The organism is Acidovorax soli, assembly GCF_900107605.1.
Classification (GTDB): domain Bacteria; phylum Pseudomonadota; class Gammaproteobacteria; order Burkholderiales; family Burkholderiaceae_C; genus Acidovorax; species Acidovorax soli.
Genome location: NZ_FNQJ01000010.1, coordinates 1 through 55,463 on the forward strand (window position 1 = coordinate 1; position 55,463 = coordinate 55,463).

Below are 55,463 nucleotides of genomic sequence, written 5' to 3' on the forward strand. Positions count from 1 at the left end.
CGGTCACGATGAACCGACAACGGAGTCGGTCACGATGGGCCGAAATCCTCGGTCACGATACCGAAACCAGCGGTCACGTTGGTCCGAAATACCCAACCAACCTATGGGAATCGCCGGACTGTGGGACAAGTGGAAGTCCCCGGGTGGAGAGACCGTGCACAGCTTCACCATGCTGACCATCAACGCTGACCAGTATCCCTTGATGAACTTGTTCCACAAACCCACGGATGAGAAGCGCATGGTGGTGATTCTGGAACCGGAACAGTTCGAAGACTGGCTGCAAGCACCCGCGACCCGCAGCATGGAGTTCCTGCAGCCCTTTCCTGCTGGGGGCCTGCGGGCGGGATAGGTCCACGCGATCCTGAAGAGACTTTGGAGTACCTTGTCCCCCTCTCAACTCAGCAATGAACCAACCGTTTGAAATGAAACAGACCACGCTGTGGGCGCGCATGTTGCGCCTGACTGCAATCCTGGCACTGACCGTAACCAGCGCAGCCAATGCCCGGCTCCCCGTCTTTGAAGCCCTGGACAGTGCATCAGGACATCCGACCCGATTTGCCCAATGTCCCCAGTTCTTCGTGGATGGCAAACCACCCGCCATACCGGCAAGTCCCAAGCTGCGCGAGCTGTGCTACGAAGCGTTTGCAATCTTGCACAGCGGGGAGACCAGGACGCCGGTCTATGTGGCGCAGCGCCTGAACCGCCAAACCATTGAGGATGCCGACGAGAAGAGAGCGACCAAGTTCTTTGCCGACGCGCGCCTCCCCCGTGGCGAGCGGGCAGAACTGGAGGACTACAAGCGCTCGGGCTACTCCCGTGGCCACATGGCCCCGGCAGGAGACATGCCGACGCCGACAGCCATGGCCCAGAGCTTCAGCCTGGCCAACATGGTGCCGCAGGACATCCAGCACAACGGTGGTGCCTGGGCCAAGATCGAGCAGGACACTCGCCGGTATATCCGGCGGGCCAAGGGCGATGTGTTCGTGATCACCGGGCCGGTGTTCACCCCGGAGAGTCCCCGCATCGGTAACAACGGGGTCGGGGTTCCAGCCTACCTGTTCAAGCTCGTGTACGACCAGCACGACAACAGAGCCTGGGCGCATTGGCAGGAGAACCGGGAGGGGGAGCGGGTCGGCAGGCCCATCACCTACGAAGAGCTGGTGAAGCGCACGGGGGTTGAGTTCTTGCCAAGGCTTGTGGTTTCGCAACTGAACTGAGGAGTGATTTACTCCTCTTGTGAGTCACGCTCACAATGGGGCACCCCGCTCCGCCAACACAATGTCGATTGAAGGTTCAACATGACGGGACCGTCAACTCCTCAGCAGTCGCTGCAGTTTGATTTGCAGGGCACCCCTGCAGGTGTCACGCGATCCAAGTCGCGCGTGCCTCTTGCCAAGCTGGCGAACGAGAAGTTGCCGGCATATTCGCCGGACGACGGGCCGCTCACGACGGCAGAGATCTACGCCATTCAAGCTGATGCCGATGCGTGCATGCCAATAGGACGTGTTCTACGGCGCATGAGCCTGCTCGCATCCATCGAACCGTTAGTGCGATGAACGTCTCACTCGCGTGGACGCCCGCGAGACGGACCCACACAGGCAAGAAACAATGAGGACTATCTTCATCGACTTTGATGGCGTATTGCACCCTGCAGGTGGGCCTGTTGGCGCCTGTCTTCCCTTTGAATGGCTCTCTGATCTGAAGGCCCTTCTCAGCGCGCATCTCCCAGTTCGCATCGTGGTTCACTCCAGCTGGCGCCTCACGTACCCACATGAAGAGATTCGGGAATTTTTGAGCGGGCTGAGTGCCCTTGAAATCGATATCGTCGGGCCGGGAGAAAAGCTTCAGGCCATCACCGCGTACCTGAGTGCCCACCCTGAGATTGATAGCGGCCTTGTGATTGACGATGAGCCCAACGAATTTCTGGCTGAATTCCCGCTTCTGGTTGTTGCCTGTGATCCCACGACTGGCATCTCCTGCCAGCACGTGCAGAACGAGGTCACGGCGTGGCTGAACCACGTAGGACCCATCCCTCTGGATGCAGAGTGGCTGTAACGACGCACACGGTGATGGTGGGGCGGCCCCTGAGACAGTCTCCCCGCGAAATCCGCTCGTGACGAAACCGAAGTGACGCAAGTTACTGCCCACGATGCCAAGCCGAAGTTTTCCTGTTATGAGCGGTGCACGGCGAATGTCCTCCTGAGCATCATCACCTCGTGGCCGTACAGGCTTAAATCCGGCGGTGCAGGGAACGCTAGCGCGGAGATTCTGATGCCTTTGGCGACGTGCCTGGGGGTACAGTGGCGGGCTTGTGCAAAATACTGATGTTTTGTACAGTATCGTGAAATCTCGCACAGATATGGCCATGTACAAACCAGCCCGTTACGTATTCCGTCCTGCCAGACCAGCTCCCGCATTGTTGCGCCGCATCTGGGCATGGTTTTGAGATCGCCCTGCTGTGCCTCGGGCCTTGCCCAGCCTCCAGGCTCGCTTGTCCCCCAAATGGCGATTCACCATGAGCGAGCTGCTGGCATTGCACAAAAAACGTCGCCACAAGTAACATTGGCCATGTCGAAAAACCAAGCCCGGAAACACTGGAGGAATTTTTCACTCCCTGATTCGAGTGAGGACAATGCTTGGCTGGATGCGCCACCTGTAGGCCGCGAATTTGGAAGTCCGGACTATGAGAGATTGATGGCGCTTGATCACGCTGCTTTCGTGGCCTTCCACTCGTGGAAAAAGGTGCAGGATTGGCTGACCGCGCCGAACTCGCAGCTTGATGGAGCTTGCCCTGAGGAGGTGGCGCGAAGCCCCGCTGGATTTGACAAAGTCATGTCAATCCTGTTGTCATCGGGGAGCCGCGCCAGTGCGGACTTCATGAGCGAGATTGAGGCTTTGCCAGTTCAAGAGCGAGAAAGTCAAAAAGGTATTTAGCTGTTTCCTGTTAACGGCATACGATGACAAGCTCATGGGCTCAAATTTCCAAAGCACTGTCGCCCACAGGCCACTGCAGTTCTCGAACAACTCTGCGCATGATCCAGACGCACTGCGCATCAGAGCACCATCGCTTGGCCACAAGACCTTTTAATGCAGCCTTCACGGTTGCTTGCTGGTCCCCTTCGAAGGTCGCCAGCTTTCGCAGACAGTACGGGACCATCTGCGAGACCAGATCGTCACACATGTGGAAAGCAGCAGTGACCTCTGAGGGCGCAGTGCCCGGTGCATAGAACTTTCCATCTTCCTCAACAAGGCTCATTTTTGGATGAGCTCCACCAATGGCAGATGTAATTGCACTCACTGGAAAATCTTCCGGTACGCCTGGATACCTGGCGCGGTCAGTTGTCATATCAACTCCTTTCAAATTGCCTCGTATAGTGGGTATCTCCCATGACAACTCAAGCGCCTCGCCAGGCTTTGGCGTCACGGGCCTGAGTCAATAACGCCTGCTCACGAAGCCAGCTTGCTTTGTCGTAAACAAAGCCGGGGAACTCGTCGGCCAAACTGGTTTTCTGCAAGATGAGCGCTCGGGCTAGGCGCGCCACTTCCGCTAGTTCCTTTTCATTTCGGACTTCAAGCGGCGCCACAAGGCTGACGCCCATCGCCCAATTGAGACGCTCCCATTTCCATGACGGGCGGACCTCCAAGTCAATCCCATCCCGCGTCAGCCGTTCTTCAATTGCCTGAAGCTTTGCGTAATGCTCCGTCTGGGCTTCAGAGGGAGCGCGACTGGTGGTGGTGAACAGCTTTTTACGCCTTTTCGACTTTCCAACCATCTTGTAGTTCTTGGTCCCTCCCTCGAAGAGCCAGTCATCGCGAGGGCCATCTCCTGCTTCCTTCCATGCCATGGAGGAAATTGCTTCCCCATAAATCCGTCTGGGGTGTTGCCACCAGACGATCACGCGCCGTCCATTGAGAATGAATCCAACGTCATCCCAGGTCGACAGGCTGTCAGACCCCATGTTCCAGTAGGCGTGAGGAATGAACAGACCGCCCTCCGACATGTGCCACTGGTGCGTGCGGTGGTATTCGCGCATGCGCCTTCCCAAATACTCATAGTGCGGATTTTTCATGTGGGGCGTTGGTCCAGCGGGCAGTGGTTGTTCTGATGCGCTGGTTCTCGATAGGGCCTGCGAGGGGCACACCTGTTTGTTCTTCTGGATCGGATGGTTACTTACGTAAGTTGTGAAGTCGATGACTACCAAAGACCGCGCTTGTTAACTTGAGCGAATACAGTTGACAGAGCGGCAAGCGTCTGCGGCTCTGTCAGCGCTGCAGCAATCTTGGGTAGTGACGGTATCGGTGCGCCCGTGACCTCATGGGTACGACGGAGGACCTGTTCTACGAGGCTCGTTCTAGGAACAAATACATAGCGAACCTCGCAGTCCAGCCCTTCAGCAAGACGCCTGAGGGTGTTGAGCGTTATCGCACCATCCGCCTCAGCTTTCTCCAACTTTCGAACACCTTGACCTGTCATTCCAGAGCGTGCTCCAAGGGCGGTAGAGCTCATGCCCAAAGCCAGTCTTAGTGTCTTCGTCCAGCCACATCTCGGCATGCCTTGGCCCTGCAATTTCGCAAACTCGCAAAGCTGCCTATCAAGCTCAGCCAAGCGATTGAGATCCAGTCTGTTCTTCAAGGGGGAACCCAATGAGGTAACAAACCAGTTGCTTCAGCGGGCACCATAGAGCAACCAGTTCGTTTCCATTTGCATACTGGGGCAATGAGAAACGAGGAGTGCCAGCCCCGTTCAGATATCGTCGCAGCCCAGGTCCCAAATGGGACCAATTAGTCTCATGTTACTTGAATAAAGACCAATGCTGCGATTAGAAAAAGCGACTCTCGGAAAATTCGGTGCACAGGACATGGTGAGCCTGATCACGTCACAGGGCTGGGAAGCCATCTTGCCCGATGCACTCCAGGACCACCACCTGGTACTTATGTCAGACCAAATCAGAGATCTTCTTTCTGGTGATGGCTGGAACGGTGGTGACCGGGAACCTCCGAGCGCAGCTCTGCCGCTGACTTTGTTGCTGCTCACAAAGGCCGGAGTCAACCGATCAGGGGATGGCTTTGAGGTCGGCCTAGAGACTTTGCACGAAGCACTGTGCTTACTTAACACGGCCGTTGACCGCGAGATCGTCAACCGCATGCTGCAGCGCAAAGATGCCATACCCATTGGCACTGGACTGATACGGGGACTTCAAATGCTGGTTCAGCATGCCAAAGAGGAAGCGGAATCAGATTGCAACGCCTAATCGGCAACGAGGTCTTTGAAGTCTGTTTTGAGGGTTTTGAGCAGCTGACTCACTGAGGTTGCATCCAACTCCGGGCAGTAGGCTACGGCGATCAGAGTCAAAGGATGGATCTGCATCTGCTCGGCCAAGACCTCAAGGGTGCGGACACTTGGAACCTGGTGACCCTGCTCAATGCGGCTAATGTGACGGCGGCTGGTGGCCAGCAGCATGTCTTCCTGCACCATACCGCGTGCCTCGCGCAATTGTCGCAGCGCTCGACCAAAGTCGGCTTGGGGTGGAACACGCTTTCGGGAAGACATCTCCCCGATTTCCGCCCAATGGGACTAAAAAGACCACGACCAACTAGTCTCATTGGTGTTCAATTTCTCCTGAAATGTTGGCGCCGATTGAATCTTGACAGTGTGGAGTAGACAGATTGAATGCTTGCCGACGGTCCTATCTGTTGCCTCAATTGTCCTGGTAAGCCGTCAACTGGGAAGTGACGGCGGGGAGTATTTCAGCAGCCTGCTAGTGTCCTGAGTTAGAAATTCGCAGACAAAATCTCTCGATACTCGCCAGGATGTCATCGGCAGACTTGACCCACGCGAACGGTTTGGGGTGTGAATTGTTCAACTCCAGGTATTGGTGGATTGCCTGCTCAAGCTGTCTTGTCGATCGGTGTGTGCCGCGACGGATGCACTTCTCGGTCAGGGTTGCAAACCAACGCTCCACCTGATTGAGCCAGGAGGCGGAGGTTGGCGTGAAGTGCACGTGGAACCTGGGATGTCTTGCAAACCATGCCTTGACCGCAGGGGTCTTGTGCGTGCCGTAGTTGTCCATCACCAAATGCACATCCAACTGGGCTGGCACATTCGCTTCAATGGAGCGCAGGAAGTGCAAAAACTCCGTGCTGCGATGGCGCCGGTGTAACTCTCCAATCACTTGGCCCGTGGCAATGTCCAGTGCCGCAAACAGCGTCGTCGTTCCATGGCGCATGTAGTCGTGGGTTCTGCGCTCAGGGATGCCCGGCATCAGCGGCAAGATCGGCTGTGTGCGGTCCAATGCCTGTATTTGACTCTTCTCATCCACGCACAACACCATCGCCTTGAGTGGCGGGTCCATGTACAGGCCGACAATGTCGCGGACCTTTTCGACAAAAAACGGATCACTGGAGAGTTTGAACGTCTCCTGGCGGTGCGGCTGCAAACCGAAAGCCCGCCAGATTCGACTCACAGCCGTCTGTGACATGCCCATTGCGCGGGCCATGGTGCGGCTACTCCAGTGAGTCGCGCCAACTGGCACAGACTCCAGCGTCTTGGCGATCACTGCATCGACGCGCTCATCTTCAATCGTGCGCGGAGCGCCAGGGCGCGGCGCATCCAGCAAACCCTCCAAGCGCAGTTCAACAAAACGGCCCCGCCACTTGGAAACCGTCTGCTGCGTGACCCGCTGGCGCGCTGCCACCACCTTGTTGTCCAGGCCCTCAGCGCACGCGAGCACGATGCGCGCGCGCAGGGCCAAGGCCTGCGCGGTCTTACGGCGCTTGGCCAACGCAATCAGTTGCTCTCGCTCCGTTGCGCTCAACACCAATGGAGTCTTTGGTCTTCCGCTCGTAAGCGCACGGCAAACCCATGTTGACCGCCGATGGCGACCATTGCTGACGATCAGATGTCAGTGGGCTGCCAGCGGTGCGGCAAGAGCTCGTCGATACGGCTGGCCTTGTGCGTGGGCAGCCTTGTGAGCACGTCCTGGAGGTAGGCATAGGGGTCATGCCCGTTCATGCGCGCCGACTGCACCAGGCTCATCACCGCCGCCGCCCGCTGGCCCGCGCGCAGGCTGCCGGCGAACAGCCAATTGGCTCTGCCAATGGCAATGGGCCGGATCTGGTTCTCGATCCAGTTGTTGTCCACGGGCAGTTGCCCGTCATCGACGAAGCGTGTCAACGCCGTCCAGCGCCTGAGGCTGTAATCCAGGGCCTTGGCCGTTGCTGAGCTATCGGGCAGTTTCTGCCGCTGCAATGTCATCCACTGGTGCAACGCATCCAGGATCGGCTTGGTGTGCTGCTGACGAATGGCTTTGCGTTGATCGGCGTTCAGTTCCTTGACCTCGCGCTCGATGTCATAGACCTTGGCGAATTGCTCCAGCGCGAACCCGGCAAGCTGGCTTTTGTTCGCCGCATGGAGGTCAAAGAGTTTGCGCCGGGCATGCGCCAGGCAGCCCACCTCGGTCACGCCACTGGCAATCAGGGCCTTGTAGCCGGCGAAGTCGTCGCAAACCAGTGCCCCCTTCCAGTCGCCCAGGAAGTTGCGGGCATGCTCGCCAGCCCTGGACTCGCAGAAGTCATACACCACGGCTTTCATGTCTTCGAACGCCCCTGGCGCGTAGGCCCACAGGTAGGCGCGATGCGTCGCTCCCTTGCCAGGTTTGAGCATTTGCACTGGCGTCTCGTCGGCGTGCAGCACACGGTGGCCGAGTATTTCCGCCTTGAGCGCATCGACTAGCGGCTGCAGCCGCACGCCGCAGGTGCCTACCCACTGCGCCAGAGTCGAGCGAGGAATGGCCAGACCGGCGCGCGCAAAGATGCTTTCCTGACGGTACAGCGGCAAGTGGTCCGCGTATTTGGCCACCAGCACCTGGGCCAGCAGGCCGGTGGTGGGGATGCCTTTGTCGATCACATGCGCTTCAACCGGCGCCTGGGTGATGGTCTCGCATTGGGCGCAGGCCCACTTGCCACGGATGTGACGCTCCACCGTGAACACGCCGGGCACATAGTCGAGCTTTTCGGCCACGTCTTCGCCGATGCGTTTCATCTGACAGCCGCACTGGCAGGTGGTCGAATCGGGCTCGTGGCGGATCTCGCGGCGCGGCAGATTGGCCGGCAGCGGCTGGCGTTTGGGCTGTTGTTTGGCTTGCGGGGCAGCGGCCGCAGGCTGCAGCTGCTCGATCTCCAAGCAGACAGCCGCCAAGTCGGCCTCGATCTCGTCTTCGAGCAAGCTGCGCTGCTCGGCGTTGAAGCGCTCGGACTGTGCGGCGAACTTCATGCGTTTCAAGAGCGCATTCTCGTGGGTGAGCTTGGCGTTGAGCGCCTGGCTGTGGCGTAGTTCTGTGAGCAGCCGCGTGGTCATCTCGCGCAGCTGCTCGGCGCTCAGATCATCCAGGAATTGCGGCTGCATCAACATGACAGGCAGTGTGCCAAGCATGGCACTGCGCTGCCATGCGCAGATCCACCGATTGCGCGCCGGCTTCAGACCATGGTGATAATGCCGGCGTTTCCCATGCGTTGCCAGGGTAGGCCCAGCACCAGGGCGTCAAGCTGGACAGGCTCCAACTGCCACTGCTCATCGCCTGGCGCCGGCCAGACGAACTTGCCCTGGTGCAGGCGGCGAGCGGCCAGCCAGATGCCTATGCCGTCGTGCACCAGCACCTTGATGCGGTTGGCGCGTCTGTTGGCGAACAGGTAGGCATGGTGAGGGTGGGCGGCGCCGAAGACGGCGACTACGCGGGCCAGCGCCGTGTCGGTGCCGGCGCGCATGTCCAGCGGGGCCGTGGCAAGCCAGGCAGCGTCGATACGGATCATTGCCGCAGCACCTGCAACAAACCCTGCAATGCGCGGGAACACTCGCCAGCAGCGGCCAGCGGCCAATTGACCGTCACGAGGGTGCCGTGATGACAGCACTCGATGCGGATGTCTGATGAGCAAGCTGCCGATGCAGCACTTGGGGCAGCTTGTACACCCGCTGCCTGAGGCCCCATCACCGGCGAGCCCAGCGCCACCGCGATGAAGGCGGGCACGGGGTTGGACGGCACCGGATGAGCCTGATGCGCTGGGGCACAAACAGCCTGTGCATTGGCCATTGGCTCAGCCGCTGCATCGGCGCAGTGTGGGGCGATGCCGGACGCATCAGCATGCGCGGTATCGCAGGCGCTCTGGTGCTGGCCCAGACGATGCTCCTTGAGCCAGCGATGCAGCACGTTGGCATTCATGCCATGTTCACGCGCTGTGGCGGCAATTGATGCGCCGGGCTGCTGGCACGCAGCGATCAGTTCAGCCTTGAATTGCGCGCTGTAGACCCGGCGCGTGCGGGGGACACAGGAGCGCGAATGGGGAATCTCTTGAGACATGGTGTGCACGATGGTTTACGTGGACACGATGGTGCTTGCAATTGCTCATTCGGGGTAGATGGGTTGGCCGGACGGATACGATAAGTCTACATCTGGCGCGTCTCCTTTCTGTGTTTTTGTCTTGCCAACCTTGCGTGCCGGTTTGACTTGCGCAATGGAATTCTTGAACCTCCAACTGTCATTGCCAGTCTCCACGATGTGGCAGTGATGGGTCAGTCGATCCAGTAGTGCTGTTGTCATCTTTGCATCGCCAAACACGCTGGCCCATTCCGAGAAGCTCAGGTTGGTGGTGATCACCACGCTAGTTCGCTCGTAGAGTTTGGACAGCAGATGGAACAGCAGGGCACCACCGGACTGCGTGAATGGCAGATAGCCCATTTCATCCAGGATCACCATGTCCACGTACATCAGTCGGTAGGCCAGTTGTCCTGACTTCCCCTGCGCCTTCTCCAGTTCTAGGGCGTTGACCAACTCGACCGTGGAGAAGAACCGCACCCGCTTGCCATGGCTGCGTATCGCTGCAACCCCAAGACTGGTAGCCAGGTGTGTCTTGCCAGTACCGGGTCCGCCAATAAACACTACGTTGTGCGCCGACTCCAGGAACTTCATCTGGTGCAGTTCGTGTACCAAGGCCTCATCCACATGGGCCTGGGTGAAGTCGAACCCAGCCAGATCACGATGCGACTGGAAGCGCGCCACCCGCATCTGGTAGGCCATAGATCGCACCTCACGCTGTGCAGATTCCGCCTTGAGCAACTGGTGTAGCACCGTTTCATGGTCCAGCGTCTTGATGCGTGCGGTACCCAGCACCTCCGGCCATGCGCTGGCCATGCCATGCAAGCTTAAGGACTTCAGAGCGGCAACGATGTCATTGGACATGGCTGACCTCCTGGGTGCGCAGACTGTCGTAACGCGAGACGTTGGCCAGGGGCGGTGTCTGCAATGTCAGCGGCGTATCAATTTGAAGCACTGCCAACGGGCGTGCGCCATCCTTGAGCCGGGCCAGCGTGTTGATGACATGTTCGGCGCTCGCACGTCCTCCTTCCAGAGCAATCTCGATGGCCACCATAACAGTGTCCAGGCCATGCAGTGGGATGGCACTGAGCACCTGCGCCATCACGCGGTCCCCTCCCGCATTCTTGAGCAACTGCCGTTGCAACTCCTGAAGAGGCTCGGGCATGGTCTTGAAGGGGGCGCCGTTGCGCAGCGCTCCGGGCTTGCGCTCAATCAGGCTGATGTAGTGCTGCCAGTCATAAAAGGTCTGGTCACGCTCGAAGCTGCGCACTAGATCGACCACCTCACCGTGGTTGTCCACCACACGCAGAAATTCTGGATAGGCCCGCACACTCACGACAGTGTTCACCCATTCGCATGGCACGCTGTAGCGGTTGCGCTGGAAGTGAATCAGTGCCGTGGAGGTTACGCGTAAGGGCTGCTCCACGTAGCCATCAAATGCTTTGGGCAAAGCCATCAGGCGGCTACGCTCATCCTGCATGACGTCGGCCACCGTGAGTTCCGGCCAGTCCGGGTGGCTAAGTTCTGCCCAACTGTCCTGGCAGGCCCGCAGCAACCAGGCATTGAGTTCTGCAAGACTATTCCAGCGTTTCTCGGCAGCTTCCCGCCAGATGTGGCGGCGCCGGTCCTGGACATTCTTCTCCACACGCCCCTTCTCCCAACCCGCTGCGCGGTTGCAGAACTCGGCCTCGAACAGGTAGTGCCCCGTCATTGATTCAAACCGGGCATTGACGCTACGCTCCTTGCCTTTGCCCACCTTGTCCACGGCCGTGCGCATGTTGTCGTAGATGCCACGCTTGGGAACACCACCAAACACTTCAAAGGCCTTGGTGTGCGCGTCAAACAGCATTTCGTGGGATTGGGTGAAGTACGCCACCAGTACGAATGCCCGACTGGCCGCCAGCTTGGTGTGGGCCACTTCCAGGCGCCGGCGCAAGCCAGCAATCACCACGTATTCACAGCTCCAGTCAAACTGGAATGCCTCACCGAGCTCAAAGCTCAGCGGCACAAACCCGGCATTGCGCGGGGCGTTCGCCTGCTCCTGTTTCCAGTTGCTGCAAAAGCCGTAGACCAGATTCTTGCTTCCCGTAAAGCCCATGGCCCGGATGGCCTCGAAGTACGCCCGCACACTGCGGCGCTCACGCTTGCCACGGTAACTGTCGGTCTTGAGCCAGCTTGCCAATTGCTCCCGGTACGGATCCAGCAGGCTTGGCGCCGGGGCACGCCGCGGGTAGCGTGGTTCCACCATCTGTGGCTCATTCAACCACTTGGCTGCCGTGTTTCTGGAAATGCGCAGCCGCCTGGCCGCTTCACGCACGGATACGTTCTCACGTAACACCATGCGCCTGAGTTTGCTGAGGGTTCCCACGTCTATCACTCCTATGTACCCCTGCTTAAAAATGAAGCAAGGATTGTGGATAACGTGGCTCAGTTTCCGACTGGAATTCCTATTTTTTTGGCCCAGATTTCATTTGGAATCAACAAACCGGGAGAAGACACTGCTGATTGACGCTCTCAGGGAGCACTATGGCTTGCCAGAACTCCTTGCACAGTTGGGTCTCGCGCGTAGCTCGTACTTCTACCATCGGGCTCGCGCTGCGGTGGGCGATAAGTACCTCTCAGCGCGGCGAGCGATCACCGACATCTTTGAGTCGAACCACCGCTGCTACGGCTACCGCAGGCTGCAGGCCTCGCTGACCAGGCAAGACGTCACAATCTCCGAGAAAGTGGTGCAGCGCCTGATGAAGCAGGAGAGCCTGGTGGTTGCCAAGCCCAAGCGGCGCAGGTACGCGTCTTACCTTGGCGAGATCAGCCCGGCACCGGAGAACATCATCAACCGCGACTTCCAGGCCGCGGCCCCCAATGAGAAATGGCTCACGGATATCACGGAGTTCCAGATCCCGGCGGGCAAGGTCTACCTGTCGCCGATCATCGATTGCTTCGACGGCATGGTTGTCAGCTGGACCATTGGCACGAGCCCGGACGCTGAGCTGGTCAACACAATGCTGGATGCAGCCATCGAGACAGTGACGGAAACCAGCGACCGACCAGTAGTCCACTCCGACCGCGGGGGCCACTACCGTTGGCCAGGCTGGCTATCGAGAATGAGCGAGGCGAACCTCACCCGCTCGATGTCTCGCAAGGCCTGCTCTCCTGACAACGCAGCCTGCGAAGGATTCTTCGGTCGGCTGAAGAACGAGCTGTTCTATCCTCGGGACTGGAAGAGCGTCACCATTGAGCAGTTCATTGAGGTGGTCGACTCGTACATCCGCTGGTACAACGAGAAGCGGATCAAGATCTCCCTTGGCGCTCTTAGCCCCATCGAATACCGGGAGAGCCTTGGACTTGCGGCATAAAACCAGTCCAAGTTTTTATCCGCACCCCCAGACTGTCAATTTTCGGTCGGCGGCAACATGCATGGGATTCAGCCTGGTGCCGTGGAAGCCAGTGATCGAGCAGCGGCTGGGACAGCAGCTCGCCGCGACGGTGCGCGGCGGCGGGGTGTCATGGGAAATTGGACGGCGGCCTGGGCTGTCCCGAGGTTAGTCAGGCCGACGTCAACAATCCCACAGAATGGATTCCAAGCAATTTTCCGCACCCCAAACGTGGGCAATCAACCCGGGTAGTAGAGACGCAGACGCGCGTCGCGTTCGGCAGGTGACTCGTTCCGCAACTCGTTGACTACTTGCTCACGCGTCTTGCCTGGACCTGCCGCATCAGGTGTGCGGATAGGGTAGTTGCTTTCGCCGTAAGAAAGGAGGCCTTGCTGCATAGCTGCCTTGGTTTCTGCGATGACTTGCTCTCGCGTCTTCTCGCTCTTGAAATGTTCCGGGTGAACGATGAAGCCCTTTTCGTTGTTGGCGGGATGCTCGTACGCTGCCGAAGCCATCCCTGGAAGGCCCAGGGTAACCACTGCGGCCGCGGCGGCAATCATGGAAGAAAGGGAGAGGCGTTTTTGGATCATGGTTGAAGCTCCTAGCGATAGTGAATAAAACTTGCATCTCTCATGCCTTGCTTGGGCGTTGAGGAGATGTGTTCATCGTAGGGAGCGCACCCCAACAGAATCTAGACAGCCCGATGATATTTTTGTCAGGGAGCGGCGCGAACTGGAGCGCGATTTGGTGGACCTGCGCGGGGGGGCCAATGCGGAGGATGTAGGACCGACCACACGAGTAGACAGAAGTCACCAGCGGATCGGCGCGAACCTGCCGAAAGTGCCTTCTGGTTTGTCATCGTTGCGATGCTGATATCTGGTGCCGTTTTGTTCCTCTGGTGGGAGGAGCAGCATCCGAGGCTCAACCCCGCCATCTAACGCTCTCGCCATATGACAGACTTCTTGACGTCCTGATCCATTGCATCACGAGATGCCACTCTATAACCGACATTACTGGGCGCGGATCTCCACTCCCACACTTGTCACCCCGCACTCTGACCATGCGACTGGCTTGCCATGGTGCATGCGGGCGATCGCACCGACGATGGCCAAGCCTAGGCCATGGTTGCTTTGCCCATGGCTGCGAGCGGGATCGGCGCGAAAGAATCGATCGAAAAAATGGGGAAGTATTTCCGGATCAATGGTATCGCCGCAATTGGTGACGGTGATGAGCACGCGGTCCTCGCCAATGGTCTTGAAACCAACCTGAACGATCGAACCCTCTCTCGCGTACTGCGTGGCGTTTCCCAGCAAGTTTGACAACGCACGACGCAGCAGTGGTGAGTCGAAGGCACCTTGCGCGTCACCAACCACTTCGGCCGTGAGTCTTGCCTCGGCCAGAGACGCCTCGTGGTAGTCCAACACGTCTGCAGCTACAGACGCAAGGCTTGGTACTGGTGCGCGGCGTGCACCCACGCCTCGATCCGCCTGGGACAGAAACAACATGTCCTTGACGATGCCGGTCAGGCGATGCAGTTCCTCTAGATTAGATGCAATGACCTCCTGCATGTCAGCTTGGTGGAGGTGCCTGAGTGCCAGTTCATTGTTGGCAATCAGCGTGGCCAACGGCGTGCACAACTCGTGCGCCACATCTGCGTTGAAGCCCCCCATCTGCGAATATGCCTTCTCTATGCGTGCCAGAAGCGCATTGAACTGGTCGATCAGTGGCACGAGTTCAAGGGGTTGCTCCCCGCCATCGAGCCGCTGATGCAGGCTGCCCGCAGACAGTGCGCGTGTTTGACTGGCCAGCCTTCGCACCGGCGCCAGCCCGAGGTTGACCAGAGAAACCCCCCCAAGCGAAACCACGATCGCGCCTCCGATCGCAGCTACGAGCAAAGTGACTGCGAGCCGATGCAGCAATTGGTTGTCAGTTTGTATGTCCAGCGACAGTTGCACGCGCAATACCCTTGACGCCAAGCCATCGACTCGCTCTACCTCGAATTGCCGATGGCGCAGCACCGTATGCGCGTTCTGATTCCGAGTGTGTATGAAAAGCACGACTCCGTCGGACTGCAATACTTCAAGTGAAAGATCTCCGTGCCCTACCAGAAAGTCGTCGAGCTTGTGAGTAAGGTCCTCCGCATCTCGGTGCTCCTTGCCACCCGCCAGAAGATGCCGGATGACGTTCTCCTTTTGCGCCAGCGTTTCCTCTTGGCGGTCGCGAAAGTTGAACTCCGTCACTAGGTAGACGGCCAGACAGACCAACCCCAATCCGGCAAAACTCTGCAGCGCCAGCCACCAGGATAGCCGCTGACGCAACGAGCGATGTTGGTCCAATACCTTCATCCGTTGCGTTCTTCCATGATGTAGCCCATACCCCGGATAGTGTGAAGCAGCGCAGTGTTAAAGGGCTTATCTATTTTGCCTCGCAAGCGACGAATTGCGACCTCCACTACGTTGGTTTCGCTGTCGAAGTGCATGTCCCACACCTGCTCAGCAATCTCGGTGCGAGACAACACTTCGCTTTTCCTTCGCAGAAAGAGCGTGAGTAGCAGAAACTCCTTGGCAGTCAGATCCAGCCGCTGACCGCCGCGGGATGCCTTGCGCCGCACTAGGTCGAGTTCGAGATCGGAAAGGCGCAGTTGTGTAGGCTCTACCGCATCGTGCGCTCCATGGGTACGCCTGAGCAGCACCTGAATACGTGCGTTCAGTTCCGAAAACGCGAAGGGTTTTACCAGGTAATCGTCCGCACCTGTTTGTAGTCCCAGCACCCGGTCCTCAACGCTGATCCGGGCCGTCAGCATCAAGACGGGTGTCTGTCTGGATTTCCGAAAAGCGGAGAGGAGGCTGAAGCCATCGATCCCCGGGAGCATCGCGTCCAGCACCAGCAGGTCGTGCGCGCCTTCGAGCGCCATGTGCAAACCATCCACGCCGTTGTGGGCTACGTCCACCACGTAGCCAACCTCGCCGAGGCCCTTGCGAAGGTACTCGGCGAGTTTGACCTCGTCTTCAATGAGAAGAATTTTCATGGATCCATTTTCGAAGAATGAGGGGAACTCGTAGATTACGAATTTGTCATTTGGCTGTTGGCGCCTTGTCGGGGTCCCCTCGTTTTCAGTGCAATAACTGGCGGTACGCAAACCCAGCACTGGCGCGGGGGTGGTGTTGGTAGATCGTTGATTCTGTTGGCTTTCCTGTTCACCTTCAAATCCGGGATTCGTGGCGTCAAACCGTGATCGGTTTCATCCGTTGGTGCCAGTTATCGGTGCTCCCTGCCGCGAGGGCAGGATTTGGTCGGCATAACGGTCAACAGGAAAGCGGAACACGCCTCGCAGGTTGATGCTTTCCAGCCTGGTGGGAGCAATTTTTCCGATCAGTTCCGGCGGAATGGCCTGGCGGCGGTTCGACCAGCGATCCAGAACAGCCTGCATTTGTGACGTGTTCCACGCCATGACGATGTTGGCCAGCAGACTCAACGCGTCGGCCACAGCCTGCATTTCGTCCACACGTTTGGCCTGTGCCGGGCTGATCCGGCCGGTGTAAATGGCGCGCTTGAGGGCGTTGACCGCCTCCCCCCGGTTGAGCACCCGGCGCAATTCATTCCTGAAAGCGTCCTTAACAAAGTAGTCGGCAAGGAACGCGGTTCGCAGCAAACGTCCCAATTGCACGCCAGCGTCATAGATGGGGTCACCCTGGGCAGCAGAGCCAAACCGCGCCAGTGCTGCCACCGCACTGGCGTGACCACTCATGACCGAAGCCGCCAGATGCACCAGGCTGTCCCAATGCTTTTCGATCAGGGCAACGTCAACATTGGCCTCGCACACCGCAGCTATTTCGGCTGGCACCTTGGCGCCGCGAGGCACGAACAGGTGGCGTTGTTTCAATTCCTTCAACCGCGGGCAAAGATCAAAGCCCAACAACCGGGCCAGTGCCATCGCAAAATCGGTGTAGCCGTGGGTGTCCACCGCCAGTTGGCTGGTTTCAAGGCGTTCCTGACGTATGACGCCTTCAATGGCCACGCCAGCTTGGCGCTCATTGAGCACGAAGGGCTGTGCGTGAAAGATTCCCCAGCGGTCGCGTACATGGGAGTAGATGCCAATGGAGGGCGTGTTGCGCCGGGGATCAAGCCGGGCCTGCCATACCCGCTTGGTTGTCTCCATGCTCATCATGTCAGAAGACGCCAGGTCTGAACGGCCCCAAGTGGTGGCGATCGGGTGGCGTTGCATAAACTCCAGCACCGCCTGGCAAGCCTGACTCAGACGGCGTTCGTCCCGTGCCCAGCGCATGGCCTGGCGGATGCTGGTGGCAGACAACTGCGGAATCATGCGCGCGCATTCGATGGCTGTCAGACTGGTGCCGTGGGCCATGATGCCGGCATAGACCATCAGCAGTTCCGCTGTTGACCGTGGTTCACGGCCGAGCATGATCCAGCTGAAGCGCACCTGGGCGTCAACGGCCAGAATCACTTCAGGCAATTGCACTTCGCCGATGCGGTGATCCAAAGCCGCCCGTAGCTTGGTGACTTCGGGGTCTTCGTCTTCGGCGGGTAAAACTGAGAGGTGGAGTTCATCGTCGACGCGCAGTACGCCACTGCGTGCCGCCGCAGCCACAGCATCGACACCTGCAGTTACCTTGGCCAACAATGGCTTCAGAAAGGTGGCCGCCTTGCCGGGCAGCGACAGACGGGCATAGTGCTTCTTGGACTCGTCCTTCCAACGTTCGTCCGTGAAGAACAGGCGTGCACGGCCCCTAAAACTCAAGCTGTGCTCGATCCAGACCGATCCATTGCGCACCGCGCGGCGCAGGGCAAACAAGGTGGCAACCTCCAATGCCCGAAACGCCCGTTCCCGGTCTGGGCTGGATATGGCGGCTTGCCAGACCTTCCCCAGGCCTGGCGCGACAACGCCATCCGGCAACTTTCTGATGTTACTGGCGTAATAGGCGCTCAATTTCGTCAGGGCGTCGATGGTGGGATGCTCTCCGGTGGCTTGCCATGGAAGCTTTGCAATTGCCACAAGCAGTGAGCGTACGGGGCGAATGACATCAATCAATCCTTCGCGCACAAGGGAGGCCCGACTGGGTGGCTTGCGTTTCTGGGTTTCGATGACCAAGGCTTCAAGCCGTGCGCGCAGCTCGGCGTCCGGCACAGCGCCCTGGGCGCTCAAGGCCACGAGTTCGGCCAGTAGCGTTTTGTACATCGCCGCCCAGTTGACGGTGGCGGGGACCTCGGCAGCGGTCTGGCGCCACAGATCGGCAATCCGGCGCTGCACCATCAAAATCAACTGGTCCGTGGTGGTGAACAGGCAATACCGCAGAAAGCAGGCGACCTCCACGGTGCGCGCGGGTTCCTTGATCTTGGCGCCGGCAGACGGCGGCCGAGAGACTAGTCGGCGCGCGTAACGGCGCAAGATGAGATCGGGGATGTCGGTCAGGTGTTTATGAACGTCCAGCTCGTACAGCAGATCGATGCGTTCAAGTACCTCGCTGATTTGGCGGGTTGAGTGCTTGGCCGGCGCCGACCACAGCCAGCTTTGTTGGGTTTGTCCATCTGGGCGCAGCTCTGCAACCGAGGTTCGCCACCGATCAAGGGTTGCCGGATCGACGCTGGCGGCGATTGCAGCACCTGTCTCCGCTTCGAGCTGGGTGAGTGCGCTCGCAATCAAAGTCCGGATGGCCCGCTCGTGCACGATCACCAGCTTATTCTTGTACAGCCATTGGCGGGCCCTCCCGAGCAGTTGATCGCGGTCGGCGCAACGGGCCACTTCGTCCCGCAGTTCACGCACCAGGGAGCGGCGTTGGTGCTCGCTCATCCACCGAAAACCAAGGGCCGTGCACGCTACTTGCTGGTGATCGAACAGTGTCTTCTCCCGCCCGTACAGCGTGCGCAGCGAAGCCACATCAGGGGTGGCAATGCCAAGTTCCTCGCTCAAGTGGCGCCACAGGGCGACGGGAACCACCCGAAAGGCATACAGCAGGCGGCCACTCATGCGCAAAAACCCGATATGCAGCGCCAGACCGAGCTTGTGGGCGTCACCCCGGCGCGCATTGATTGCCTCGCGCTCTGCACCATCGAAGGTGAAAAACGCCTTCATCTCGAAGTCACTGATATCGCGGGGCAGCTCACGCATCCCCAAAAACGTCGTTTGCCAGTCCTGCATCGTGAACCCCATTAGTGGGAGGCCACGATACCCGTTTGAGAAGTGAACAGGAAAGCCAACAGAATCAACGATCTACCAACACCACCCCCGCGCCAGTGCTGGGTTTGCGTACCGCCAGTTATTGCACTGAAAACGAGGGGACCCCTCGTACAGCTTGGACAGCAGGTGGAACAGCAAGGCGCCTCCTGACGTACTGAACGGCAGGTAGCCCAGCTCATCCAGGATCACCATATCGGCATAGGCCAGGCGGTGGGCCAACTGTCCGGGCTTGCCGTTGGCCTTCTCCTCCTCCAACGCATTGACCAGCTCCACCGTGGAGAAGAACCGCACCCTGCGGTGATGGTGCTCGATGGCTTGCACCCCGAGGGCTGTGGCGATGTGGGTCTTGCCCGTACCCGGTCCACCCACCAGCACCACGTTGTTGGCGTTCTCCAAGAAGTCGCACCGGTGCAGCTGGCGTACCAGTGCCTCGTTCACCTCGCTGTGGCCGAAGTCAAACCCAGCCAGGTCCCGGTACGCCGGGAATCTGGCCACCTTCAATTGGTAGGCTACCGAGCGCACCTCCCGCTCGGCGGTCTCGGCCTTGAGCAGTTGAGACAGGATGGGCTGTGCCGCATCGAAGGCCGGTGCACCTTGCTCAGCCAGTTCCGCAACCGCCTGGGCCATACCGTGCATCTTGAGCTCGCGCAACATGATCACGATGGAAGCGATGGCAGGGTCATGACGCATAGCGCACCTCCCTCAATTGGTCGTAGCGAAGCACATTGGCCTGGGGTTCCACCGCCAGCTTGAGGGCCTGGGGCGAAGTGACCGGTGCTGGAGCGGGCTTGCCGTCCAGCAGGCGATGGAGCACGTTCAGGATGTGGGTCTTGCTGGCAGCACCTGACTCCAGTGCCAGCTCCACTGCGGTGAGTACCGCCTGCTCGTCGTGGTGCAGCACCAGTGCCAGAACCTCCACCATCTCCCGGTCGCCGCCGGGTTGCTTGAGCAAGGTGGCCTGCAGTCGCTTGAAGGCCGCTGGTAGCTCCAGGAACGGAGCACCATTGCGCAAGGCTCCGGGCTTGCGCTGCAGCACCGCCAGGTAGTGGCGCCAGTCGTAGACGGTCAGCCCAGCACCATGGTGGTTACGCTCGATCAGGCGCTGGTGCTCGCACACGATCTGGCCTTCGGCGGCAATCACCAAGCGGTCTGCGTAGACCCGCAGGCTCACAGGCCGGTTGGCATACGGGGCCGGCACGCTGTAGCGGTTGCGCTCGAAGTGGACCAAGCAGGTGGGCGAGACGCGCTTGGTGTGCTCCACAAAGCCATCGAAGGGCCGAGGCATCGGCATCAAGGTTGCCTTCTCTTGAGCCCAGACATCCGCGACGGTGCCCGGCAACTTGCCATGCTCGATCTCATTCCATAAGGCCACGCAGCGCTCCTCAAGCCAGGCGTTGAGCTCAGTCAGGCCTGGGAATGGCGGCACCACCTGCCACAGACGATGGCGGGCGTCGCGCACGTTCTTCTCCACCTGGCCCTTCTCCCAGCCCGACGCGGGATTGCAGAACTCGGCCTCGAACAGGAAGTGGCTGACCATGGCCGCAAAGCGCGCATTGACGTCGCGCTCCTTGCCACGGCGCACCCGGTCTACAGCGGTGCGCATGTTGTCGTAGATGCCACGGCGGGGCACACCGCCCAGAACTACGAACGCATGGTTGTGAGCGTCAAACAGCATCTCGTGCGTCTGCAGCGGATAGGCGCGCAGGTAGAACGCTCGGCTGTGGCTGAGCTTGAAGTGGGCCACTTGCAGCTTGGTGCGCACTCCGGCCAGCACTGCCCAGTCCTCGCTCCAGTCGAACTGGAAGGCCTCACCTGGGCCGAAGGCCAGGGGAACGAAGGTGCCGCGGCCGGTGGTCTGCTGGGCCACCATGCGCTGCTCTTGCCACAGCCGGGCAAAGGCGGCAACCCGGTTGTAGGAGCCGGTATAGCCCAGGGCCTGCAGATCAGCGTACATCTGCTTGACGGTACGCCGCTGCTTGCGGGATCGGCCAGCTTCCGTCTTGAGCCAGCCCGAGAGCTTCGATGCGAAGGGATCGAGCTTGGATGGACTGACCCGCTTGGCATAGTGCGGCTCGGCCTCGCCTGCGCGCAGGTACTTGCGGATGGTGTTGCGCGAGAGGCCCGTGCGGCGGGCGATCTCTCGGATGGACAACTGCTCTCGCAGGGCCCAGCGCCTGATGACACTCAGTGTTGCCACGTCTATCACTCCTGGTCTCCTGCTGATCAACAAAGCAGCAGGTTAGGGTTAGTACGTGGGTCAGGTTTAGATGGAAATCCTGGGGGTTAGTGGGTCACTTCTGCGTGGAAATCAACAACGCGGTCATTCTGGCGAAGTTCAACGCCCACCTGTTCGAGCTGGGCGACTACCCCGCTCTTTCCGAGATTGCCCGGGCGCTGGGTCGGGCCGAGCTGTTCGGACAATTGGTCGCTACCTATGAGCCAGACAACGTAGAAAGCGAGTACACGCTGTTCAAGCACTCCAGCGCTTGGATGGAGTACGACCCGATCAGGCGCTATCGCATCCTCATCGACAACTACTACGACGCCTCGCGGGACGAGGCGGCCGAGCTGCCGCCGGCACTTGCCGAGCAGTTGCGCGCTTGGGTGGGAGAAGCTGCACCGCGCGACCTGATTAGCGGTACACCGTTCACCAAGCACGGCTACATTGCCCTGGCCCAGCTTGAGCTGTCGGGTACCGCTACGCGGTCGGCCCTCTTCAACTACTGGCTCACCGAGTCAGAAGGCCAAATCGGCTTTGAGAAGGAGGATCTTCTCAAACTGATGGGCGTGACGCGCGACTTGGCGCGCACCGTCCCTATCCGGGCGGTGCGCACGGCCGCCAAACTGGCCAAGGACGGCCTGGTTCGGCTCATCCTCCTGCTGTTGCTGGCCAAGCGCAGTAAGAACGAACTCGACAGCTTTCTCCTGCGCAAACTGTTGGAGGATACGGCGCTCAAGTACCACAACGGCTCGCTCGTTGAGCTGGTCAAATCCTATGAGAAATCTCATCCCTACGTCGCCGAATACATCTACGACATCGCGACCGAAGATTTCTTGGCAAAACTCACCACGCTAGCGCCGCATCGCGCCGACATTCCGGAGATTCGTGCATCACTGCATGAATGGATGGCCACTTTCACAGGTGATGAGCATTTCCTGCAGCGCGCCCGCGCGGTTCGTATCGATCACCAGATCAATCGCGTCCGTAACGAAATCGACGACCACCGTATTTACGTCGACCCCTCGCGCTTCGCGTCCTGGATCGAGGACGAGATGATGATCGAGTTAAATAGCGCGCTGACCTCAACAGGTTCCGGCAAAAAGGGCGTCGCGGTCACCTGCGACGAAACGATACTGCATCTGGTGATGACCCAGAGCTACATCGCGTTTTGCTCCAATGCAGTGTTCGGCATCGCGTCATACCTTGGACGACGCATCCGCCACGGTACCTTCCATGGCCACCTGTATTCAAGCGTCATCAACCCGCTCCAGGCTAACCCCAGATTCAAGCCTCTGTTCGACCATGGGCCATTCGCTGCGAAATGGGACACTTGGAAGGGCTCCTACAACAAGGCGGTCCAGGCCATCATCGCCGAGCGCCTGCACGTGCACTCGAAGTCCAAGCCCCATGGCCTGCTGACCCCCGAGGTTTACTGGTCCGCCAAGCAGGAGGTACTGTCATCAGCCGTCAAGGTCATCAGTAGTAACTACAGCGAGACAACGTCCATCGCCGGCATCGATCAAACCATGATCGACTACTGCTGGCGCCTCGCGGAGTTGGACCTGGGCGCCGTGACCCGTTACTTGCGCGCGCAGCAGGCGCCGCTGAAGAACGAGCAGTTTCTGCTGCAGGAGCTAGTGCCGGCGGCGGCACCGGCCGACGCGCGCCTAGCAGACTCGTTCCGGCGCGAACTGCAGCTGTCGATCGACCGTAAGCTGGCCGTAATGTTCGGCTGGTTCAAGAGGCCGTCGATCGTGGCGCCCATAGCGACGGTGTCGCTGCTGTTCGCAGCCACAGTGGCCGAAGTCAAGGACACCATCCCCGACTTCGATCCACAGGCTGGAGCCGACAGCAGCAAAGAAGAGATTGAACTGGTCGGCGATTTCTATCACTTGATCTATGACTCGTTCGCCATTGCTGTGCGCAATGCGGCCAAGTACGGTGACCTCAGCCAGCCGTTGAGGCGCAACTTCGAAATCGTGCGCGATAAGGGCAAGCGGCTAGTGGTCGAGTTCAGGTCGTCCATCAGGCCGACCGACGACCCGGCCGCCGTGTCGGCAGAAATCGAGGAGCGCAAGCTGGCGGACTTCATGGACGCGAATATGTATGAGGACAAGAGCGGAATCTCCAAGCTGATGCTGTTAGCACATAATCGACATGAGTTTGTGCTGGACCAGTATCAGGTCGTCGGCAACGAGGTGCGAATCACGTTTATTTATGCTCTTGAACACTGATCACGTCAGGTGCTTGATCGTCGAGGATGACGCTTTCAAGCTAGAAGGTGTCCGGGCTTACTTGAATAGCGTATTCACGGGCACGCTGGAAATATCGGTATGTCAAGCGCTGGCGTCGGCAACCGCACTGCTGGGTTCGCAGACATTCGATTTGGCCATCATCGATATGTCGATTCACAGCCATGAGCCGCAAGCGGGCAGCGGCTCGCCTTTTCCGTTGTCGTCTGGAGGACTAGACGTCCTGTTTACCATCGTCTATTCGGAGAATGGCGCCAACACGCCGTGCATCATCCTGACCCAATATCCTGATATTGAGATCGAGAGCCTTGGCGGATTCAAAAGTGAAGTGCAACACCCTGGATTTCAGTGAATGAGGGTGGAGTGCTGCGGGCTGTTCACGAGCAGTTCGCGGTATACCGCCAGCGGTGATCGTACTCCCAGTCCCTTCCTTGGTCGGTTGTTGATTTCATCGGCAATCGCATCGAGCTGCTCCTGGCTGTAGATGCTCAGATCCGTCCCCTTGGGCAGGTACTGGCGCACCAGGCCATTCATGTTCTCGTTGGAGCCTCTTTGCCAAGGGCTATGCGGATCACAGAAGTACACGGCAATGCCGGTTTGCTCACTGAGTTTCTTGTGCATGGACATCTCCCGGCCCTGGTCGTACGTCATGCTCAACCGCATCGGCTGCGCAATGCCCAGCAGTTTGTCCGTGAAGGCCTGCAAGACGTTGGTGGCACTAGCGGGTTTGAACTCAGGCAGCTTGACCAGCATCACCAGCCGGCTGGTGCGTTCCACCAAGGTCCCGACTGCGCTGGCATTGCCTTCTCCCTTGATGAGATCACCTTCCCAGTGCCCGGGAAACTGGCGGTCTTCGATCTCGGGCGGGCGCACATGGATGCTCAGCATGTCGGGAATCTGGCCTCTGCGGTCCTTGCCCTTGCTGCGCGGCAGCCGCTTGTTGTGGGCGTGGCGCAGGGTGGCGATCAATTCTTTGCGCAGCTCACCCATGGGCATGGCATAGATGCAGTTGTAGATGGTTTCGTGTGACACGCGGTGTTCATGGCCGGGGGGATACAAGCGCGCCAGTGTCAGGGCAATCTGCTCGGGCGACCAGCGCAGCCGCAGCAGATGGATCACCAGGGAGGCCAGGATCGACTCGGGATGCAGCTTGATAGCTGGCCTGCCACAGCGTCTGCGCTGCAGGGACTGGCACTGGGCATGTGCGCTGCCATAGCCAGATGAAGATGCATTGCGCTGCAGTTCCCGGCTGATAGTCGCCGGGGAGCGGTGCAGTTGCCGGGAAATTGCACGTACGCTGTGGTTCTGCTGCCTTAGGCTGGCGATGGTGACGCGGTCTTCAGGCTTGAGCTGGTGATAGTGCGAGGAGGTGGTTGTCATCTGCGGACCTTACAGGTTGGCAGGTGTTGCACTTCACTTTTGAATCCGCCCTTCCTATTCCGGTAGAGCAGGCCAAGCAGGAAATATTCGACAAATTTGATATCAACGTGGCCGGCTGCGTGCGCTATCTGGAAAACGACAACCAGTGGAAGGCCGACCTGTATTCAGTTCTGGAGCTCCTATGAAAATTCTAATCTTGGAGGACGATGACCCAAAGTACGAGCAGATCGCGTCCCATGTCCACTCAGTCATTCCGGACGCAGCCCTACAGCGCGAGAAAAACTGGCTGGACTACACGCGTGCGGTGGCGAGCACCAAGTTCGACTTGATCTTGCTAGACCTGCTGGTACCCAGGTCGGCCAAAGACGGCACCGTCGAAGATCACCATGAGCAGTTGGTGGAGGCGACGCGTCACTACCTAAGCAAGTCGTTCAGCACACCGGCCATCGTGCTCACGCGCCACAGCCTGGATGAAGGGGACTTCGTCTACAACCTGAACCTGGTCGACATTAATGTCATCCCATTTACCGACCACGGCGAGTGGCGCGACGCCCTAAAGATCAAGTTGCTGGCGGCCCAGCCCAAGAAGAAGTTCGACGTGGTTATCGTGTGTGCGTTGGAGAAGGAGGCTGAAGCCTTCGAGGGACTAGGTGACAGTTGGGGGCCGGTGAAAACCATCTCTGGCCTTTGCTGCCGCGAGATGCAAGTCGGCTCCTACCAGACCGTCATCGTACGGGCGCAGCGCATGGGTCTTGTGTCCGCGGCCGTAACCTCGGCCCTTGCGCTCGACCGGTTCGAGCCCCGGCTGATTTGCATGAGCGGTATCTGCGGCGGCGTTGCAGGCGAATCGGAGATGTACGACCTGCTGGTGACCCAAATTTGCCACCAGCATGATGCTGGGAAGTGGAGCGCGGCGGGCTTCAAGGCCGAGCACTATGACGTACAGCTTGACGTCTCCGTGCAGAACAAGCTGGTGGAAGTTGCCTCAGACAACGCTCTGCTCGCCTACCTGCTGCACGGGCTGGACGCCGGCAAGACCGAGGTGCCCAAGGGCAAGGAGCGGGTCGGGTGCAGCATCAAGACAGGTGTGCCGACGAGCAGCGGAAGTGCGGTCATTGCCGAGCATGGCAAGACAGCCACGTTGGCGGTTGGCCAACGCAAGCTCGCTGGCTTCGACATGGAGGTCTACTCCGTCTTTGAGGCGGCTAGGCACGCCAAGACACGCACAGCCTTCTTTGCGGCAAAGGCTGTGGTCGACGACGGCGGCAAGAACAAGGGTGACTCGTTCCATCGTATCGGCTGTTTGCTGTCGGCCAAGTTCGTGGTCGCCGCAATCCGGTCTGGCGTAGCCGACGTCTTCAAGGACTGACCCGCTCCTTGCGGGAAGCAAGCCAGGGCATCAATAAGACTTGGCTGAATCTGGTGCTCTGTTTTGGCGGGACGCTTCCACACCGCGTGTCCCAGGGCTGCCCGGCACTGAATTGCCGCAAAGCAGTCCTTGACGAACGACTGCTCCCAGCCTGAAGCGGAAGCAGCGCCATTCAGGTTAACAACCGTTTCTCGCAGAAACCGCTCGCAGTCAATATCCTTCAAGCCCCAAGCCTGGCAAGCACTCAACAGTGCACGCCTCAAACAAGGGAATCTTGATCTGGTACCCCAGGAGCAACAGGAAACGCACCGTGAGCGGTTGATCGGGTGCTCGATGAAGTCAACTAGCGGTACGGACGTGGCACGGTGAAGCTGGCTAGCGCCGAAGTGCAGGAGCAGGGAGAGCGTGCCAGTTGAGCGATGCGGCAGGAGCGCAGGTCGCCAGCGTACACAACTCGCTGAGAGGACATGTTGGAGGTGGGGATGTCTTTGTCTCATCGCCTCCAATGACGTCAACTGCTGACCGGGGTCGGCGACGATGGGTAATCCATGGAGGCCAATACCCAATGGTCTGAAACGAAATCCGTAAAAATACATGGGCCAAGAGCGGGCCACGTATGGGCCAAATTTGGGCCAAAACAAAAAGGCCCACCGAAGTGGGCCTTGAAGACAAGCTAAGTGCTTGATTTTATTGGTTGCGCGAGAAGGATTTGAACCTCCGACCTTTGGGTTATGAGCCCAACGAGCTACCAGACTGCTCCATCGCGCGGTAAGAAATAGATTATACCCTATTATTCAGCTGCTGCCGAATTATTTTCGGTTTCAGCAGCACGGTCGACCAATTCGACCAGCGCCATGGGAGCGTTATCGCCCACGCGGAAGCCCATCTTCAAGATACGGGTGTAGCCACCAGGACGCACCTTGAATCGGGGGCCCAGGTCGTTGAACAGCTTGGTCACGCTGTCGCGATCACGCAGACGGTTGAATGCCAGGCGGCGGTTTGCCACGGAGTCTTCCTTGGCCAGGGTGATCATGGGTTCGATCACTCGGCGCAATTCCTTGGCCTTGGGAACGGTAGTCTTGATGGCTTCATGCTCGATGAGCGAATTCATCATGTTTTGCAGCATCGCAAGACGGTGCGAGCTGGTGCGGTTGAGTTTGCGGAGTCCGTGTCCGTGGCGCATGGTGCTTTCCTTCTATTAATTAAATCAGGCAGCCGTATCAGGTACTGCCCAACGCACTGGCCCCCTTGAGGGGAGCCCAAAATTATAACTTAACGCTTGTCCAAACCGGCTGGCGGCCAGTTTTCCAATTTCATGCCCAGCGTAAGACCACGCGATGCGAGCACTTCCTTGATTTCGTTGAGCGACTTGCGACCCAGGTTGGGGGTCTTGAGCAACTCGTTTTCGGTTCGCTGGATCAGGTCACCGATGTAGTAGATGTTCTCCGCCTTCAAGCAGTTGGCGGAACGCACGGTCAACTCCAGCTCGTCCACCGGACGCAGCAGAATCGGATCGAATGTGGCGTTGGTCGCACGGCCACCCGAGGCGGACTCGAACGTAGGAATTTCTCCCCCTTCCAGCTGTGCAAATACAGCCAGCTGCTCCACCAGGATCTTGGCCGATGCACGCACTGCGTCTTCGGCAGTGATGGCGCCATTGGTTTCGATCTCGACAATCAGCTTGTCCAGGTCAGTGCGCTGTTCGACGCGAGCACTTTCGACGGTGTAGCTCACACGCTTCACCGGCGAGAACGACGCATCCAGGACGATCCGGCCAATCGACTTGGTCGATTCGTCAGCATAGCGGCGCAGGTTGCCAGGGACGTAGCCACGCCCCTTCTCGACCTTGATCTGCATGTCCAGCTTGGCACCAGCAGACAAGTTGGCGATCACGTGATCAGGATTGACGATTTCCACGTCATGTGGAGTCTGGATGTCACGTGCAGTGACAACGCCTTCGCCATCCTTGCGCAAGCTCAGCGTCACCTCATCCCGATTGTGCAGCTTGAACACCACACCCTTGAGATTCAGAAGAATGTTGACCACATCTTCTTGAACACCATCGATAGACGAATACTCATGCAGCACGCCTGCAATGGTGACTTCCGTCGCTGCGTAACCCACCATGGACGAGAGCAGGACACGCCGGATGGCATTGCCCAACGTGTGGCCGTAGCCACGCTCGAACGGCTCAAGCGCTACCTTGGCACGATTGTGGCCAAGCTGTTCGACATTAATCGCCTTGGGTTTCAGCAAATTGGTTTGCATGCAACTTCCTCTCAATACCCCCAGCTCGTTACACCGGTAAGGCTGGTGAAGCGCCTAAACCGCGATGCCTCGCGGTTCAGGGACGGTTTCTCAAAATACGTACAAGCGATTAGCGCGAGTACAACTCAACGATCAGGGATTCGTTGATGTCGGCGCCAAACTCATCACGGTCTGGCACCTTCTTGAAGATACCTTCGGCCTTTTCCGCATTGACGTCTACCCAGGCAGGCATGCCAACTTGGGCGGCCAGCTGCAGGGCTTCAACGATACGGTTCTGCTTCTTGGACTTTTCGCGCACGGCCACCACGTCGCCCGTCTTCACGAGGTACGACGCGATGTTCACGGACTTGCCGTTCACGGTGATTGCCTTGTGGGACACCAGCTGGCGCGCTTCAGCGCGGGTCGAGCCGAAACCCATGCGGTACACGACGTTGTCGAGACGGGATTCCAGCAGGAACAGCAGGTTGGCGCCGGTGTTGCCCTTCTTGCCTTCAGCGGCTTCGAAGTATCGGCGGAACTGCTTTTCCAGCACGCCGTACATGCGCTTGACCTTCTGCTTTTCACGCAGTTGCAGACCGTAGTCGGAGGTGCGGGCACCGGAGGTGCGGCCGTGCTGACCAGGCTTGGAGTCGAACTTGGACTTGTCAGCGATCGAGCGACGGGCGCTCTTCAGGAACAGGTCCGTGCCTTCACGGCGGGAGAGTTTGGCCTTGGGGCCGAGGTAACGTGCCACTTGAGCTTCCTTTGTGTCATCTACCGCAAACCATTGCGGGAGCCGCCTGAGGCGCTTGCGCGTTCACAGGCGGCGGTGGGCTTAGAGAGATTAGATACGGCGACGCTTTTGAGGGCGGCAGCCGTTGTGCGGCACCGGCGTCACGTCGGAGATCGACGTGATACGGATACCCAGTGCGCCCAGTGCGCGCACCGAGGATTCACGGCCAGGACCGGGACCCTTGATTTCAACGTCAAGGTTCTTGATGCCCTGATCGATGGCGGCGCGACCGGCCACTTCCGAAGCGACCTGGGCTGCGAACGGGGTGGACTTGCGCGAGCCCTTGAAACCTTGGCCACCGGACGAAGCCCACGACAAGGCGTTGCCCTGGCGATCGGTGATCGTGATGATGGTGTTGTTGAACGAGGCGTGCACGTGTGCAATACCGTCCGAAACGTTCTTCCGGACCTTCTTGCGAACGCGCTGGGCTGCGTTATTGGCAGGAGACTTAGCCATGATGATCTTTCAATCTCTTTATTTCTTCAGTGCAGCTGCGCCCTTGCGCGGACCCTTGCGGGTGCGTGCATTGGTACGGGTGCGCTGACCACGCATTGGCAGACCGCGGCGATGGCGGAAGCCACGATAGCAGCCGATGTCCATCAAACGCTTGATGTTCATCGTGGTTTCGCGGCGCAGGTCACCTTCGATGGTGAACTGCTCGATTTGTTCGCGAATTTTTTCCAGGTCGCTATCAGAAAGATCTTTGATCTTCTTGCTGTAAGCGATGCCAGTTGCTTCGCAAATCTTGCGAGCGCGGGTACGACCAATGCCAAAAATGGCGGTCAGACCGATTTCCGCGTGCTTGTGCGGCGGAATGTTAATGCCAGCGATACGTGCCATATGCGTCCTCTAATACTTTCCAATCAACCTTGGCGCTGCTTGTGACGCAGATCCGTGCAGATCACGCGCACCACACCCTTGCGGCGGATGATCTTGCAGTTGCGGCAGATTTTTTTGACCGAAGCCGAAACTCTCATTGCATTCTCCTAAAACTTTTCCATCCGTCCCGGCTGCTTTGCCTGGAACACAATTTGTGCCCGCGAAAACCGTGGGGCGCCAACTCAACCGATATTCAGCTCTTTACAGGCAGCGCCGCGATGCGACATCCACCTTCCAATCCATCAACCGCCCGCGTTGCCTTTGAAATTGGCCTTCTTGAGCAGCGATTCATACTGTTGCGACATCATGTAGTTCTGAACCTGGGCCATGAAGTCCATGGTCACCACCACAATGATCAGCAGCGACGTACCACCGAAGTAAAACGGAACGTTGTACTTCAAGATCAGGAACTCTGGCAGCAAACACACGAAAGTGATGTACACAGCGCCTGCCAAAGTCAACCGAACCAGGATCTTGTCGATATAACGGGCCGTTTGCTCACCTGGGCGAATGCCTGGAATGAACGCACCGCTCTTTTTCAGGTTGTCTGCAGTTTCACGGCTGTTGAACACCAGTGCCGTGTAAAAGAAGCAGAAAAAGATGATCGCCGTAGCGTAGAACATCACATAGATGGGCTGACCAGGAGTCAGCGCACCCGAGATGTCTTTCAGCCAGCGCATCGACTCACCCGCACTGAACCAGTTCACCACCGTCGCCGGCAGCAGAATGATCGACGAGGCAAAGATCGGAGGAATCACACCCGCCATGTTCAGCTTCAGGGGCAGGTGCGACGACTGACCGCCATACACCTTGTTACCCACCTGCCGACGAGCGTAATTCACCAGAATCTTGCGCTGACCACGCTCCACAAACACCACGAAGTAAGTCACGAGACCTACCACAATGACGATGAAGATGGCAGCCAGAATGCTCATGGCACCCGTGCGAACCAGTTCCAGAAGACCGCCGATGGAACTCGGCAATCCGGCAGCGATACCAGCGAAGATCAGGATCGAAATCCCGTTGCCCAGACCACGCTCAGTGATTTGCTCACCCAGCCACATCAGGAACATCGTGCCAGCCGTGAGGCTGACCACTGCTGTCATGCGGAAACCAAAACCAGGGCTGAGCACCAGACCGGCCGAGCTTTCCAGCGCAACAGCAATACCGAGCGACTGGAAAAGGGCCAAGCCCAATGTGCCATAGCGGGTGTACTGCGTGATCTTGCGGCGGCCAGCTTCGCCTTCCTTCTTCAACTGCTCGAACGTGGGAACCACGTAGGTCATCAGCTGCATGATGATCGACGCCGAGATGTACGGCATGATCCCCAGAGCGAAAACCGTGAAGCGCGAGAGCGCACCACCCGAGAACATGTTGAACAGGTTCAGGATACCGCCCTGCTGGCCACTGAACAGCTGCTGAAGTTGGGCTGGATCGATGCCTGGCACAGGGATATGAGCCCCGATGCGATACACGACCAGCGCAAGCAACAGAAAAACCAGACGACGACGCAGGTCGCCGAATTTACCGGTCTTTGCAATTTGAGCCGCGCTAGTAGCCACAGATGTCTTCCTTCAGAGCCACAGTCAGGCGGCGCTGCCGCCAGCAGCTTCGATGGCAGCCTTGGCACCGGCCGTAGCACCCACACCGTTCAGCTTGACAGCCTTGGTGATGGAACCACTCTTGATGACCTTGACCACCTTCGCCAGCTCGCCCACCAGGCCAGCTTGCTTGAGCGCCAGGACATCCACTTCGGCCAGACCGAGTTGATCCAGAGCGGTCAACGTCACTTCTGCATTGAACTTGAGCAGATGCGACTTGAAACCGCGCTTTGGCAGACGGCGCTGCAAAGGCATTTGACCGCCTTCGAAACCTACCTTGTGGTAGCCACCCGAACGCGACTTCTGACCCTTGTGACCACGGCCAGCGGTCTTGCCCAGACCGGAGCCGATACCACGGCCTACGCGGCGCTTGGCATGCTTGGCGCCGTCTGCGGGCTTGATGCTATTGAGTTCCATGATCTATCTCTCAGAGGACTTTGACCAGATAGCTGATCTTGTTAATCATGCCGCGCACTTCAGGCGAGTCCTGCAGTTCGCTGACACTGTTCAGCTTGCGCAGGCCCAGGCCACGAACGGTGGCGCGGTGCGATTCCTTGGTGCCAATCGGGCTGCGCACCAGTTGAATCTTGACGGTTTGTTGCGTTGTCATATTCAAGCTCCGGTTCAGGCGAAGATGTCTTCGACTGTCTTGCCGCGCTTGGCTGCCACATTCGACGGAGTGGTCGAATTGACGAGCGCGTCAAATGTTGCACGGACCATGTTGTAGGGGTTCGACGAACCATGGCTCTTGGCCACGATATCGGTAACACCCAGCACTTCGAAGACAGCGCGCATAGGACCGCCCGCGATGATGCCGGTACCCTTGGGGGCCGGAGCCATCATCACAACGGCAGCGCCGTGGTGACCCGTCACGTTGTGAAAGATCGTGCCGTTTTTCAACGAAACCTTCACCATGTTGCGACGCGCTTCTTCCATGGCTTTTTGCACAGCTGCCGGCACTTCCTTCGATTTGCCCTTGCCCATGCCCACGCGGCCATCACCGTCGCCAACCACAGTCAGTGCAGCGAAACCGAGAATACGGCCACCCTTCACGACTTTGGTCACGCGGTTCACCGCGATCATTTTTTCGCGCAGACCGTCGTCCTGGCCTTCGCTCTGCACCTTGGGTTGAAATTTAGCCATTTTTAATTCCGTTCCGCTTAGAACTGCAGACCTGCTTCACGGGCTGCATCGGCCAAAGCCTTGACGCGACCGTGGTACGCAAAACCTGCACGATCAAATGCAACCTTCTCGACACCAGCAGCCTTTGCTTTTTCAGCAATGCGCTTGCCGATTGCCTGGGCTGCAGCGGCATTGCCACCCTTGCCCGAACCGCCCAGCGACTTGCGCACATCGGCCTCGGCCGTGGACGCGCTGGCCAGCACCTTGCTGCCGTCGCCGGAAATCACACTGGCGTAGATATGGAGGTTCGTACGATTCACGGTCAAACGTGCCACGCCTTGCTGTGCAATGCGGATACGCGTCTGACGCGAACGACGAAGACGCTGCTCTTTCTTTGTCAACATGTTGCAGCTCCTTATTTCTTCTTGGTCTCTTTGATCGTGATCTTTTCGTCCGCATAGCGGATACCCTTGCCCTTGTAGGGCTCGGGCGGACGAACGGCACGAATCTCAGCGGCGATCTGACCCACGCGCTGACGGTCAGCACCCTTCACGACCACTTCCGTAGGCGTTGGGGTTGCAACCGTGATGCCAGCAGGCATATCGAAATTCACGGGGTGCGAATAACCGACCGCCAGGTTCAAACGAGCGCCAGTGGCCGCAGCCTTGTAGCCCACACCAACCAGACTCAGCTTCTTTTCAAAGCCCTTGCTGACGCCGATCACCATGTTGTTGACCAACTGGCGAATCGTGCCGCTCATGGCATTCGCTTCGCGGGACTCGTTCGCAGGCTCAAAACTGAGCTTGCCATCATTGCTTGACACCTTCACCAGCACATTCTGCGCAAGCGTCAGCACACCACCAGAACCCTTGACAGAGATCTGGTCGTCTTTCACGGACACATCCACGCCAGCGGGGATGGTCACAGGCATTTTTCCTACTCGGGACATTTCAGTTTCTCCTCAATGCCGCGGGTTAGGCCACGTAGCAGAGCACTTCACCACCGACACCGGTAGCGCGCGCCTTGCGATCAGTCATCACGCCCTTGGGGGTTGTGACGATTGCCACACCCAGACCGTTCATGACTTGTGGAATGGAATCACGGCCTTTGTAGACACGCAGTCCAGGGCGGCTGACACGCTCAATGCGCTCAATCACGGGACGGCCTGCGTAGTACTTCAGGGCGATTTCAAGTTCAGACTTGCCAGCTTCGGTTTTCACCTGGAAGCCGTCGATATAACCCTCGTCCTTCAGCACTTGGGCGATGGCAATCTTCACTTTGGAAGAAGGCACCAGCACCGTGGCCTTGGCGACCATTTGTGCGTTGCGAATGCGGGTCAGCAAGTCAGCGATAGGATCACTCATGCTCATGTTGTATCTCTCCTGCCTGCTTACCAGCTGGCCTTGGTGACACCAGGGATGTCGCCTGCAAAAGCCAGTTCGCGGATCTTGGCGCGGGCCAGACCGAATTGACGGAATGTTCCACGTGGGCGACCGGTGATTTCACAACGGTTACGCTGACGCGTAGGATTTGCATTGCGGGGGAGCTTTTGCAGGCCCAGGCGGGCTGCATCACGCTCTTCATCGCTGCGCTTGGCATCGCCAGCAATCGCCTTCAGTTCCGCATACTTGGTTGCGTACTTGGCTGCCAATTTTTCGCGCTTCAGTTCGCGCTGGATCAAAGCTACTTTAGCCATGCTTCGCCTCAGTTCTTGAACGGGAAACGGAAACCAGCGAGGAGAGCCTTGGCTTCTTCGTCGGACTTGGCCGTCGTGGTGATGCTGATATTGAGACCGCGCAAGGCATCGACCTTGTCGTATTCAATTTCAGGGAAAATGATCTGTTCCTTGACGCCGATGTTGTAGTTGCCACGGCCGTCAAAAGCACGACCGGAGATACCACGGAAGTCACGGACGCGCGGCAGGGCCACGGTCACGAAACGGTCCAGGAACTCATACATCTGCACGCCGCGCAGCGTGACCATGCAACCAATGGCCTGGCCTTCGCGGATCTTGAAACCGGCGATAGCTTTCTTGGCCTTGGTCACCACAGGCTTCTGACCAGCGATCTTGGTCAGGTCGGCCACGGCGTTGTCCATCACCTTCTTGTCCGAAACTGCTTCGCTCACACCCATGTTGAGCGTGATCTTGGTCAGACGCGGGACTTGCATCGGCGAGGTGTAACCGAACTGCTTGATCAGCTCGGGAGCGACTTTGTCGCGGTAAATTTCTTGCAGTCGTGCCATGTTTACCCCTTAGGCCGCCTTGATTTCAGCGCCGCTCGACTTGAACACGCGAACGCGTGCGCCGTCAGCCTGCACCTTGATGCCTACGCGATCAGCCTTGCCGGTAGCCGCATTGAAGATGGCCACGTTGGACTGATGGATGGGCATAGCCTTCTCAACGATGCCGCCCGTCGTACCCTTCATGGGGTTTGGCTTGGCGTGCTTCTTGACCAGGTTGATGCCGTCGATGACGAGATAGGAGTCATCCTTGCGCAACGACACTGTGCCGCGCTTGCCCTTGTCACGGCCGGTCAGCACGATGACTTCGTCGCCCTTGCGAATCTTGTTCATGGCGCGTCCTTAGAGAACTTCAGGAGCCAGGGACACGATCTTCATGAACTTCTCGGTACGCAGTTCACGCGTCACGGGTCCAAAGATGCGGGTGCCGATGGGCTCCAACTTTGCATTCAGCAACACTGCAGCGTTGCCATCGAATTTAACGAGCGAGCCATCGCCACGACGAATACCCTTCGCCGTACGAACCACCACCGCGCTATAGACCTCGCCTTTTTTGACGCGACCACGCGGAGCAGCTTCTTTAACGCTCACTTTGATGATGTCGCCAACGCTTGCATAACGACGCTTCGAGCCACCCAGCACCTTGATGCAAAGGACGGATTTAGCGCCGGTATTGTCGGCAACCTCTAACCGAGATTCTGTCTGGATCATTTCAATATTCCCAACTTGCACCAGAAGACAACAGCCCCAGAGAACTTCTCAAGGGCTGCAAATCAGCCAGTCAGTCTTGGGCCCGTCGTCCGCACCGCAAACCATTTGCAGCACTTCCCGCTGGGCAGAAACTTCACGTAGGAAACGCGAAGCCTTTGATTATTGCAAAGCTATTCCGGGAAGTCAAGCGCCTGTTCGCCAGGAATGTGCAAATACTGTTGCGCCAACGTCAGAAATGCTCCGAGCTGGGGGTCAGCGCCCAGCTCATCCTGCAGCAAAGCCGCAATGCGAGGGGCCATGTCGATGGCTTTGCGCGCATCAAGGAACAGCAGGCGAGAACGGCGTGCGAGCACATCCTCCACCGTTCGTGCGTATTCAAACCGCGCGGCAAAGCGCACCATGGCTTCCGTCAAGCCTCCGCCCAACTCCTTGGCACTCCCTGGCAAGGACGCCACTGCGGCGGCTTCTGCGCCATAGAGATGGATGCCAGGGGCGTCGCTGATGCTGTGCTGAACTGCACCTACAGGTGATCCGACCAGCGGAAGCTGATTGGTAATGCCAGCCGCCCTGGGAGGCAGCACCCCCGTGTCGAAGCACTTTTGCAGCACATCTTCCGCCATGGCGCGGTAGGTGGTCCATTTCCCGCCCGTCACGGTGACCAAGCCACTGCGGCTGGCCAGCACGGTGTGTTCGCGGCTGATGCTCTTGGTGTTACCGCCATCTTCATCTTGCGGTTTGACCAAGGGACGCAGGCCCACCCAGATGCTGCGAATGTCTTCCTGCTTGGGCGCGCGCGATAGATAACGTGCAGATTCATTCAGGATGAAGGCTACTTCTTCCTTGAATGGGAGCGGCTCGCGCACCACGTCCTGGCGCGGGCTGTCGGTGGTTCCAAGAATGACTTTGCCCAGCCAAGGCACGGCAAACAGCACCCGCCCGTCGGCTGTCTTGGGCACCATCAGCGCGTGGTCGGATGGCAAAAATTCCCGATCCACCACGATGTGCACACCCTGGCTGGGGGCAACCATGGGTTTGACGGGCTTGCCGATGGCTTCGCCATCCATTTGGCGCAGCCCATCCACCCACACGCCAGTGGCATTCACCACGCAGCGGGCCCGCACAGTGAAGGAGCGGCCGGTTTCAGCGTCTTCACACTCAAAGCCAGTCACGCGCCCACCTTCATGCACCAGCTTTTTGGCGGGGCAGTAATTGACCAGCAGAGCGCCCCGGGCTGCCGCAGTGCGGGCCAGAGCCAAGGCCAGGCGGGCGTCATCAAACTGGCCGTCCCAGTACTTCACCCCACCCTTGAGCCCATCCTGCCGGGCGGTGGGCAGGCACTGGAGGGTGCGTTCACGCCCCAGGAATTGGGTGGAACCCAGGCCGGCCTTGCCTGCAAGGGCGTCATACATCGTGAGGCCGATGCCATAAAACGGTGTCTCCCAAAAGCGATAGGAGGGCATCACGAAGGCCAGGGGTTGCGCCAGATGGGGCGCGTTGCTCAGCAGCGTGGTGCGCTCATGCAGTGCCTCGCGCACCAGGGAGATGTTGCCTTGTGCCAGGTAGCGAACGCCTCCGTGCACCAGCTTGGTGGCGCGCGACGACGTTCCCTTGGCGAAGTCATGTGAATCCACCAGCACCACGCTGAACCCTCGCGCGGCAGCGTCCAGCGCCACACCCAGGCCGGTTGCTCCGCCGCCGATCACGGCCAGATCGTAGACATGCGGCTGGGCCAGGCGGTCCAACAAATCGGAGCGCTGGGTGGAGAGGGGTGCAGAAACGTTGGTCATGGGATCCGATTGTCCATGGGATAGGGCATGAAGTAAGGGTTTACCCTTAATTTTTCGACCTTGGTGCATGGCCACCAGCTGCCGATCTTCTGGATCGGCAGGGGGCCTGAAGCCAGAGCCTCCTGCGGGGCGCCAGGAAAAAACTGCCCACCCCGGGAATGGGTCTGACGGGCCGTGGAACCCGTCAGACCAGCGCTGATTAGCGCACCTTGCCAGCCTTCCAGGCGTCCAGCAGGGTTTGGTACGCGATGGTTTCACCCTTTGGCTTTTCGTTGGCCAGCTTCTTCCAAGGGGCTTGCTTGTCGCTCAGCCACTTGGTGGGGTCTTCCTTCTTGTTCAGCTTGGGCGCGCACTTGGCCATGCCAGCGCGTTCCAGACGGGCCATCACCTGGTCCATCTCGTCAGCCAGCGTGTCCATGGCGCCTTGGGGGGTCTTTTCACCCGTCACGGCCTGGGCCACGTTCTTCCACCACAGCTGGGCCAGCTTGGGGTAATCAGGCACGTTGGTACCGGTGGGCGACCATGCCACGCGGGCGGGGCTGCGGTAGAACTCCACCAGACCACCCAGCTTGGGCGCTGCATCGGTCATGGCCTTACTCTGGATATCCGATTCGCGGATAGGGGTCAGGCCAGTCAATGTCTTCTTGAGCGAAGTGGTCTTGGCGGTCACGAACTGGGCATAGAGCCAGGCGGCAGCCGTCTTGTTGGCGTCGTGGTCCTTGAAGAAGGTCCAGCTGCCCACGTCCTGGTAGCCGTTTTGCATGCCTTGCTTCCAGTAAGGGCCGTTGGGGCCGGGGGCCATGCGCCACTTGGGTGTGCCGTCGGCGTTCACCACGGGCAGGCCGGGCTTGGTCATGTCGGCCGTGAAGGCGGTGTACCAAAAGATCTGCTGGGCGATCTGGCCTTGCGCGGGCACAGGGCCGGCTTCGCCGAAGGTCATGCCCATGGCTTCCTTGGGCGCGTACTTCTTCATCCAGTCCACGTACTTGGTGAGCGCGTAGACGGCGGCTGGCGAGTTGGTCGCACCGCCACGGGCCACGCTGGCGCCCACAGGGGTGCACTTGTCGTCAGCCACGCGAATGCCCCATTCGTCGATGGGCAGGCCGTTGGGCGCGCCAATGTCGGCAGTACCGGCCATCGACAGCCACGCATCGGTGAACCGCCAGCCCAGCGATGGGTCCTTCTTGCCGTAGTCCATGTGGCCGTAGATGGCCTTGCCGTCGATCTGCTTGACGTCGTTGGTGAAGAACTCGGCGATGTCTTCGTAGGCGGACCAGTTCAGTGGCACGCCCAGGTCGTAGCCGTACTTGGCCTTGAACTTGTCCTTGATGTCCTTGCGCTCAAACAGGTCGGCGCGGAACCAGTACAGGTTGGCAAACTGCTGGTCGGGCAACTGGTACATCTTTCCGTCAGGCCCGGTGGTGAACTTGGTGCCGATGTAGTCCTTGATGTCGATGCCGGGGTTGGTCCACTCCTTGCCTGCGCCGCCCATGTAGTCGGTCAGGTTCAGGATCTTGCCGTAGCGGTAGTGGGTGCCGATCAGGTCGGAGTCAGAGATCCAGCCGTCGTAAATCGACTTGCCCGACTGCATGGAGGTCTGCAGCTTCTCGACCACGTCGCCTTCCTGGATCAGGTCGTGCTTGACGGTGATGCCGGTGATTTCAGTGAAGGCCTTGGCCAGGGTCTTGGCTTCGTACTCGTGGGTGGTGATGGTCTCGGAGACGACCGAGATTTCCTTCACGCCCTTGGTCTGCAGCTTTTTGGCGGCTTCGATGAACCACTTCATCTCGGCCATCTGCTGGTCTTTGCTCAGCGTGGATGGCTGAAACTCACTGTCGATCCACTTCTTGGCCTCTGCCTCGCCGGCCCAGGCGGCGTGACCCAAAACCAGGGTCGCGGCGGCGAACGCAATCGCCTTGAACTGCACCTTCATTGCTGTCTCCTCAGATGGAACCCCCTTGGGTAGAACAACACCGGCCCCGGGGGGAATCAGGCCGGCGCTTGGCACACCGTCAAAAACGATAGCTGCCTGCGCTTGATTTCAAAGGGTTTAAAACACTTTTAATGCTCAAACCTTTTATTGAAAAGCGCTACCAGCTCTCATTTCAATAGCAAATATCCGTCAACCCTTGCGCAGAATCAGCCCCAGCAACGCCATCGACAAGACGAAGCTAATCCACACCGAAGGCTCGCTCTCCAGGCTGAGCCATTGCGCCATGCGCCCGCTCAAGCCTACAAAAATCAGGTTCACATAAGCGGCCGACAACAAGCCGATGAAAAGGCGATCCCCCCGCGTGGTGGCAATGGGCAGAAAGCCCTTGCGCATGGTGGTGGGCGACTTGATTTCCCACACCGTCATGCCGATGAGCATGAGCACGATGCAGGTGAAGAACACGGCCACGGGCGTGGTCCAGGCCATCCAGTCAAACATTTGAAGCATTCCTTTCCGTTAGCGTGGCGTCAGATACCGCCAAAGCACGTTCCCACCGGCGCGCCCCAAAGCCAGGGACGCAAGCCAAGGGCCGCCCCGCAGCGAGGGCGTCGTCCCCCTGGAGGGGGAAGGCGCCGCAGGCGACTCAGGGGGTGCATCACACTCTGCCCATGGCGAAGCCCTTGGCGATGTAGTGGCGCACAAACCAGATCACGATCGCACCCGGCACGATGGTCAGCACACCAGCAGCAGCCAGCGTCGCCCAGTCCATGCCGCTCGCACTCACCGTGCGCGTCATCGTGGCGACGATGGGCTTGGCGTTCACGCTGGTCAGCGTGCGGGCCAGCAGCAGCTCCACCCAGCTGAACATGAAGCAGAAGAACGCCGCCACACCCACACCCGCCTTGATGAGCGGCAGGAAGATGGTGAGGAAAAAGCGCGGAAAGCTGTAGCCATCGATGTACGCCGTCTCGTCAATCTCGCGCGGGATGCCGCTCATGAAGCCTTCCAGAATCCACACCGCCAGCGGCACGCTGAACAGCAAGTGAGCCAGCGCCACGGCGATGTGCGTGTCCATCAGCCCCACGGTGGTGTAGAGCTGGAAGAACGGCAGCAGAAACACGGCGGGCGGCGTCATGCGGTTGGTCAGCAGCCAGAAGAACACATGCTTGTCGCCCAGGAAGCTGTAGCGCGAGAACGCATAGGCCGCTGGCAAGGCCACGGTGAGCGTGATCACCATGTTGATGCTCACGTAGATCAGGCTGTTGATGTAGCCCGAATACCAGCTCTCATCGGTGAAGATGGTCTTGTAGTTGTCCCAGGTGAAGTGCTGCGGGAAGAACGTGAAGGTCGAAAGGATCTCCTCGTTCGTCTTGAAGCTCATGTTGATCATCCAGTAGATGGGCAACACGGCAAACAGCAGGTACGCGAACAGGAACAGCGTCCGCTTCTGGAAGCGCTTTTCATTCATGGCCAGCCCCTTCGTCGCTGACGGTGCCCACGCGCTGCATCCAGTTGTAGAGGATGAAGCACAGCAGCAGGATGATGAAGAAATAGATCAGCGAGAACGCTGCAGCAGGCCCCAGGTCAAACTGGCCCACGGCCTTGGTCGTGAGGTACTGGCTGAGGAACGTGGTGGCATTGCCCGGCCCGCCACCCGTCAGCACAAAGGGCTCGGTGTAGATCATGAAGCTGTCCATGAAGCGCAGCAGCACGGCAATCATCAGCACGCCACGCATCTTGGGCAGCTGGATGTAGCGGAACACCGCGAACTTGCTGGCACCGTCAATGCGCGCAGCCTGGTAGTACGCGTCAGGAATGGAGCGCAGCCCGGCAAACGCCAGCAGCGCCACCAGCGGTGTCCAGTGCCACACATCCATCAGCAGCACCGTGAGCCACGCCTGCGTGGCGTTGCCGGTGTAGCTGTAGTCAATGCCCATCTCCTGCAGCAGGCGGCCCATCAGGCCGATGTCGGCACGGCCATAAATCTGCCAGATGGTGCCCACCACGTTCCACGGAATCAGCAGCGACAGCGCCACCACCACCAGCACTGCCGACGACTTCCAGCCCTGCGCGGGCATGGACAGCGCCAGCAGGATACCCAGCGGAATCTCCACCGCCAGCACCGCCAGCGAGAAGGTGATCTGCCGCAAGAGCGCAGCGTGCAGCTCCTCGTCGCGCATGATCTGCACGAACCACTCGGTGCCCACAAACACGCGGCGCTCGGGGCTGATGATGTCCTGCACCGAGTAGTTCACCACCGTCATCAGCGGCAGGATGGCCGAGAAGGCCACGCAGATGATGACGGGCAGGATCAGGAACCAGGCTTTCTGGTTGACGGGTTTGGTCGTTGTACTCATGCCAACAACTCCTCGTTTTGATAGAAGCAGGTGTGCTCACCCAGCGCCTGCAGCCAGATGCTGTCGCCCACCGCGGGCAAGGCCACCTCGGGGGCTACGCGGGCCTTGATGGTGTGATCGCCCACTTGGGCGGTAAGCATCTGGTAGGTGCCAATGTCCTGCACCTGTGCCACGCGACACTGCAGTGCGCCTGCGGCTTGCGGGGCAGACAGCGCCAGATATTCAGGCCGCACGCCCACCTGTAAAGCGCCTGCGGGCAAGCTGCGCGCAGGCAATGCCATGCGCTGGCCAGCGACCTGCAGCGTGGCGCCATCCACCACGGCGGGCAAAAAGTTCATGCCGGGCGAGCCGATGAAGTGGCCCACAAAGGTGTGCGCGGGCTTTTCAAAGAGCGCATCGGGCGTGCCCAGCTGCATCACGCGGCCACGGCTCATCACCACCACTTTGTCGGCGAAGGTCAGCGCTTCCACCTGGTCGTGCGTCACGTAGATCAGCGTGAGCTTGAGTTCATGGTGAATCTGCTTGAGCTTGCGGCGCAATTGCCACTTGAGGTGCGGGTCGATCACGGTGAGCGGCTCGTCGAACAGCACCGCCGCCACATCAGAGCGCACCAGGCCACGGCCCAGAGATATCTTCTGCTTCTGGTCGGCCGACAGGCCCGCCGCACGCATGTCGAGCTGGTGGCTCATCTCCAGCATTTCGGCAATCTGGCCCACGCGCTGCTTGATCTGCGCCTCGGGCACCTTGCGGTTCTTCAGCGGGAAGGCCAGGTTCTCGGCCACCGTCATGGTGTCGTAGATGACCGGGAACTGAAACACCTGGGCAATGTTGCGGTCCTGCGGCGTGGCGCGCGTCACATCGCGGCCATCGAACAGCACCTTGCCGTGCGAAGGCACCAGCAGGCCCGACATGATATTGAGCATGGTGGTCTTGCCGCAGCCCGAGGGGCCCAGCAGCGCATAGGCACCACCGTCTTCAAAGTCCATCTTGAGCGGCAGCAGCGCGTAGTCGCTGTCCTGCTGCGGGTTGGGCCGGTAGGAATGGGCCAGATCCAGCTGGATATGTGCCATGGTTCAGCGTCCTCCCGCGCGCTGGGGGGCCAGCACCAGAGCCTCGTCCGCACCGAACACATAGGCCTGGGCCGGGTTCAGGTGCAGGCGAATCTGTGCGCCCAGTTCAAAGTAATGCACACCGGTGAGCTGGGCCACCAGCTCGCCCCAGGGCGTGTCCACGTGCACAAAGGTGTCAGAGCCCGAAATCTCGGCCAGCTCCACCACGCCCTGCACTTCCACATCGCCCGGCCGTGACTGCACGCGCAGCGCACTGGCGCGCACGCCCACGGTGAGCGAGGCGCTGGCCGTGGGGGGCAAAGGCAGTGGCAGGACGGTGCCGTCGCTCAGGCGCACGCCGCCGTCCTGGCGGGTGGCGGTCATCAGGTTCATCGGCGGGTCGCTGAAAGCGCGCGCCACGCTCAGCGAATTGGGTGCATGGAACACCTCGGCCGTGGGGCCGTATTGCAGCAAGCGGCCTTCGTGCATCACAGCGGTGTAGCCGCCCAGCAGCAGGGCCTCGCCCGGCTCGGTGGTGGCATACACCACGGTGGATTGCCCGGCGGCAAACAGCTGGGTCAGCTCCTCGCGCAGTTCCTCGCGCAGCTTGTAGTCCAGGTTCACCAGGGGTTCGTCCAGCAGCATCAGCGGCGCGCCCTTGGCCAGCGCACGGGCCAGCGCCACGCGCTGCTGCTGGCCACCCGACAGCTCGGCGGGCAGGCGGTCCAGAAACATCTCGATGTGCAGGCGGCTGGCCAGTTCGCGAACGCGGGCATCGATGTTTTTCTCGCCGCGCAGCTTCAGGGGCGAGGCGATGTTGTCAAACACCTTCATCGAGGGGTAGTTGATGAACTGCTGGTACACCATGGCCACGTTGCGGTCGCGCACAGGGGTGCCCGTCACATCCTTGCCATCCACCAGCACGCGCCCCTGCGTGGGCACGTCCAGCCCCGCCATGATGCGCATCAGGCTCGTCTTGCCCGCCTGGGTCGCGCCCAGCAACACCGTCACGGCATTGCTTTGCAGCGCCAGGCTCATGTCATACAGCCAGGTCTGCGCCCCGACTTTCTTGCTGATGCTGTCCAACGCCAGCTGCATGAAGCATCCTCTTCCGCCCCTTGGGCCTGTGTGAAAGGACTGCGCACCTAAGCTGCAGCCCACAACTTTCGAACTTGTTCATTTTTGTTCTTTTTTGTTCGAATCGAATCAAGGTTTACCCTTAATGCATTCGTTTTTTTTCGCTTTACAGTCTTAAACGCTCCATCGACGCGCCGATCAGATATTTCAACTTTGTTACAAGTCGGTGACAACCCATGCACCCAGCCCCCCCCACCGTGAACACCAATCCCCGCCAACTCCAACTGCTTGAAGAAGTGCGTGCGCGCAAATCCGCCACGGTGGAACAGCTTGCCGACACCCTGGGGGTCACACTGCAGACGGTGCGCCGCGATGTGCAGCGCCTGGCGGAATCTGGCCTGCTTACCCGCTTTCACGGCGGCGTGCGCGTGCCCAGCTCCACGGTGGAGAACCTGGCCCACACCCAGCGCGAAACCCTGCACGCCGATGGCAAAGCCCGCATTGCGCGCGCCGTGGCCGAACAGGTGCCCAACGACTGCTCACTGATCCTGAACATCGGCACCACCACCGAGGCCATTGCCAAGGCGCTGCTGCACCACCGGGGCCTGCGCGTCATCACCAACAACCTGAATGTGGCCGCCATCCTCAGCAGCAACCCCGAGTGCGAGGTCATCGTTGCTGGCGGGGTGGTGCGCGCGCGCGACCGGGGCATCGTGGGCGAGGCGGCGGTGGACTTCATCCGCCAGTTCAAGGTGGACATCGCGCTCATCGGCATCTCGGGCATCGAGCCCGATGGCTCGCTGCGCGACTTTGACTACCGCGAGGTGAAGGTGGCGCAAACCATCATCGAGCAGTCGCGCGAAGTGTGGCTGGCCGCCGACCACAGCAAGTTCAACCGCCCGGCCATGGTGCAATTGGCCACGCTCAATCAGATTGGGCGGCTATTTACGGATGCGCCGCCGCCTGAGCCCTTCCCTGCCTTGTTGCAAGATGCTGGCGTCATCTGCACCGTGGCCGCCTGAAAGATGGAGTGCATCCCCCTGAGCCGCTTCGCGCCTTCCCCCTTCTCTCGAATTGCGATGCAATTCGGGAAGGGGGACACCGCCAGCGCTGCGGGGCGGCCCTTGCGCGGCGGTCACTGGCATCGGCTGCGCGCTTTCAAGGGCCAGCTCTCCAAGTTGGGGCCGAACTACATGCCTGACAAACCTATTCTTCTATGACCTACCTGCTCGCACTCGACCAAGGCACCTCCAGCTCCCGCAGCATCGTGTTCGATGAACGCGGCCACATCGTGGCGCAGGCGCAGCTCGAATTGCCGCAGATCTACCCCCAGCCCGGCTGGGTGGAGCACGACCCGCTGGAAATCTGGCGCACCCAGCTGGCCACCGCGCGCGATGCGCTGGCCAAGGCTGGCATTGCCGCCAATGCCGTGCGCGCCGTGGGCATCACCAACCAGCGCGAAACCACGGTGCTGTGGAACCGCAAGACGGGCCAGCCCGTGCACCACGCCATCGTGTGGCAAGACCGCCGCGCCGAACCCGCCTGCGCCCAACTGCGCGAACAGGGCCACGCAGCCACCATCCAGGCTAAAACCGGCTTACTGGTGGACGCTTACTTCTCCGGTACCAAACTGCAATGGATGCTGGACCATGTGCCCGGCGCCCGCGAAGCGGCCGAGCGCGGCGAGCTGGCCTTTGGCACGGTGGACAGCTGGCTGATGTGGAAGCTGACCCACGGCCAGGTGCATGTGACGGACGTGAGCAATGCCGCGCGCACCATGCTGTTCAATGTGCACACCAACCAGTGGGACGACGAGCTGCTGGCGCTGCTGCGCATCCCCAAGGCCCTGCTGCCCGAGGTTCTGCCCTCCGCCGCGCACTTTGGTGACACGGCAGCCGACCTGCTGGGTCACCCCATCCGCATCGGCGGCGTGGCGGGCGACCAGCAAAGCGCACTCTTCGGCCAGGCCTGCTTTACGGCGGGCATGGCCAAGAACACCTATGGCACCGGCTGCTTCATGCTGATGCATACGGGCAATGTCTTCCAGACATCACAAAACGGCTTGCTCACCACCAGCGCAGCGCAGGCTTCCCAGCAGCCTGAGTTCGCCATGGAAGGCAGCGTGTTTGTGGGCGGCGCCGTGGTTCAGTGGCTGCGCGACGGCCTGCGCGCCATCACCAACAGCAGCGAGGTGGAGTCCCTCGCCCAAAGCGTGCCCGATTCAGGCGGCGTGATGATGGTGCCCGCCTTCACCGGCCTGGGCGCACCCTACTGGAAGCCCGACGCACGCGGCACCATCACCGGCCTGACACGCGGCACCACGATTGCACACATTGCCCGCGCCGCGCTCGAAAGCATTGCCTACCAGAGCGCCGCGCTGCTACTGGCCATGAGCCGCGACGCCGTGGCCGCCGGTGGCGCCCCTGTGAGCGAGCTGCGTGTGGACGGCGGCGCCTGCGTGAACGACTTGCTGATGCAGTTCCAGGCCGACCTGCTGGGCATCCCGGTGGTCCGCCCCGCCGTGATCGAGACCACCGCCCTCGGCGCGGCTTACCTGGCGGGCTTGTCGAGCGGCGTGTACGCAAGCACCGACGAACTCTCGCACCTGTGGCGCGCTGACCGGCGCTTTGTACCCACGCTCAGCAACGGCCGGGCGCAGGAGTTGATGGCGAACTGGGAACACGCCGTGCGGCAAACCACCGCAGAGTGAACTCAAGTCGCGGCGGCGCTACCATCGTGGCCCCTGTTGTTGCCAACTTGCACATCCCATGAGCCAAACCGCCGCATCTCCATCCCTCCCCACCATCGCCTTCATCGGCGGCGGCAACATGGCCAGCGCCATCATTGGCGGACTGATCCACCAGGGCCACCCGGCCAGCCAGATCGAGGTGGTCGAGCCCTGGGCCGAGGCGCGTGAGGCACTGCGCAAGAACTATGGCATCGAAGCCCAGGCCGAAGCCGGCCCAGCGCTGCAGCGGGCACAGATCGTGGTGTGGGCCGTCAAGCCCCAGACCTTCAAGGACGCGGCCGCCCAGGCCAAAGCCCACACGCAGGGCGCACTGCACCTGAGCGTGGCCGCAGGCATCCGCTCGGACAGCATCGCCCAGTGGCTGGGCACCGAGCGCATCGTGCGCACCATGCCCAACACGCCCGCGCTGGTGGGCAAGGGCATGAGCGCGCTGTATGCCCGCCCCGCCGTCAGTGCGCCCGAGCGCCAGAGCATCGAGGCCATCATGGCCACGACGGGCGAGTTTCTGTGGGTGGATAGCGAGCCGCAGCTGGACGCCGTCACCGCCCTGTCGGGCTCGGGCCCCGCCTATGTTTTCTACTTTCTGGAAGCCATGACCCGCGCCGGCACCGACATGGGCCTGACGGCCGCGCAGGCCCACCAGCTGGCGGTTGGCACCTTTGTGGGCGCCTCAGAGCTGGCCCGCCGCTCCGACGAAACGCCCGCCGTGCTGCGCCAGCGCGTCACCTCCAAGGGCGGCACCACCTATGCGGCACTGCAGTCGATGGAGCACGACGCGGTGGCCGAGAAGTTCATGCAGGCCATGCAGGCCGCCCGCCAGCGCGCGCACGAGCTGGGCGACGAGTTTGGAAAATAAGCATCAAAACAGCCTTTAGCGCTTTATGGGTAAGCGCTATTAGCTATTTATTCAATAGCAAATCAACCCACCAAGCTGCTGCCCGCAATGCCGGCAAACAGCGTGAACCCCACCCAGTGGTTCATGCGAAACGCGCGAAAACACCCCTCGCGCGTGCGTGTGCGGATCAGCCACCAGTGCCACCCTACCTGGGCCAGCGCCAGGGCAATTGCTATATAAAAAATAGCACCTAGCGCAAGCGGGATAAGCGCTAGCACCCAAAAACCCAAGAATAACAGGTAGAACACCACAATGGCCGCCACATCAAAACGCCCGAGCGTGATGGCCGAGGTTTTCATGCCGATCTTCAGGTCATCATCGCGGTCCACCATGGCGTATTCGGTGTCGTAGGCCAGCACCCAAAACAGGTTGCCCAGCCACAGCAGCCACGCCATGGCCGGCACTTCGCCCCGCACGGCGGCAAACGCAATCACGATGCCGAAGTTGAAGGCAATGCCCAGCACCGCCTGCGGCATGGCAAAAAAGCGCTTGGTGAACGGATAAAGAATGGTCACCAGCAGCGCGGGAACCGACCAGGCCACCGCTGCCCAGTTGGTGGTGAGCACCAGCCCGAGCGAAACAAGGGCCAGCACCGCGCCCAGCGCCAGCGCTTCCTTGACCGAGACCTGGCCCGAGGTGATGGGCCGCTGCGCCGTGCGCTTGACGTGGCGGTCAAAGTCGCGGTCGGCCACGTCGTTGATGCAGCAACCGGCGCTGCGCATCAGGATGGTGCCCAGCACAAACACCGCCAGCAGATGCCAGCCGGGAAACCCGCCCGCTGCCACCCACAGCGCGCTGAGCGTGGGCCAGATCAACACCAACCAGCCGGCAGGCCGATTCCAGCGGATCAGGTCAAGGTACAGGGGAAAGCGGCTGCGCGGGGAAGGAGTCATGCTGAAACCAACGGAAAACAAACGAGAGCGGGCGACGAAAGGGCGGCAGAGGAAAGCGGCGAGCGCAGCCACCCGAACGCGCTGGCGGGCTTGCCAGGAAAAGGCGCTTTATACGCTACCCGGCAGCTGCGATGCCCAGGGCACATCAGCCCGGCCGGCGGCATAGCCGCGCAGAAACGCCACAATGCCCCGGTCCACTGCCAGCCGCTGGGCCAGCACACCGGCCTGCAACAGATCGCGTGATGCGCCAATCCCCGCCTGCACACCGCTGGCCTGCTGCAGCCAGCGCTGCGTGCGGGCGGGCAAGAGCGGGCACAAGGCCTCGATGTTGTAGCGCAGGCGCTTGGCCAGAATGCGCGCGCGGTGCTGGCTTTCGGCGTGGGTGCTGTCGCGCAGCGCCTTTTTCCATTGCGCATGCAGCCGCTGGATGCGCTGGCGCACCCAGCGGCGCACGGTTTTTCCGGGCAAACCCGGGCTGTCGCCCCAGGCCTGCGGCCGGGACATGTCGTCCAGCCACAGGGTGATGGCCAGCAAGTCGGAGCCCACCGCCGGCGCCTGCAACGCATGGCGCACCGCCCGGCGCTGCTGCACCGCGGCGTGGCGAAACGCCAGCTCCATGGCCTGCCAAGCCTGCATTCGCTCGGCGCACTCGGCCACAAAGGCGTTTTGCAGCGCGGGCAGGGTCTGGGTACACGCCACATCCAGGTCGCGCAACTCGCCCAGCGCGGTCAGCAGGGGTTGCAGCCCCTGCCACGAGGGCAACGCCTGCGCGGGCACGGCAGGCTTGAACAGGCGCACGGCGCCGCGAAAGCGCCGCCAGCCCACCCGGGCCTGGTGCACCAGTTCCGGATCATCGCAATGGCGCAAAGCGTTCAGGTTGGCGGTGAACTGGGCAAACATCTCGCCCAGCACGGGCTGCACCATGTGGTGCCAGGCGACGTCGCCGCCCAGTCGCTGCGGGCGAGCGCGCAGGGGGGTGTCCAGCGTGCCATCGCGCAGCGCGTGGCCGCGCTGCGCCTTGCTGGCCGCCAGCGGCAGCACGGCGATGTGCAGCGCGATGTGCCGCGCCAGATCGAACAGCGCGGTGGGCGCACCCGCCAGCAGCTCCAGCTCCAGCTCGCAAATCGGCACGCTGCGCTGTCCGCTGGTGATCTGCCCCAAGTCCAGTGCCACCTCGATCACACTGCCATCGCGCCGGCGCACCGTCCAGGCCGTGCGTTCAAATGCCGTGGCAAAGCACGGCTGCAGCGCGGCAAACACCGCGCCCTCGGGGTCCAGGCGTTGCCAGGGGGGCGCGGCCTGCAAAGCGGCCTGCACCAGCGCGGGCCCCGGCACCGGCACCTCCCACTCACCACGCAGGCTCAGTGCGGAATCACCGCCGTCGCTGGTCTTGAAGGTTTGCAGCCACTGCGGCGCGTCATCCCCGCCCACCCGGCGCAGGCGCAGGGCCATGCGTTGGGCGCGCAAGGCCTGCGCGGGTGTGTCGAAGTAGATGTTGTCCACCTGCTTGCGCACGGGCTTGCGGCGCGCCAGCGCTGGCAAACGCGCCAGTTGACGGGCCAGGCTAGCGGGGTCGGCCGTGGGCAGGGCCAGCTTGATTTCAAGCTCTGCACCCGGGCCGTGCTGGCTGGTAGAGGGCATGGTGTGTGTCTGGCCAGGTCACGGCGCCACGGTGAAGGTCCACTGCCAGAAATGAGCGCCGGCAGCAGACACGCCCCATGATCCAGCGAAGGGAATCAGTCTTCCAGCAAAGAGCGCAACATCCACGCGGCCTGCTCATGCACCGTCAGGCGCTGGGTCAGCAGGTCGGCCGTGGGCTCGTCGCTGGCCTTGTCGACCAACGAGAACAGGCTGCGCGCGGTGCGTGCCACGGCTTCATGGCCCTCGACCAGCACGCGCACCATGTCCAGCGCCTTGGGGGGCTTGCTGGGTGCGTCGGGCACGCTGGCGAGCTTGCCAAAATCGGCATACGAGCCCGGCGCCACATGGCCCAGCGAGCGAATGCGCTCGGCAATCGGGTCCACCGCATTCCATAGCTCGGTGTACTGCGTCATGAACATGGTGTGCAGCGTGTTGAACATCGGGCCCGTCACGTTCCAGTGGAAGTTGTGGGTGGTGAGGTACAGCGTGTAGGTATCGGCCAGCAGGCGCGACAGGCCCTGGGCGATGGCTGCGCGGTCTTTCTCGCTGATGCCGATGTTGATGGTGGGTGCCGAGGTTTTGCTGGAAGCTTTGGCCATGTCATTTCTCCTGGAAAGGGCGGGTTAAACAACGGCTGCGGGCGCCGGGAAACCGGCCTGCAGCGCAATGGCCCACTGTAGCGCAGGAAACCGTGCGCCCACGGCACAACCGCCGTTCAATACCTGTCGCAACGCCGATGCCCGATGCACGGTCGCATCAGGTCATGACAGCCGCGTGACGCCCGGCAGCTCGCAGGCATAAATGGCGTTGCGCAGCGCGGCAATGGCTTCGTAGCGCGTGAAACTGCGCCGCCAGGCCAGCACCACGCGGCGCGTGGGCGGCGGGCTGCCGTCTTCCTCGCGGATGGGGAGGTAGCGGATGTAGGTCTCGTCACTCTTGCGCCGGCGCGACACGGTCAGCAGCGCATCGCGCGGCACCGACAGGCGCGGCACCAGCGTCACCCCCATGCCGGCGGCCACCATGTGCTTGATGGTCTCCAGTGACGAGCCTTCGAACGACTTGCGAATGCCCTCGGCGTTGCTGGCAAAGCGCGCAAATTCTGGGCAGACCTCCAGCACATGGTCGCGAAAACAGTGGCCCGCGCCCAGCAGCAGCATGGTCTCGCTCTTGAGCTCGGCTGCCGTGATGGATTTTTGCGTGGCCAGCGGGTGCGTGCTGGGCACCGCCGCCATGAAAGGCTCGTCGTACAGCGGCGCCATGGCCAGCCCGGTATCCGGAAAAGGCTCTGCCAGAATGGCGCAATCGATCTCGCCGGTGCGCAGCATCTCCAGCAACTTGACGGTGAAATTCTCTTGCAGCATCAGCGGCATCTGGGGCGATCGCTTGATGGCCTGGCGCACCAGATCGGGCAGCAGATAGGGCCCGATGGTGTAGATCACCCCCAGCGTGAGCGGCCCGGCCAGCGGGTCTTTGCCGCGCTTGGCAATCTCCTTGATGGCCGCCGCCTGCTCCAGCACGCTTTGCGCCTGGCGCACGATCTCTTCGCCCAGCGGCGTCACCGTCACCTCGCCCGCGCTGCGCTCGAAGAGCTTCACATCCAGCTCTTCTTCCAGCTTCTTGATAGCCACCGACAGGGTGGGTTGCGAGACATAGCAGGCATCGGCCGCATGGCCGAAGTGCTTCTCCCGTGCCACGGCGACGATGTACTTGAGTTCGGTGAGGGTCATTGTGTGTTCCAACAGGCCGCGTCAGTGTTGATCGCAGCGTCTCATGCCTTGAGATAGTCTGATTTTCCACCCAACCAGCGCGCCACATGCCGGGCAGCCAACTCGGGGTGGCGGTCCAGCATCTGCGGGGCCAGTTCGCGCGCCCATTCGAGCAGGTGGGTGTCGGTGGCCAGGTCGGCAAAGCGCAGCAGTGCATCGCCCGACTGGCGCGCCCCCAGAAACTCGCCCGGCCCGCGGATTTCGAGGTCACGCCGTGCGATCTCGAAGCCGTCGTTGGTCTCGGCCATGGCGCGCAGGCGCTCTTTCGCCGTCTCGCCCACACGCCCGCTGTCGTTGGTGGCATACAGCAGCACGCAGGCCGAAGCGGCCGCGCCCCGCCCGACCCGGCCGCGCAACTGGTGCAGCTGCGACAGGCCAAAGCGCTCTGCGTGCTCAATCACCATGAGCGAGGCATTGGGCACGTCCACGCCCACCTCGATCACCGTGGTGCTGACCAGCACGCCCATCTGGCCGCTGGTGAAGAGCGCCATCACGGCCTTCTTCTCGGCCGTGGGCATGCGCGAGTGCAACAGGCCGACCATGTACCCGGGCAAGGCTTCGCTCAAATCGGCATGGGTGGCCGTGGCGTTGGAAAGGTCGAGCGCCTCGCTCTCTTCGATCAGCGGGCACACCCAGTACACCTGCCGCCCGGCCGCCACCTGCGCGCCGATGCGCGCAATCACCTCGTCCTTGCGGCTGTCGGCGATGAGCTTGGTGACGATGGGCGTGCGCCCTGGGGGCAACTCGTCGATGACCGACACATCCAGGTCGGCGTAGTAGCTCATGGCCAGCGTGCGCGGGATGGGCGTAGCACTCATCATGAGCATGTGCGGTTCCATAGCGACCACAGGCCCCCACGCTCCGCCGCTGCGCGGGTCGCTGCCCCCCGAGGGGGCTGCGTCGCCTTGGGGAGGCCCGGCGGCGACGCCCGCAGCCAGCTTTTGCCGCAGTGCCAGCCGCTGCGCCACGCCAAAGCGGTGCTGCTCGTCGATGATGGCCAGCGCCAGGTTCTTGAACTGCACCTGCTCCTGGATGACGGCGTGGGTGCCCACCACCAGGGCGGCTTCGCCGCTCGCCACCAGCGCCAGCATGGCGGTGCGTTCTTTCTTTTTTTGCCCGCCCACCAGCCAGGCCACACGGCGGCCGCGTGCGGCCAGCAGGGGTTCGAGCCAGCCGATCATCTTGGCAAAGTGCTGCTCGGCCAGGATTTCGGTGGGCGCCATCAGCGCGCACTGCCAGCCGGCGTCCATGGCCAGGCACGCGGCCAGGGCCGAGACCACGGTTTTGCCCGAGCCCACATCACCCTGCAGCAGGCGGTGCATGGGCACGGCGCGGGCCAGGTCGGCGGCAATTTCTTCGCCCACGCGGCGCTGGGCGGAGGTGAGGCTGAAGGGCAGCACGGCCAGCAACTGCTCATGCAGCGGCAAGGCGCCATCGGCGGCTTTTTGGGCGCGCAATACGGGCGCACGCAGCATGTCGCGTGCGCGGCGCGACTGCTGCTGCGACAGCTGCTGGGCCAGCAGCTCCTCGGCCTTCAGGCGCTGCCACGCGGGGTGGCTGTGGTCTTCCAGCGTGGACAGCGCCACATCGGGCGTGGGGTGGTGCAAAAAAGTGAGCGCCTCGCGCAGGCTGAATAAGCGCTGCAGGCCATTTTGGCTATAAACCTGCGTCACCGGCGGCTCGCAGCCGGACGGCAGGGTGTCCGACAGGTCCACCCGGCTCAGCGCGCCCACCACGGCCCGGCGCAGGTAGGGCTGGGGCAGACCGGCGGTGGTGGGGTAGACAGGCGTCAACGCCGCAGGCAGCTCGCCGCCCGCCACGCGGAACGCCGGGTGCATCATCTGCCGCCCCCAGAAGCCGCCCTTGACCTCGCCCCGGATGCGCAGGCGCGCGCCCACCGCCAGGGTTTTCTGGTGCGAGGGGTAGAAGCTGAAGAAGCGCAGCTCGCAACTGCCGGTGTCGTCCTCCACCTGCACCAGCAACTGACGACGCGGGCGTAGCTGAATCTCGCTGGCCGTCACCGTGGCTTCGATCTGCACCATCTGCCCGTCGCGCGCGTTGGCCAGCGGGGTGATGCGGGTTTCATCCTCGTAGCGCAGGGGCAGGTGCAGGGCCAGGTCAATGTCGCGGCGCAGCCCCAGCTTTTGCAGCGCCTTTTGCGCCATGGAGGCCCCGCCCTTGGCAGCCGACAGGGCAGGTGCCGGAGCGGCCGCTCGGGGAACGATTTTTGGGGCTGCGGGCATGAAGGGAAAAGAGACAGAAGAGCAAGAGACGATGACAGGCCAAAAAGGCTACCATGGTTGTCTTTGCTCACACCTTGTTACGGTGTTCTTTCGAACGCAGTGCTTTCGTCATGCTCAAGCGTATCCCCATCCAGCACCTCACCCTTGGCATGTACCTGCACGAGTTTTGCGGCTCGTGGATGGAGCATCCCTTCTGGCGCGCCAAATTCCTGCTCAAGGACCCCGAGGATCTGGCCCGCATCCGTGCCACCTCCATCCGCGAATGCTGGATCGACACCGACAAAGGCATGGATGTGGCCATCGGCACCGCCTCTATCTCCTGGGAAGAAGTTGATGCGCAGAGCGATACCGACTTCAGCGCACCAGAGAACACACCCCCACCACCGCAGGCCATCCCGCCGACGCCTGCCCCGCGCAACCACGCCCCCACAGACATTGACTCCGAGCTGCAGATGGCCGCGTTCATCTGCAGACAGTCCAAGGAAGCCGTCGTGTCGATGTTCAGCGAAGCGCGCATGGGCCGCGCCGTGGACACCCCCAGCGTCAAGAACCTGGTGCAAGACATTTCCGATTCCATCACCCGCAACCCCGATGCACTGATCAGCCTGGCACGCCTGAAAACGGCGGACGACTACACCTACATGCATTCGGTGGCGGTGTGCGCCCTGATGGTGGCACTGGCACGGCAGCTCAAACTCGACGACGAGCAAACCCGCGTCGCCGGCATGGCAGGCCTGCTGCACGATCTTGGCAAAATCGCAACGCCTATGGTCGTGCTCAAAAAGCCCAGCCGGCTCACCGATCAGGAATTCGATGTGGTGCGCAACCACTCCGCGTCGGGCTACCAGATTCTCAAGAAGAGCGGCAACCTACCCGAGGCCGTGCTGGACGCCTGCTTACATCACCACGAAAAAATGGATGGCACGGGCTACCCCGACAAACTGAAGGGCGACGCCATCAGCCTGATCGCCCGCATGACCGCGATCTGCGATGTCTATGACGCCATCACTTCCGATCGCCCGTACAAAAACGGCTGGGATCCTTCCGAATCGCTGCGCCGCATGGCCGAATGGTCGGGCCACCATCTGGACCCCCGGCTTTTCCAGGCGTTCGTCAAAAGCATCGGCATCTACCCGGTGGGCTCGCTGGTGCGGCTGACTTCTGGGCGCCTGGGCGTAGTGGTCGAGCAGGCCCCTGCAGCGCTCACCACCCCGGTCGTCAAAGTCTTCTTTTCGACCAAATACGACCTGCGCATTCCACCCGAACTGGTGAACCTGGCCGCGCCCTGCGCCACCGAGAAAATCGTGGCGCGGGAAGAC

At 60.7% G+C, this 55,463-nt stretch carries 59 protein-coding genes, 1 tRNA gene and 3 pseudogenes (1 of these 63 running past the window's edge); 16 read left to right on the forward strand and 47 right to left on the reverse strand.

Going from position 1 to position 55,463, the window contains the following annotated elements:
* The first annotated feature begins 103 nt into the window (after positions 1–103).
* The 5 genes from BLW02_RS08970 (at position 104) to BLW02_RS08985 (ending at position 2,934) form a co-directional block, all read left to right on the forward strand.
* Entirely contained in the window at positions 104–349 is a 246-nt protein-coding gene (locus tag BLW02_RS08970; RefSeq protein WP_092697993.1) for an SOS response-associated peptidase family protein, read from the forward strand.
* Between the two features lie 73 nt (positions 350–422).
* A complete protein-coding gene (locus tag BLW02_RS08975) occupies positions 423–1,217 on the forward strand; it encodes a DNA/RNA non-specific endonuclease (protein WP_081739433.1) in 795 nt (264 codons plus the stop codon).
* Positions 1,218–1,298: 81 nt separating this feature from the next.
* Positions 1,299–1,556 carry a hypothetical protein gene (locus tag BLW02_RS19605; RefSeq protein ID WP_008905898.1) on the forward strand — a complete coding sequence of 86 codons (258 nt, stop codon included), beginning with the start codon at positions 1,299–1,301 and terminating at the stop codon, positions 1,554–1,556.
* A 52-nt stretch (positions 1,557–1,608) separates the two neighbouring features.
* Complete coding sequence (locus BLW02_RS08980) at positions 1,609–2,055, forward strand: HAD domain-containing protein (protein WP_024815603.1); 447 nt, start codon at positions 1,609–1,611, stop codon at positions 2,053–2,055.
* A gap of 513 nt (positions 2,056–2,568) precedes the next feature.
* Entirely contained in the window at positions 2,569–2,934 is a 366-nt protein-coding gene (locus BLW02_RS08985) for an antitoxin Xre/MbcA/ParS toxin-binding domain-containing protein (protein ID WP_244273653.1), read from the forward strand.
* Between the two features lie 40 nt (positions 2,935–2,974).
* On the opposite strand, the gene BLW02_RS08990 is transcribed toward BLW02_RS08985, so the two are convergent.
* The 3 genes from BLW02_RS08990 to BLW02_RS20185 form a co-directional block, all read right to left on the reverse strand.
* A complete protein-coding gene (locus BLW02_RS08990) occupies positions 2,975–3,346 on the reverse strand; it encodes a hypothetical protein (protein ID WP_244273654.1) in 372 nt (123 codons plus the stop codon).
* 49 nt (positions 3,347–3,395) lie between these two features.
* Positions 3,396–4,070 (reverse strand): hypothetical protein, encoded by a 675-nt coding sequence (locus BLW02_RS08995; RefSeq protein WP_244273655.1) that lies wholly within the window; start codon positions 4,068–4,070, stop codon positions 3,396–3,398.
* 125 nt (positions 4,071–4,195) lie between these two features.
* Entirely contained in the window at positions 4,196–4,552 is a 357-nt protein-coding gene (locus BLW02_RS20185; protein WP_280140372.1) for a helix-turn-helix domain-containing protein, read from the reverse strand.
* Between the two features lie 259 nt (positions 4,553–4,811).
* Here BLW02_RS20185 and BLW02_RS09005 point away from each other — a divergent pair, with 259 nt between their 5' ends.
* Positions 4,812–5,252 carry a hypothetical protein gene (locus tag BLW02_RS09005; protein ID WP_092697998.1) on the forward strand — a complete coding sequence of 147 codons (441 nt, stop codon included), beginning with the start codon at positions 4,812–4,814 and terminating at the stop codon, positions 5,250–5,252.
* On the opposite strand, the gene BLW02_RS09010 is transcribed toward BLW02_RS09005, so the two are convergent.
* The 7 genes from BLW02_RS09010 to istA (BLW02_RS09040) form a co-directional block, all read right to left on the reverse strand.
* Complete coding sequence (locus BLW02_RS09010) at positions 5,249–5,551, reverse strand: helix-turn-helix domain-containing protein (RefSeq protein ID WP_085942554.1); 303 nt, start codon at positions 5,549–5,551, stop codon at positions 5,249–5,251. The two genes, BLW02_RS09005 and BLW02_RS09010, sit on opposite strands and share 4 nt — an antisense overlap.
* Positions 5,552–5,759: 208 nt before the next feature.
* Positions 5,760–6,821 carry an IS630 family transposase gene (locus tag BLW02_RS09015; protein WP_139285342.1) on the reverse strand — a complete coding sequence of 354 codons (1,062 nt, stop codon included), beginning with the start codon at positions 6,819–6,821 and terminating at the stop codon, positions 5,760–5,762.
* A gap of 74 nt (positions 6,822–6,895) precedes the next feature.
* Positions 6,896–8,404, reverse strand: coding sequence for an IS66 family transposase (gene tnpC / locus BLW02_RS09020; protein WP_205904826.1), 1,509 nt, complete (start codon positions 8,402–8,404; stop codon positions 6,896–6,898).
* A 71-nt stretch (positions 8,405–8,475) separates the two neighbouring features.
* Entirely contained in the window at positions 8,476–8,808 is a 333-nt protein-coding gene (tnpB, locus tag BLW02_RS09025) for an IS66 family insertion sequence element accessory protein TnpB (RefSeq protein WP_066787319.1), read from the reverse strand.
* Positions 8,805–9,353 (reverse strand): transposase, encoded by a 549-nt coding sequence (locus BLW02_RS09030; protein ID WP_082759168.1) that lies wholly within the window; start codon positions 9,351–9,353, stop codon positions 8,805–8,807. Before BLW02_RS09030 ends, tnpB begins: the two co-directional genes overlap by 4 nt.
* Before the next feature lie 45 nt (positions 9,354–9,398).
* Positions 9,399–10,232 carry an IS21-like element helper ATPase IstB gene (gene istB / locus BLW02_RS09035; protein WP_092697999.1) on the reverse strand — a complete coding sequence of 278 codons (834 nt, stop codon included), beginning with the start codon at positions 10,230–10,232 and terminating at the stop codon, positions 9,399–9,401.
* On the reverse strand, positions 10,222–11,736 hold the full coding sequence (gene istA, locus BLW02_RS09040; protein WP_092698000.1) for an IS21 family transposase: 1,515 nt from the start codon (positions 11,734–11,736) through the stop codon (positions 10,222–10,224). Before istA (BLW02_RS09040) ends, istB begins: the two co-directional genes overlap by 11 nt.
* Before the next feature lie 112 nt (positions 11,737–11,848).
* Between istA (BLW02_RS09040) and BLW02_RS09045 the strand changes: the two are divergent.
* Both BLW02_RS09045 and BLW02_RS09050 read left to right on the forward strand, forming a co-directional pair.
* Positions 11,849–12,724 (forward strand): annotated as a pseudogene (locus BLW02_RS09045) (IS3 family transposase); the annotation flags it as partial.
* A gap of 61 nt (positions 12,725–12,785) precedes the next feature.
* Positions 12,786–12,914 (forward strand): annotated as a pseudogene (locus BLW02_RS09050) (DUF3363 domain-containing protein); the annotation flags it as partial.
* A gap of 67 nt (positions 12,915–12,981) precedes the next feature.
* On the opposite strand, the gene BLW02_RS09055 reads toward BLW02_RS09050, so the two are convergent.
* The 6 genes and pseudogenes from BLW02_RS09055 to istA (BLW02_RS09080) form a co-directional block, all read right to left on the reverse strand.
* Positions 12,982–13,332 carry a DUF4148 domain-containing protein gene (locus tag BLW02_RS09055; protein ID WP_092698001.1) on the reverse strand — a complete coding sequence of 117 codons (351 nt, stop codon included), beginning with the start codon at positions 13,330–13,332 and terminating at the stop codon, positions 12,982–12,984.
* Between the two features lie 420 nt (positions 13,333–13,752).
* Complete coding sequence (locus BLW02_RS09060) at positions 13,753–15,087, reverse strand: heavy metal sensor histidine kinase (protein WP_092698002.1); 1,335 nt, start codon at positions 15,085–15,087, stop codon at positions 13,753–13,755.
* Positions 15,084–15,770, reverse strand: a complete 687-nt coding sequence (locus BLW02_RS09065; RefSeq protein WP_024815511.1) for a heavy metal response regulator transcription factor — start codon at positions 15,768–15,770, stop codon at positions 15,084–15,086. Before BLW02_RS09065 ends, BLW02_RS09060 begins: the two co-directional genes overlap by 4 nt.
* Positions 15,771–15,983: 213 nt before the next feature.
* A complete protein-coding gene (locus tag BLW02_RS09070) occupies positions 15,984–18,899 on the reverse strand; it encodes a Tn3 family transposase (RefSeq protein WP_087748587.1) in 2,916 nt (971 codons plus the stop codon).
* Between the two features lie 144 nt (positions 18,900–19,043).
* A pseudogene (locus BLW02_RS09075) lies at positions 19,044–19,628 on the reverse strand (ATP-binding protein); the annotation flags it as partial.
* Positions 19,618–21,144 carry an IS21 family transposase gene (gene istA, locus BLW02_RS09080; protein ID WP_092698003.1) on the reverse strand — a complete coding sequence of 509 codons (1,527 nt, stop codon included), beginning with the start codon at positions 21,142–21,144 and terminating at the stop codon, positions 19,618–19,620. The gene istA (BLW02_RS09080) and the pseudogene BLW02_RS09075, both read right to left, overlap by 11 nt.
* Positions 21,145–21,239: 95 nt before the next feature.
* Between istA (BLW02_RS09080) and BLW02_RS09085 the strand changes: the two genes are divergently transcribed.
* A complete protein-coding gene (locus BLW02_RS09085; protein WP_092698004.1) occupies positions 21,240–23,393 on the forward strand; it encodes a hypothetical protein in 2,154 nt (717 codons plus the stop codon).
* Between the two features lie 13 nt (positions 23,394–23,406).
* Positions 23,407–23,763 (forward strand): response regulator, encoded by a 357-nt coding sequence (locus BLW02_RS09090; RefSeq protein WP_159433777.1) that lies wholly within the window; start codon positions 23,407–23,409, stop codon positions 23,761–23,763.
* On the opposite strand, the gene BLW02_RS09095 is transcribed toward BLW02_RS09090, so the two are convergent.
* Positions 23,757–24,791: an IS30 family transposase gene (locus BLW02_RS09095; RefSeq protein ID WP_092698006.1), complete on the reverse strand. Its 1,035-nt coding sequence runs from the start codon at positions 24,789–24,791 to the stop codon at positions 23,757–23,759. The two genes, BLW02_RS09090 and BLW02_RS09095, sit on opposite strands and share 7 nt — an antisense overlap.
* A 23-nt stretch (positions 24,792–24,814) precedes the next feature.
* On the opposite strand from BLW02_RS09095, the gene BLW02_RS19915 reads away from it, so the two are divergent.
* On the forward strand, positions 24,815–24,976 hold the full coding sequence (locus BLW02_RS19915; RefSeq protein ID WP_159433778.1) for a hypothetical protein: 162 nt from the start codon (positions 24,815–24,817) through the stop codon (positions 24,974–24,976).
* Positions 24,973–26,160, forward strand: coding sequence for a 5'-methylthioadenosine/S-adenosylhomocysteine nucleosidase family protein (locus tag BLW02_RS09100; protein WP_092698007.1), 1,188 nt, complete (start codon positions 24,973–24,975; stop codon positions 26,158–26,160). The genes BLW02_RS19915 and BLW02_RS09100 overlap by 4 nt, the downstream gene beginning before the upstream one ends.
* A gap of 691 nt (positions 26,161–26,851) precedes the next feature.
* On the opposite strand, the gene BLW02_RS09105 is transcribed toward BLW02_RS09100, so the two are convergent.
* The 25 genes from BLW02_RS09105 to BLW02_RS09225 all read right to left on the reverse strand — a co-directional run bounded on the left by BLW02_RS09105 (position 26,852) and on the right by BLW02_RS09225 (position 43,978).
* Positions 26,852–26,928 (reverse strand) — tRNA-Met (locus BLW02_RS09105).
* Positions 26,929–26,950: 22 nt separating this feature from the next.
* Positions 26,951–27,343 (reverse strand): 50S ribosomal protein L17, encoded by a 393-nt coding sequence (gene rplQ / locus BLW02_RS09110; RefSeq protein WP_063462385.1) that lies wholly within the window; start codon positions 27,341–27,343, stop codon positions 26,951–26,953.
* Positions 27,344–27,432: 89 nt separating this feature from the next.
* Positions 27,433–28,428: a DNA-directed RNA polymerase subunit alpha gene (locus tag BLW02_RS09115; protein WP_092698008.1), complete on the reverse strand. Its 996-nt coding sequence runs from the start codon at positions 28,426–28,428 to the stop codon at positions 27,433–27,435.
* A gap of 109 nt (positions 28,429–28,537) precedes the next feature.
* The gene (gene rpsD / locus BLW02_RS09120; protein WP_092698009.1) at positions 28,538–29,161 is read right to left on the reverse strand and encodes a 30S ribosomal protein S4; all 624 of its coding nucleotides are present in this window, start codon (positions 29,159–29,161) and stop codon (positions 28,538–28,540) included.
* Positions 29,162–29,251: 90 nt separating this feature from the next.
* On the reverse strand, positions 29,252–29,656 hold the full coding sequence (gene rpsK / locus BLW02_RS09125) for a 30S ribosomal protein S11 (protein WP_005793662.1): 405 nt from the start codon (positions 29,654–29,656) through the stop codon (positions 29,252–29,254).
* 18 nt (positions 29,657–29,674) lie between these two features.
* Complete coding sequence (gene rpsM, locus BLW02_RS09130) at positions 29,675–30,040, reverse strand: 30S ribosomal protein S13 (protein ID WP_005793659.1); 366 nt, start codon at positions 30,038–30,040, stop codon at positions 29,675–29,677.
* 23 nt (positions 30,041–30,063) lie between these two features.
* A complete protein-coding gene (rpmJ, locus tag BLW02_RS09135; protein WP_005793651.1) occupies positions 30,064–30,177 on the reverse strand; it encodes a 50S ribosomal protein L36 in 114 nt (37 codons plus the stop codon).
* A 144-nt stretch (positions 30,178–30,321) separates the two neighbouring features.
* Positions 30,322–31,641 carry a preprotein translocase subunit SecY gene (secY, locus tag BLW02_RS09140; protein ID WP_026435319.1) on the reverse strand — a complete coding sequence of 440 codons (1,320 nt, stop codon included), beginning with the start codon at positions 31,639–31,641 and terminating at the stop codon, positions 30,322–30,324.
* Positions 31,642–31,665: 24 nt separating this feature from the next.
* Positions 31,666–32,097 carry a 50S ribosomal protein L15 gene (rplO, locus tag BLW02_RS09145; protein WP_026435320.1) on the reverse strand — a complete coding sequence of 144 codons (432 nt, stop codon included), beginning with the start codon at positions 32,095–32,097 and terminating at the stop codon, positions 31,666–31,668.
* Between the two features lie 10 nt (positions 32,098–32,107).
* Complete coding sequence (gene rpmD / locus BLW02_RS09150; RefSeq protein WP_007861725.1) at positions 32,108–32,290, reverse strand: 50S ribosomal protein L30; 183 nt, start codon at positions 32,288–32,290, stop codon at positions 32,108–32,110.
* Between the two features lie 14 nt (positions 32,291–32,304).
* Complete coding sequence (rpsE, locus tag BLW02_RS09155) at positions 32,305–32,823, reverse strand: 30S ribosomal protein S5 (RefSeq protein WP_069103887.1); 519 nt, start codon at positions 32,821–32,823, stop codon at positions 32,305–32,307.
* 17 nt (positions 32,824–32,840) lie between these two features.
* Entirely contained in the window at positions 32,841–33,206 is a 366-nt protein-coding gene (gene rplR / locus BLW02_RS09160) for a 50S ribosomal protein L18 (RefSeq protein ID WP_035240896.1), read from the reverse strand.
* An 11-nt stretch (positions 33,207–33,217) separates the two neighbouring features.
* The gene (rplF, locus tag BLW02_RS09165; RefSeq protein WP_026435323.1) at positions 33,218–33,751 is read right to left on the reverse strand and encodes a 50S ribosomal protein L6; all 534 of its coding nucleotides are present in this window, start codon (positions 33,749–33,751) and stop codon (positions 33,218–33,220) included.
* A 25-nt stretch (positions 33,752–33,776) separates the two neighbouring features.
* Positions 33,777–34,172, reverse strand: coding sequence for a 30S ribosomal protein S8 (gene rpsH, locus BLW02_RS09170; protein WP_008906523.1), 396 nt, complete (start codon positions 34,170–34,172; stop codon positions 33,777–33,779).
* A 20-nt stretch (positions 34,173–34,192) separates the two neighbouring features.
* On the reverse strand, positions 34,193–34,498 hold the full coding sequence (gene rpsN / locus BLW02_RS09175; protein ID WP_007861712.1) for a 30S ribosomal protein S14: 306 nt from the start codon (positions 34,496–34,498) through the stop codon (positions 34,193–34,195).
* An 8-nt stretch (positions 34,499–34,506) separates the two neighbouring features.
* Positions 34,507–35,046 carry a 50S ribosomal protein L5 gene (rplE, locus tag BLW02_RS09180; protein ID WP_092698010.1) on the reverse strand — a complete coding sequence of 180 codons (540 nt, stop codon included), beginning with the start codon at positions 35,044–35,046 and terminating at the stop codon, positions 34,507–34,509.
* A gap of 9 nt (positions 35,047–35,055) precedes the next feature.
* A complete protein-coding gene (gene rplX / locus BLW02_RS09185; protein ID WP_026435326.1) occupies positions 35,056–35,376 on the reverse strand; it encodes a 50S ribosomal protein L24 in 321 nt (106 codons plus the stop codon).
* 9 nt (positions 35,377–35,385) lie between these two features.
* Complete coding sequence (gene rplN / locus BLW02_RS09190; protein ID WP_024813852.1) at positions 35,386–35,754, reverse strand: 50S ribosomal protein L14; 369 nt, start codon at positions 35,752–35,754, stop codon at positions 35,386–35,388.
* Between the two features lie 170 nt (positions 35,755–35,924).
* Positions 35,925–37,541: a glycerol-3-phosphate dehydrogenase/oxidase gene (locus BLW02_RS09195; RefSeq protein WP_092698011.1), complete on the reverse strand. Its 1,617-nt coding sequence runs from the start codon at positions 37,539–37,541 to the stop codon at positions 35,925–35,927.
* A 199-nt stretch (positions 37,542–37,740) separates the two neighbouring features.
* On the reverse strand, positions 37,741–39,474 hold the full coding sequence (locus BLW02_RS09200) for an ABC transporter substrate-binding protein (RefSeq protein ID WP_092698012.1): 1,734 nt from the start codon (positions 39,472–39,474) through the stop codon (positions 37,741–37,743).
* A 189-nt stretch (positions 39,475–39,663) separates the two neighbouring features.
* Positions 39,664–39,972: a DUF2160 domain-containing protein gene (locus BLW02_RS09205; RefSeq protein ID WP_092698013.1), complete on the reverse strand. Its 309-nt coding sequence runs from the start codon at positions 39,970–39,972 to the stop codon at positions 39,664–39,666.
* A 157-nt stretch (positions 39,973–40,129) separates the two neighbouring features.
* Positions 40,130–40,942 (reverse strand): carbohydrate ABC transporter permease, encoded by an 813-nt coding sequence (locus BLW02_RS09210; protein WP_066698015.1) that lies wholly within the window; start codon positions 40,940–40,942, stop codon positions 40,130–40,132.
* Complete coding sequence (locus BLW02_RS09215; protein ID WP_066784398.1) at positions 40,935–41,831, reverse strand: carbohydrate ABC transporter permease; 897 nt, start codon at positions 41,829–41,831, stop codon at positions 40,935–40,937. Before BLW02_RS09215 ends, BLW02_RS09210 begins: the two co-directional genes overlap by 8 nt.
* Complete coding sequence (locus BLW02_RS09220; RefSeq protein WP_092698014.1) at positions 41,828–42,901, reverse strand: ABC transporter ATP-binding protein; 1,074 nt, start codon at positions 42,899–42,901, stop codon at positions 41,828–41,830. Before BLW02_RS09220 ends, BLW02_RS09215 begins: the two co-directional genes overlap by 4 nt.
* 3 nt (positions 42,902–42,904) lie before the next feature.
* Positions 42,905–43,978 (reverse strand): ABC transporter ATP-binding protein, encoded by a 1,074-nt coding sequence (locus tag BLW02_RS09225; protein WP_092698015.1) that lies wholly within the window; start codon positions 43,976–43,978, stop codon positions 42,905–42,907.
* Between the two features lie 236 nt (positions 43,979–44,214).
* On the opposite strand from BLW02_RS09225, the gene BLW02_RS09230 reads away from it, so the two are divergent.
* From BLW02_RS09230 to proC, 3 genes are all read left to right on the forward strand, one after another.
* Positions 44,215–44,979 (forward strand): DeoR/GlpR family DNA-binding transcription regulator, encoded by a 765-nt coding sequence (locus BLW02_RS09230; protein WP_092698048.1) that lies wholly within the window; start codon positions 44,215–44,217, stop codon positions 44,977–44,979.
* Positions 44,980–45,173: 194 nt separating this feature from the next.
* Positions 45,174–46,667, forward strand: a complete 1,494-nt coding sequence (glpK, locus tag BLW02_RS09235; RefSeq protein ID WP_092698016.1) for a glycerol kinase GlpK — start codon at positions 45,174–45,176, stop codon at positions 46,665–46,667.
* A gap of 58 nt (positions 46,668–46,725) precedes the next feature.
* Positions 46,726–47,562 carry a pyrroline-5-carboxylate reductase gene (gene proC, locus BLW02_RS09240; protein WP_092698017.1) on the forward strand — a complete coding sequence of 279 codons (837 nt, stop codon included), beginning with the start codon at positions 46,726–46,728 and terminating at the stop codon, positions 47,560–47,562.
* A 62-nt stretch (positions 47,563–47,624) separates the two neighbouring features.
* On the opposite strand, the gene ubiA is transcribed toward proC, so the two are convergent.
* The 5 genes from ubiA to recG form a co-directional block, all read right to left on the reverse strand.
* Positions 47,625–48,494 carry a 4-hydroxybenzoate octaprenyltransferase gene (gene ubiA, locus BLW02_RS09245; protein ID WP_092698018.1) on the reverse strand — a complete coding sequence of 290 codons (870 nt, stop codon included), beginning with the start codon at positions 48,492–48,494 and terminating at the stop codon, positions 47,625–47,627.
* Positions 48,495–48,602: 108 nt separating this feature from the next.
* Entirely contained in the window at positions 48,603–50,135 is a 1,533-nt protein-coding gene (locus BLW02_RS09250) for a CYTH and CHAD domain-containing protein (RefSeq protein ID WP_092698019.1), read from the reverse strand.
* 95 nt (positions 50,136–50,230) lie between these two features.
* A complete protein-coding gene (locus BLW02_RS09255) occupies positions 50,231–50,734 on the reverse strand; it encodes a Dps family protein (protein WP_092698020.1) in 504 nt (167 codons plus the stop codon).
* Positions 50,735–50,896: 162 nt separating this feature from the next.
* Positions 50,897–51,862, reverse strand: coding sequence for a LysR substrate-binding domain-containing protein (locus BLW02_RS09260; protein WP_092698021.1), 966 nt, complete (start codon positions 51,860–51,862; stop codon positions 50,897–50,899).
* Positions 51,863–51,903: 41 nt separating this feature from the next.
* Positions 51,904–54,144, reverse strand: coding sequence for an ATP-dependent DNA helicase RecG (gene recG, locus BLW02_RS09265; RefSeq protein WP_092698022.1), 2,241 nt, complete (start codon positions 54,142–54,144; stop codon positions 51,904–51,906).
* 110 nt (positions 54,145–54,254) lie between these two features.
* Here recG and BLW02_RS09270 point away from each other — a divergent pair, with 110 nt between their 5' ends.
* Positions 54,255–55,463, forward strand: the 5' portion of a protein-coding gene (locus BLW02_RS09270; RefSeq protein WP_092698023.1) for a cyclic di-GMP phosphodiesterase. It continues 66 nt past the right edge of the window; only the first 1,209 of its 1,275 coding nucleotides appear in the window; it begins with the start codon at positions 54,255–54,257; its stop codon lies off the right edge, out of view.

What these genes read in the sequence shown, in the direction of transcription:
- rplE (WP_092698010.1), bottom strand. Translation starts at nt 35,046, where the DNA reads ATGGCACGACTGCAAGAAATTTACCGCGACAAAGTCGCTCCCGAGCTG.
- rpsH (WP_008906523.1), bottom strand. Translation starts at nt 34,172, where the DNA reads ATGAGCATGAGTGATCCTATCGCTGACTTGCTGACCCGCATTCGCAAC.
- rplO (WP_026435320.1), bottom strand. Translation starts at nt 32,097, where the DNA reads ATGGAACTCAATAGCATCAAGCCCGCAGACGGCGCCAAGCATGCCAAG.
- BLW02_RS08985 (WP_244273653.1), top strand. Translation starts at nt 2,569, where the DNA reads ATGTCGAAAAACCAAGCCCGGAAACACTGGAGGAATTTTTCACTCCCT.
- rplN (WP_024813852.1), bottom strand. Translation starts at nt 35,754, where the DNA reads ATGATCCAGACAGAATCTCGGTTAGAGGTTGCCGACAATACCGGCGCT.
- BLW02_RS09010 (WP_085942554.1), bottom strand. Translation starts at nt 5,551, where the DNA reads ATGTCTTCCCGAAAGCGTGTTCCACCCCAAGCCGACTTTGGTCGAGCG.
- BLW02_RS09225 (WP_092698015.1), bottom strand. Translation starts at nt 43,978, where the DNA reads ATGCAGCTGGCGTTGGACAGCATCAGCAAGAAAGTCGGGGCGCAGACC.
- BLW02_RS08975 (WP_081739433.1), top strand. Translation starts at nt 423, where the DNA reads ATGAAACAGACCACGCTGTGGGCGCGCATGTTGCGCCTGACTGCAATC.
- BLW02_RS09215 (WP_066784398.1), bottom strand. Translation starts at nt 41,831, where the DNA reads ATGAGTACAACGACCAAACCCGTCAACCAGAAAGCCTGGTTCCTGATC.
- BLW02_RS09060 (WP_092698002.1), bottom strand. Translation starts at nt 15,087, where the DNA reads ATGAAGGTATTGGACCAACATCGCTCGTTGCGTCAGCGGCTATCCTGG.
- BLW02_RS09210 (WP_066698015.1), bottom strand. Translation starts at nt 40,942, where the DNA reads ATGAATGAAAAGCGCTTCCAGAAGCGGACGCTGTTCCTGTTCGCGTAC.
- rpsM (WP_005793659.1), bottom strand. Translation starts at nt 30,040, where the DNA reads ATGGCACGTATCGCTGGCATTAACATTCCGCCGCACAAGCACGCGGAA.
- BLW02_RS08995 (WP_244273655.1), bottom strand. Translation starts at nt 4,070, where the DNA reads ATGAAAAATCCGCACTATGAGTATTTGGGAAGGCGCATGCGCGAATAC.
- BLW02_RS08990 (WP_244273654.1), bottom strand. Translation starts at nt 3,346, where the DNA reads ATGACAACTGACCGCGCCAGGTATCCAGGCGTACCGGAAGATTTTCCA.
- BLW02_RS20185 (WP_280140372.1), bottom strand. Translation starts at nt 4,552, where the DNA reads ATGCCGAGATGTGGCTGGACGAAGACACTAAGACTGGCTTTGGGCATG.
- proC (WP_092698017.1), top strand. Translation starts at nt 46,726, where the DNA reads ATGAGCCAAACCGCCGCATCTCCATCCCTCCCCACCATCGCCTTCATC.
- rpmD (WP_007861725.1), bottom strand. Translation starts at nt 32,290, where the DNA reads ATGACAACGCAACAAACCGTCAAGATTCAACTGGTGCGCAGCCCGATT.
- rpsE (WP_069103887.1), bottom strand. Translation starts at nt 32,823, where the DNA reads ATGGCTAAATTTCAACCCAAGGTGCAGAGCGAAGGCCAGGACGACGGT.
- BLW02_RS09055 (WP_092698001.1), bottom strand. Translation starts at nt 13,332, where the DNA reads ATGATCCAAAAACGCCTCTCCCTTTCTTCCATGATTGCCGCCGCGGCC.
- rpmJ (WP_005793651.1), bottom strand. Translation starts at nt 30,177, where the DNA reads ATGAGAGTTTCGGCTTCGGTCAAAAAAATCTGCCGCAACTGCAAGATC.
- ubiA (WP_092698018.1), bottom strand. Translation starts at nt 48,494, where the DNA reads ATGACTCCTTCCCCGCGCAGCCGCTTTCCCCTGTACCTTGACCTGATC.
- BLW02_RS19605 (WP_008905898.1), top strand. Translation starts at nt 1,299, where the DNA reads ATGACGGGACCGTCAACTCCTCAGCAGTCGCTGCAGTTTGATTTGCAG.
- rplF (WP_026435323.1), bottom strand. Translation starts at nt 33,751, where the DNA reads ATGTCCCGAGTAGGAAAAATGCCTGTGACCATCCCCGCTGGCGTGGAT.
- BLW02_RS09005 (WP_092697998.1), top strand. Translation starts at nt 4,812, where the DNA reads ATGCTGCGATTAGAAAAAGCGACTCTCGGAAAATTCGGTGCACAGGAC.
- BLW02_RS09100 (WP_092698007.1), top strand. Translation starts at nt 24,973, where the DNA reads ATGAAAATTCTAATCTTGGAGGACGATGACCCAAAGTACGAGCAGATC.
- BLW02_RS09030 (WP_082759168.1), bottom strand. Translation starts at nt 9,353, where the DNA reads ATGTCTCAAGAGATTCCCCATTCGCGCTCCTGTGTCCCCCGCACGCGC.
- BLW02_RS09115 (WP_092698008.1), bottom strand. Translation starts at nt 28,428, where the DNA reads ATGCAAACCAATTTGCTGAAACCCAAGGCGATTAATGTCGAACAGCTT.
- BLW02_RS09220 (WP_092698014.1), bottom strand. Translation starts at nt 42,901, where the DNA reads ATGGCACATATCCAGCTGGATCTGGCCCATTCCTACCGGCCCAACCCG.
- BLW02_RS09095 (WP_092698006.1), bottom strand. Translation starts at nt 24,791, where the DNA reads ATGACAACCACCTCCTCGCACTATCACCAGCTCAAGCCTGAAGACCGC.
- recG (WP_092698022.1), bottom strand. Translation starts at nt 54,144, where the DNA reads ATGCCCGCAGCCCCAAAAATCGTTCCCCGAGCGGCCGCTCCGGCACCT.
- rplQ (WP_063462385.1), bottom strand. Translation starts at nt 27,343, where the DNA reads ATGCGCCACGGACACGGACTCCGCAAACTCAACCGCACCAGCTCGCAC.
- BLW02_RS09200 (WP_092698012.1), bottom strand. Translation starts at nt 39,474, where the DNA reads ATGAAGGTGCAGTTCAAGGCGATTGCGTTCGCCGCCGCGACCCTGGTT.
- BLW02_RS08970 (WP_092697993.1), top strand. Translation starts at nt 104, where the DNA reads ATGGGAATCGCCGGACTGTGGGACAAGTGGAAGTCCCCGGGTGGAGAG.
- tnpB (WP_066787319.1), bottom strand. Translation starts at nt 8,808, where the DNA reads ATGATCCGTATCGACGCTGCCTGGCTTGCCACGGCCCCGCTGGACATG.
- BLW02_RS09065 (WP_024815511.1), bottom strand. Translation starts at nt 15,770, where the DNA reads ATGAAAATTCTTCTCATTGAAGACGAGGTCAAACTCGCCGAGTACCTT.
- rplR (WP_035240896.1), bottom strand. Translation starts at nt 33,206, where the DNA reads ATGTTGACAAAGAAAGAGCAGCGTCTTCGTCGTTCGCGTCAGACGCGT.
- BLW02_RS08980 (WP_024815603.1), top strand. Translation starts at nt 1,609, where the DNA reads ATGAGGACTATCTTCATCGACTTTGATGGCGTATTGCACCCTGCAGGT.
- glpK (WP_092698016.1), top strand. Translation starts at nt 45,174, where the DNA reads ATGACCTACCTGCTCGCACTCGACCAAGGCACCTCCAGCTCCCGCAGC.
- istB (WP_092697999.1), bottom strand. Translation starts at nt 10,232, where the DNA reads ATGTCCAATGACATCGTTGCCGCTCTGAAGTCCTTAAGCTTGCATGGC.
- rpsN (WP_007861712.1), bottom strand. Translation starts at nt 34,498, where the DNA reads ATGGCTAAAGTAGCTTTGATCCAGCGCGAACTGAAGCGCGAAAAATTG.
- BLW02_RS09260 (WP_092698021.1), bottom strand. Translation starts at nt 51,862, where the DNA reads ATGACCCTCACCGAACTCAAGTACATCGTCGCCGTGGCACGGGAGAAG.
- BLW02_RS09070 (WP_087748587.1), bottom strand. Translation starts at nt 18,899, where the DNA reads ATGCAGGACTGGCAAACGACGTTTTTGGGGATGCGTGAGCTGCCCCGC.
- BLW02_RS09250 (WP_092698019.1), bottom strand. Translation starts at nt 50,135, where the DNA reads ATGCCCTCTACCAGCCAGCACGGCCCGGGTGCAGAGCTTGAAATCAAG.
- rplX (WP_026435326.1), bottom strand. Translation starts at nt 35,376, where the DNA reads ATGAACAAGATTCGCAAGGGCGACGAAGTCATCGTGCTGACCGGCCGT.
- BLW02_RS09255 (WP_092698020.1), bottom strand. Translation starts at nt 50,734, where the DNA reads ATGGCCAAAGCTTCCAGCAAAACCTCGGCACCCACCATCAACATCGGC.
- rpsK (WP_005793662.1), bottom strand. Translation starts at nt 29,656, where the DNA reads ATGGCTAAGTCTCCTGCCAATAACGCAGCCCAGCGCGTTCGCAAGAAG.
- BLW02_RS09205 (WP_092698013.1), bottom strand. Translation starts at nt 39,972, where the DNA reads ATGTTTGACTGGATGGCCTGGACCACGCCCGTGGCCGTGTTCTTCACC.
- BLW02_RS09195 (WP_092698011.1), bottom strand. Translation starts at nt 37,541, where the DNA reads ATGACCAACGTTTCTGCACCCCTCTCCACCCAGCGCTCCGATTTGTTG.
- tnpC (WP_205904826.1), bottom strand. Translation starts at nt 8,404, where the DNA reads ATGCAGCCGCAATTCCTGGATGATCTGAGCGCCGAGCAGCTGCGCGAG.